Genomic DNA, 57,396 nt, shown 5'->3' with positions numbered 1-57,396 from the left:
CGACGCAACTGGTGCATCAAGTGGCGGCCAGCACTGACTGGTCACTCGGGCTGTCATTCCATGTCGGCTCACAAGCCATTGAAGACGGCCCGTGGCTCGCGGCCCTCGATGACGCCGACGCCATCGTTCGCGACACCGCCCAGCATGTCAGGCATCTGGATATCGGTGGCGGGTTTCCGGGCAATTACCTGAACTCCATGGGTAACACGCCGGACCTGGTTGGCAGGGTCTGCGAGCACATTCAGACCAGCCCGACATTGAAGGAACTGAACTTGATCTGTGAAGCGGGTCGTGGCCTGGTGTACGGCGGCATGTCGCTGTTTGCACGGGTGCTTTCAAGACGTGAACACAGTGTTTTCTGCGGTGCCGGTATTTTTGGCGGCTTGCTCTCAGCCCAGCAATGGCTGCAATTTCCCGCACGCGTGTGGCGAGACGCGGCCCCTTACAGCGGTGCAGCGGAACACACCTTCAATATCTTTGGCCCCACCTGCGACAGTATGGATCGCCTGGCCTTCCCCTACTCGCTCGCCAGCGATATCAGGGAAGGTGACTGGCTGGAGTTCCAATCGACCGGCGCTTACTCGGTGTCCTTACGTACGCCGTTCAACGGATTTTACGCCGACCGCATCATCTCTCTTCCTTCCTGAATGCCTGAAAAGCGATCTGCCGCCATGCTCATAAAAGCCTACCTATTCCTGCTTGCAGGCATCGTCGCCGAAACTGTAGCGACTATTGCACTCAAAGAAAGCAACGGCTTCACCCGCTGGGTTCCGGTCATTGCCTCGATAGCAGGCTATGGCCTTGGCATCGTGTGTCTGGGGTATGCACAAAAAGACTTGCCCATGTCACTGATCACGTCCATGTGGTCAGGCCTGGGCATTACCCTGATCACCGTCATTGCAGCGTTTCGCTACCAGCAGGTGCCCACGCTGATGGCCATCGGCGGTATCAGCCTGATCATCGCGGGCATCATTCTGGTCAGTCTGGCCAAGGAGCAGGCGACCTGACAGCCTGCGCTGTCAGGATCGTCCCCATTCAGGCGAAGTCAAAAGGCCCTTCGAAACGGCCTATCGGCACCCAGTGGGTGATCAGGCCCGTGTCGGCTTTCCAGTGATGCAGCAGCAATGCAGGCGGTTCGACATAGGATGCGTCGACAGCCTCGGGGTGCAGTCGCAAGGCGATGGCCGTCGTCGTGCTCGGCGCCGTACACATCAGCGTCCCGCCGAAGCGCAGTTGCATGAAGCGATGAATATGCCCGCAGACGATGCGCTCGATGGCCGGGTATCTGCAGACCACCTCCGCCAGCCGTTCCCCCCTTTCACAACGGTACGCATCGATGTAGGGGATGCCGCTGGAAAACGGTGGCTGATGCATCATGATCAGCGTTGGTTTGTCCGGCTCCAGCGCCAGTGTGCGATCCAGCCACCGGGTCGCAGTGTCGGTCATATCGCCGTGATGCTGCTCCGGCACGCTGATATCCAGACCAATGATGCGCACCGGCGCAGGACCTGAGTAGACGAAGCTGCAATCCTGATCATCGATGAAGTAATCGTGCTCGGGAAAGGCGTCGCGCAGGTTCTGCCGATGATCATGGTTGCCCGGTATCATCAGCAGTTTTTGCCGCAGCGGCTGCAGCAACTCCCGGGCCATCGCGTACTCTTCGGGCCGCCCCTCGTCCACAAGATCACCACTGAACACAATCAGATCGGGCGGTGGGTCCAGGGCATTTATCGTGTCGACGGCGGCGGCCAGCATGGCATTGGAGTCCACCACGCCTTGATAGAGTTGCCCTCTGGGCCGTACATGTGTGTCCGAAATGTGTGCTATCAGCATTCCATTACCTCAATCGTGTCCGGGTCGCTTGTTCACTGACGCAGTGAACCTGCAACGACCGGGCCAAATTGCACCTCAAGCACTGGGCCTGGCCGCTGCCACCCTCACGCCTCGGGAAACACCGGCTCCCCCAGGTTGAGCATAAGCCGGTTGGCCCAGGCAAATATCGAGATGGCGTGAATCAGGTCCAGCACCTGTGTCTCGTCCAGCCCCTGTTCGTACAACGCCCGGATATGCCCGGCGCTGAGCGAAGCCGGTTCAAGCGTCAGGTCGATGGCGAACTGCACGATCGCTTTTTCACGCGCCGTGGTACCTGCCGTTGCGGGATCGGCAAACACCTGGGCGATGACGTCATTGCGCTTGGCCAGTTGTTCGAAGCGTTGCGCATGCACCGATGCGCAATACACGCAGCGGTTAATGCGCGACACCACCGTGCTAGCCAGCTCTCGCTCGGCGCGCGACAGGCCGCCGGGGGCGTACATGATCGCGTTGAACGCCTGAGAGCGCTGGCGAAGAATGTCCGGATGATGGGCCAGCGTCAGGTAGTAATCCGAGGTCTTGGCCTGCGGGTGGCTTTCCTCAAGCACAGCGACCTGCTCGGCGCTCGCGCTGTCGAGGTCCACGGTGGGCAACCAGGCTTTCCAGCCCAGCACATGATTGGTAAAACCTTCAATTTCTATGAGTTCGCTCATCAGGCTGCTCCGGCAGACTTTAAAGCACCCAGCCCTGCGGCCAGACGCACCTGGTAGGACAGAAAGGCGATCAGTTGTGCCAGTACCACAATTTCAGCGGTGCTCAGCCCCTGATGTTGTAGCGCCTGCAATGCGCTTTGATCGCCGTGTACCGGAGACTCGATCAAGGTCCTGGTAAAGCGCAGGATCGCCGCCAGGCGTTGATCCTCCAGCAGATCGATTTGGCTGGCGTCCACATCGGCCAGCACGTTAGCCTCGGCGCCTGCCGCCTGCAACTGCGCCAGGTAATACCCGCTCAGGGTCGGCTGCGCGCTCAGCAGCGTTGCGTAATAAGCCACCCAGAGGCGCTCGTTCAGCGACAGGCTGTGCGCCAGTGCCGGGTCGAAAAACAAGTCCTGACTGCCCTGGGTCGCAAGGGCCACCTTTTCCCGCGCATGACGAACCGCGTGCAGCGGGCTGCCCGGTGCGATGCCCAGCAGGCTGTCGAGCACGTCCGGTATCGTTGAATGTTCAGTGGTCGATGTCATGAAAGGTCCTGCGATGCTGTGGTTGCATTCGCGCCGCCGCTGGCAAAAGCGGCGCGTTGATGGAAGAGAATCAAGGCTGCTCGGTGACCATGGTCGCTGCAGTGCGGTCGCTGACCAGCGGCTCGACCTTGAGGCCTTTGCGCGCTGCCCAGATGTTCTGGTAGTGGAACAGAGGGATGATGCCGACGTCGTCGCTGACAATCTGCACCGAGTCCTGGAGAATCTTGCGCCGCTTGGCCTCGTCGAATTCAGCGGTCGAATCAGCCAGGGCCTTGTCCACCAGCGGATTGCTGTAATGACCCCAGTTGGAAGCGCCCTGCCCTTTGCTGCTGTCGACTGTTGTCAGAATATTGGTCAGGGCATACGCCGCCTCGCCGGTGCCATTGCCCCAGGCAATCACGCTGATCGCCAGTTCATTCTTGTTGGCCTTGCCCGCGTAAACCGCCCACGGCAATACCTCCAGCTGAACCTTGACGCCAATCCGCGTCCAGAACTGCGCCACCGCCTGCATGACCTCCGGCGCCTGCGGATAACGGTCGCCCGGCACATGCACAGTCAGTTGGAAGCCTTCGGGAAAGCCTGCCTGCGCCAGCAGATCCTTGGCCTGTTTGACGTCATAGGGAATGTTCTTGATCTGCGGGTTGTAACCGAACGTATTGGCCGGCATCCATTGATTGGCTTCGGTGACGGTGCCTTGCATGATGCGCTCGTTGATAGCTGGACGATTGATCGCCAGGGACAGCGCCTTGCGCACGCGTACATCCAGCAGCGGGTTTTCGGCCAGCGGCTTGCCCGCATTGTCGCGAATGAACTCGTTCGGGCCAGCACGGAAACTCGGCTGAATGATCAGCGCACGCAGCCCCTGATAGGCGAAGACATTGACGTTCGGCGTTTTGCGCAGGCGCGCCACATCGGTAGGCGATACCTTGTCGATCACGTCGACATCGCCCGCGAGCAAGGCCGCGGTACGGTTAGCGGCGTTGGCGATGAAACGGAAATCAACCTTGTCCCAGGTCGGTCTGCCCCCCCAGTAATTGTCGTTGCGAGCGAATATCGTGCGATCGCCCGGCACGAACGAGACAAACCGGTAAGGCCCGGTGCCGATCATCGCCTTGCCCGAGTTGTAATCGGCGCTGCTGGCTGCCGCACCGGCGTGGCGACTGACGATATAGATCGAGTCGATGTCCGGCAGCAGATTGGCATTGGGCGAACGGGTCTTGATGATCAGCGTGTGATCGTCCTTGGCCTTGATCGATTCAACGGTACGCATGGCACCTGCGTAAGAAGCCACGCTGCCAGGTACGCTGCGCGCGCGCTCGAAGGAGAAGACCAGGTCATCAGCCGTCAGCGGCGTGCCATCCTGCCATTTGACGTCATCACGCAGGGCGAACTCCCAGGTGGTGTCGTCCACCACCCTCCAGCTCTTGGCCAGACCTGGCAAGGTCTTGTCATCACGGCGGCTGACCAGCGACTCGAAGGCATGCAAGGCTACCGAGCGGTCTCCGGCATAGTTATTGAGCTGTGGATCGAGGGACGAGACCGGGTCGGCGTAACCGATGCGCAAGTCCTGTGCAGTGACACTGCCGGCGGCCAGCAAGAGGGCCGACGCCAGCAACGAACGAACGAGTGGTTTCATGGGTAATTCCTTGTACGCAATGGCAGAGGGTCACGGGCTTGAGCTGCCCGTTCAGCGTTGGTCATTCAGGTGACAGGCGCTCTGGTGATTCGGCGAAACCTCCCGCAGCGCTGGAACTTCCTCGCGACAGCGCGCCATGGCGTGCGGGCAGCGAGGGTGGAAATGACACCCTGCAGGCGGGTTAAGCGGGCTGGGGATTTCCCCTTGGATCGCGTCATAACGGGTACTGCGAATATCGAAGCGCGGGATCTGCGCCAGCAAAGCCTGGGTGTACGGGTGATTGGCCCGCGCGAACAGGTCATCGACCGAAGCGGTCTCGACCACACGGCCCAGGTACATCACGATGACCCGGTCGCAGAGGTGCTCGACGACGCCCAGGTCATGGCTGATAAACAGATAGGTCAGGCCCAGCTCGTCGCGCAGGTCCATGAACAGGTTGAGGATCTGCGCCTGAATCGACACGTCCAGCGCCGCCACCGACTCGTCGCACACCAGCAGTTCCGGTTGCACCGCCAGCGCACGGGCAATCCCGATGCGCTGGCGCTGGCCACCGCTGAACTGATGCGGATAGCGCTGGCGCAATTGCGGGCTGAGCCCGGCACGCTGCAATTGCGCACTGACGTAATCATCTGCGCCCTTGCGGTCGGTCAGGCCGTGCAACAGTGCACCTTCGCCGACGATCCGGTCGACCCGCAGGCGCGGATTCAAACTCGATGATGGGTCCTGAAAAATCATCTGCACTTTCAGGCGCAGCGCCTTGCGCTCCTGCGGGGTCAGGCCCTCCAGCGGTTTGCCGTCCACCAGTGTAGTGCCTGAAGAGACCGGCAGCAGACCGGCAACCATGCGCCCCAGGGTCGATTTGCCACAGCCTGACTCGCCCACCAGCCCGACCACTTCACCGCGCGCAATGCGCAGATCGACACGATCCACGGCATGGGTCACCGGTTTTGCACGGGTAAGGTGCAGCCGTTGCAGGAGCCCCTGAGCGGAGCGCTCATCCACGGGCTTGCCGAAGGTCTTGCTGACCTGATGCAGCTCGATGAGGGGAATCTGATCACTGGACATCGGCCGCTCCTGGATGAAAACAGCGAACCGTCTGGCCCGGTCGCGCCTCGTGGGGTTGAGGCTCATGTGCACAAATCTGCGAGGCTCGGGGGCAGCGCGCCGCGAAAGCACAACCGACCGGCATCGACAGTAGGTCGGGGGCCATGCCCGGGATCTGCCGCAGGCGCTGGCCGCGCTGGTTGCGACTTGGCAGGCTGTCGATCAGCCCTTGTGTGTAGGGATGCTGCGGGCGATCCAGTACATCGGCGACCGACCCCTGTTCGACAATGCGTCCGGCGTACATCACCGCCACATCGTCAGCCAGCCCCGCGATCACGGAAAGATCATGGGTGATCCAGATCAGCGAAGTGCCCTGTTCGCGCACCAGCTTCTGCACTTCACTGAGAATCTGCGCCTGAATGGTAACGTCCAGCGCCGTGGTCGGCTCATCGGCGATGATCAGGTCCGGTGCATGCAGCAGCGCGATGGCAATCGCCACCCGCTGGCGCATGCCGCCGGACAACTGATGCGGATAGGCGCGCAAACGTTCTTCCGGGCTGGCGATGCCCATCAGCGCCAGCGTGCGGCTGGCATGTTCGCGGGCCTCGCGCTTGCTCAGCGCGCTGTGGGCTCTTACGGCCTCTATCATTTGCGTATCGACCCGCAGCACCGGATTGAGGGTCATCATCGGGTCCTGAAAGATCATCGCTACCCGATTGCCCTGAATGCTACGCAGTTGCGAGGCAGACAGTCTGGTCAGATCGCGCCCCTTGAACAGCACGTGGCCACCGCTGATGCGCCCGGGTTCATCGACCAGGCCGAGGATCGAAAAGCCGGTGACCGACTTGCCCGAACCGGACTCACCGACCAGGCCGAGAATGCGTCCCGGCTCCACGCGCAGCGACACATCGCGCACCGCCGGCAACACCCCGGCGCGGGTATGAAACGAAGTGCACAGGTTGCGCACCTCCAGGGTCGGCTGTTGGACTGCGTCAGGCACAGAAGACATTTCAGGCAGGCTCATCGCTGCAGCCTCGGGTTCAGGACATCGCGCAAACGATCACCGACAAGGTTGATGGCCACGATCGTGATCAACAGCGCCAGGCCTGGGAACAGACTGATCCAGTATTCATTGCTGAGCATGTATTGAAAGCCGTTGGCAATCAGCAGCCCCAGCGACGGCTCGGTGACCGGCACGCCCAGGCCAAGAAACGACAGGGTCGCTTCCAGCGTGATGGCGCGGGCAATCTGCAAGGCGCCGATCACGATCAGCGGCGGCAGGCAGTTGGGCAGAATGTGGCCGATCACAATGCGCAGCGGACCAACGCCCTGCCCGCGCGCTGCATCAACGTATTCACGGCGGCTTTCGGTAAGCGCCTGACCGCGCGCTGTGCGGGCGTAATAAGCCCATTCGAGCAAGATCAGGGTCAGCATCACGTTGCCGACACCCTTGCCCAGCCAGGCAAGAATCATCAGCGCCATGAGAATCACCGGAAACGACAGCAGCAGGTCGACCAGACGCATCAGCAAAGCATCGAGCCAGCCGCCTACATACGCAGACACCAGCCCGAGCAGCGTACCGAGCACTGCCGCAATCAACGCCGAGCCAATGCCGACCCACAGGCTGATGCGCAGGCCATAGATAATCGCCGAGACCAGATCGCGGCCCTGCCCGTCAGTGCCCAGCCAATAGGTGTAACCGCTGTCCCCATTGAGGCTGCCAGGCAGCATGCGCGCATCCATGACGTTGAGCTGCATCAGGTCGTAGGGGTTCTGCACCACAATCCACGGCGCCAGGGCTGCAACCAGCACAATGATCAGCAGGACTACCAGGCCCGTCACCGCCGTGGGCGAGCTGAAGAACTCGGTCAGCACTCGTCGCCAGGGCGATTGGGCCTGCAGCAGCGTGCTGCCGATCGGGGCTTTTTCAATGACATTCATCGGGATGCCTCGATGCGTACGCGTGGGTCCAGCAGGTAATACAAGCCGTCGACGATCAGGTTGAGCACCACGAAAATCACCACGACCACCATCAGGTAAGCGACCACCACAGGGCGATCAAGCATGTTGATGCTGTCGAGAATCAGCTTGCCAGCACCCGGCCAAGCGAAAATGCTTTCAGTCACCACGGCATAGGCGATGGTCGACCCCAGTTCCATGGCCAGCACCGTCACCACCGGAATCATGGTGTTGCGCATGACGTGCATGCACATCACGCGCATCGGTGACAGGCCCTTGGCCCGGGCGAATTTGACGAATTCTTGGGGCAGCACTTCGCGCACGCCCGCACGAGTCAGGCGCAGCACCAGGGAAATCTTGAACAACGCCAGGTTCAGCGCTGGTAATAACAGGTGCTGCAAACCGTCCAGCGTCAGCCATGACCATTGCACACCCAGCCACTCACGGGTTTCGCCGCGGCCGCTGGCCGGCAGCCAGCCCAGGGTGATGGAGAACAGCATGATCATCATCAATGCCACCCAGAAGGCTGGCAGCGAGAAGCCGACAATGCTGGCGGCCATCATCAGCCGGGACAGCGGATGCTCGGGGTACATGCCGGCAAACATGCCCAGCGGCACACCGATGACCACCGCCAGAAACAGGGCACTGAACGCCAGTTCGAAGGTTGCGGGCAAGCGCTGCAGAATCAGGCGCATGGCATCCTCGTGATACACGAAGCTTTGCCCCAGATTGCCGTGAATCGCGCCCTTGAGAAAAATCAGGTACTGCTGCCACAGCGGCTGGTCCAGGCCCAAATGCGCGATGGCCTGCAGACGCTCGGCCTGATTGAGGTCTTCACCGACCAGAATGTCCATCGGGTTGCCGATGGCATTGAGGCCGACGAACACCACCAGCGTCATCAACAGGATGACCAGCAACGATTGAATCAACCGACGCAGCGCCCAGCCGATCATTGGCGCAGCTCTGCGGCGTCTGGCTGGCTGACCACCCACTCATCGCCCAGCAGCTCTGGCTCGGCGTAATCGAGCATGGTGTCGAAATGCAGGTCGATGTCCTCGTTGAACAACTGCCCGACCAGGGCATGCGCCAGACGTTTGGAACCCTCGCTGATGGCAGGAATGTCCCCGGACACCGCGCCATAGCTCAACGCGGCCGGATAACTGAAGCAGTGAATGTGGTTCAGCCCCGGGCAGGCGCCTGCGGTCTTTTCCTGAAATTCAAAGCAGTTGCCTAGATCCGGCAGCACAGCCAGTTCCGCATCGGTTTCGCCACTCGGTGCGTCGAAGCGATCCTGCCAGACACGGATCTGCGCAGAGAATGGCGCAAACTCCGGACGCTGCCGGAAGTCGGTGCGAAACCCGGTGGCAAATACCACGAAATCCGCCTCGATACGCGCCTTCGGCGTATTCAGCCAGACGCCCCCGGCAGCGCTCTGTTCGACGGAAAGCACCGGGCTGTCGAGCATGAACCGCGCCTTGCCGGAAGCGGACACTCTGAGCGTACTGCCGCGCGGTGGTGGCACTTGCTGGGTATTGAGGTAATGGCGAATGCGCCATTTCCAGATGTCCGGCAGGCGCCAGTAGCCATGCACCATGCCGGGATTACCGACGCCTTTGCCTTTGTTGATGCGCGGCAGCTCGGCGCGCCGGATCAGCAGATCGACCCGCGTCGCACCAGCCTCCAGCGCCGTGGCGGCGCTATCCATCGCCGAGGCGCCACCGCCGATGACCGCAACGCGTTTGCCGGCGAACCAGCTGTCCTGCAAACCCGCCGCCGAATGCGTCCACAAATGCTCCGGCAACTGCCGGGCAAAGTCCGGCACCCAAGGGCCGCCAAGACCGTCACGCCCCGTGGCGAGCACCACATGGCGGGCCAGCAGAAATCGCGTCTGTACCGGCGTGACGACGTCCAGTTCAATCAGACCGTCCGCTCTGGGCGCTACCCGGCTAATGCGGTGCTCATTGCGTACGTCCAGTGCCAGCACCTTGCGATACCAGCGCAGATACTCGGCCCATTGCAAACGTGGAATCTTGTCCAGCAACGCCCAGCCGTCGACGCCGAATTGCGCTTCGTACCAGGCGCGAAACGTCAGCGCTGGCAAGCCCAGCGCCGGTCCGGTCAACTGCTTTGGCGAACGCAGGGTCTCCATCCTCGCCGTGGTGGCCCAGGGGCCTTCGAAACCCGCTGGTGACTGATCGAAAATGACCGCCGCTACACCTAGATTGCGCAGCTCTGCGGACAGGGCAAGACCGGCCATGCCTCCGCCGATGATCGCCACGTCGAGCACGGCCTGCCCTGCGCTGATCCTTGGCTTGACCCAGGGTTTGGCGGGCAGATCCAGCCAGGCCAGATCCTGCTGCAAACGAGCTTCCAGAGCAGCCAGGCCAGCGGGTGCATTCACATCGGACATTGATCGGTACTCGAAAAAATGATCGGGCCACAAGCCCGAGCCTTGATTCAAAGCACTTCAAGAATCATTCCAATAGTGTGATAAATGAATTCTTAAAGCCCTTGAATGCTTAATTCGAATAGTAAAAGCCGTTTTTTATTCTAGCAACGCGCAAAAAAGCATATTTATATTCCAAAATAGAATTTAAGGGAGTTTTGCGTGTTGTGTAACGAAGGGTTACGAAGGATATTCACGGACGCGCTGCGTCGATTTTCAGTCTTGCGCTACGACAAGCGTTACCAGCACCCGGGCCTGAATGCTGTCTGGATGGCCCACTCACTCGGCATAAATGCTCTGTAACAGGGCATCGTGCGCGCTGGCTTCGTGCATGATCATTTCCGGCAAGAGAATTTTTGCGCTGTCGGCAATCTCATCGATCAGCGCGCGCGCCACATCCGACAACGGGCTGGCGAAGGCGGAAATCAGTCCGAAGAAAAACGGAATGTTGCAGGCGATCGGTCTGACTACCACGCCTTGCACCGGCACGCCCATTGCTGTGAACGGATCGACCAGCGCAATGCCCAGCCCGACCCTGGCCATCTGCATGGCAATCAGCGACGTATTGGTGTCCAGCATGCGCGGCGGCTGACCACCCGCCTCCTGAAACGCCTTGTCGATGCGCCGACGAAAGCGATACGGGTTGGCCATGGTGATCAGCGTTTGCTGACGCAGCAGCTCCATCGACAGCACCTCATGAGCGGCCAGCGCTGAATCGGCTGGCAATACCGCCACACAAGGCGCCTCGCCGATCCAGTGGATTTCCAGACCACGATGCTCCAGCGGCAGGCTGACCGCCCCCAGATCCATGGTTTTCGACAGAACAGCCTGAACCACATTCTCCGGAGACATGCTCTGCAACTGAATCTGTTGCGGGCGCAGGTGCTCGGGCAGGCGCGACAAGGCTGTGGGCAGCAGGCCGGCCGCCAGGGCCGAGATCGCCACCAGCTTGATCTGGTGGTTCTCCTCCTGGGCAATGTGCTGCGCACGCTGGCGGATGTTGCGCACACCCAGCAGCGCACTCTCCACTTCGCCATACATCATGAACGCCTTGTGGGTAGGCGTGACCTTAGGCCCGCTGCGTTCGAACAACGCAAAGCCCAGCTCCTGCTCGAGTTCCTGAATGGCCCGGGTGACCGAGGGCTGAGAGCGGCCGAGCATTTTCCCTGCTGCCGTGACACTGCCTGCCGACATGACCGCCGCGAAGGCTTCGAGCTGACGCAAATCCATAAGCATGCCTTGATCGATACACCGCCGATGAGGAAGCACGACGCTGTGCTCCCCGGTTCAAAGCGCGAAAGTCTACACGCTGGTAGCGTCTGGCGTGAGCAAGCACCTCATCCGGCGATCATTACCCGGTTCCGGCCCTGCTGTTTGCCCATGTACAGCGACGTGTCGGCGCGATTGAGGGCCAGCTGGAACGCCTCGCCTGTGGCGATGGTCGCCACAGCAACCGTGGCGCTGACGGCAATGATGCGCTCATTGATCCGCCCGGCCTCTTCGGCGATACGCCGCCAGATACGTTCGGCCGCGCGCAGCGCGTCTTCGGGCGTGGTGTCAGGCATGAGCACCAGAAACTCCTCGCCGCCCCAGCGCGCCGCCATATCGCTGCTGCGCACGCTTGAACCGATGATCTCGGCGACCCGTTGCAGAACCACATCGCCGGTTTCATGCCCGTGGATATCATTGATCTGTTTGAAATGATCGATGTCCAGCAGGATCAACGAAGCCGACAGTCCCTGCCGTCTGGCTTCCAGTTCGCGTATGCGATGCAGCACTCGTCTGCGCGTGTAGAGATTGGTCAGGCTGTCGCGGTTGGCGATATGAAACAGGCTCAGTTGCATCGACGAGGTGAAACGTACCGACAGTGCAGTGGCGTAAATCGACAGAGTGGTCGCTGAGAGTACGTTGACGATACCGAACGCATCCAGCACGTTCTGGCTGAGACCGGACCCCTGCCCCGTGTATCGGCGAAAGGCGAAGCAGCCCACCAGCGACAGCAGAATCGCCACGCTGTAGGCAATGCGTCTGATGACGTTCAGTTGAAACGTGAAGGCAATGACGGGAATCACGCAGAATATGTAAAAACTGAAGTTGCTTTCCCAGCCCAGTTGCCATGTCGCGAGCACGGCATGGCCGATGATCTCCAGACACATCAATTGTCCGGCTTGTCGATGCCGACGCCTGCGGATCAGGTAGATGCAGTTGACGTAAATCAGCGTGCTGGCGATGTTCGCCACCCACATGATCTTCATGCCCAGCCCCAGGAACACTGTCAGCCACACACAGTGAATGCCCAGAGCGACATAAACGATCGGGGTGATGTGTTTCCAGAACTGAATAGCCGTGTCCTTGAACAGCTGGGTGCGGTCTTCCGTCGGAAGGCTCATCATCACGTTATCTCGAAATGCAGGTGGAATATGACCCGACGCGTAGGGTTGAGATCATGACGTATTGTCGGCCTGAACCGACGCCGCTTTATACAGCGACTCAATAATATGTTTGTCTGCAGCGCCCGAACCCGGTGAATGCCCGAAGGACTCAAATGGACATCATTGAGCCCGGGTAGTGCAATCCCGTGCCTGACTTTTTCATAGTCCGCTGGCCGTCGGCAGCGTCTGGCAATATGCGGCGAGTTTGCACTCCCGGGCAGCGTTTGGCGGTTTTTCGTCGTTTTACAGTAGCGGACCCGATGCTCCGGAAATACTATCGGGAGCGAACCTTGTGTCGATCACCTATTGCTCGTCAGCCCGCCAAGATGCAGGCAGCCCTGAATGATTCGGAAGGAAGCCTACCGATGGAACGTCTTACTGCAAAAGACTTTGCGCCTGAACTGCTTGAGCTTTATGACTACTACGCACACGGCAGGATCAACCGGCGCGAGTTTCTCGATCGTGCAGCGCTGTTCACCTTTGGCGGCCTCACCGCCAGCGCGCTGCTTGCCTCGTTGAGCCCCAACTACGCGCTGGCCGAACAGGTGGAATTTACCGACCCGGACATTATTGCCGAGTATGTTTCCTACCCTTCGCCCAAGGGGCATGGTCAGGTTCGCGGCTATCTGGTACGTCCGGCCAAAGCAGCCGGGAAAGTACCGGCAGTGGTTGTCGCACATGAGAATCGCGGCTTGAACCCGTACATCGAAGACGTGGCGCGCCGCGTTGCCAAAGCCGGTTTCATTGCGCTGGCGCCTGACGGGCTGTCCTCGGTCGGCGGCTATCCGGGCAACGATGACAAGGGTCGTGAACTGCAGCAGACGGTCAATCCGGAAAAGCTCATGAACGACTTCTTTGCCGCCATCGAGTGGCTGATGAAGCATGACGCAACCACCGGCAAGGTCGGCATCACCGGTTTCTGCTATGGGGGCGGTGTGGCCAATGCCGCGGCGGTCGCGTATCCGGAGCTGGGCGCTGCGGTGTCCTTCTACGGGCGTCAACCCAATGCCGAAGACGTGGTGAAGATCAAGGCGCCGGTGATGATTCACTACGGCGAACTGGATACTCGTATCAACGAAGGCTGGCCAGCCTATGAAAAAGCCTTGAAAGCGGCGGGCAAGACGTACGAAACGTACATTTATCCGGGCGCCAATCACGGTTTCCACAACGACTCCACGCCACGTTACGACGAAGCAGCGGCCAAACTGGCCTGGGACCGTACATTGGGGTGGTTCAACAAGTACCTGGTTTAAGTTCTGATTGAGCGGCGCGGCACAGACCTGTGACGCGCAGCGTCACGCAAGGCATTCCCACGCTGGAAAATACCACTATCGTGCGACGCTCCGCGTCGTCATGCCGTTCTGGACGCTCCGCGTCCTCTCTATAGCGCCCTCACCCGCTCCAGCAGTACTTGCAAGGGATGCTTCACCACTTTGCCATCCTGACGTTTGACCTGGCTGCGGCATGAGTAGCCATCGGCGACCAGTCGACCTTCAGCGCCATGCCTGGCCACCAGCGGCTGCCAGGACTGACGGTAAATGGTGTCGCTGGTTTTCGCGTTTCGGGTTTCATGCCCATAGGTGCCGGACATGCCGCAGCAACCGCTGGCCAGCACCTCCAGCTTGAGCCCTGCGCGGGCGAAGGCCTTCTGCCAGAGACCAATACTGGCGGGCTCGTTGGTCTTTTCAGTGCAATGCGGCAGGAAGTAGTAGGTCTCTGCCGACGCAGCATCACGACCTTCCTCGACCGTGGGCGCCAGCCACTCCTGCGGCAGCATGACCTCGGGTACATTCTCGCTGCCCAGCGTCTTGCTGTACTCCTGGCGATAAACCAGGGTCATGGCCGGGTCCAGACCGATCAGCGGGATGCCGTACCCGGCCAGCTTGCCCAGCGACTGACTGTTGAAACCGGCAGCTTTCTCGAACGCCTGCAGAAAACCCTGCACCTGCAGCGGCTTGCCATTGGGCGCAAACGGTGCGAGGTAGACCTGATAACCGAGGCGCGAAATCAGCTCCAGCCAGTCTGCCGCCAGCGGGGTTTCGAAATATCGGGTGAATGCATCCTGAACCAGCACCACCGTGCGCTTGCGCTCCTGCTCGCTCAACGCGGCCAGACGCTGCGGCGTGGCGATGCCCACATTCCAGCGAGCGCAGGCCGCACGGAAGTCGGTCAGGCTCAATAACGGGCTGTCGACCATACCGGCTACATGCTCAAGCAGGTAACGCACCGGCCTTGCGCCCATGATCGCGTTGTACAGCTTCGGAAAGCGCGCCAGGTGCGGAATGCTGAACTCCAGCGAGCCAATCAGGTAATCCTTGATCGGGCGCAGGTAGCGGCTGTGGTACAGCTCGAGAAAGCGCGAACGGAATTCGGGCACGTTGACCTTCACCGGGCACTGTCCCGCGCACGACTTGCAGGCCAGGCAACCGGCCATGGCGTCGTAGACTTCGTGGGAGAAATCCTTCTGCCCCGCCACCCTGGCGACGCTGTTGACGGTTCGCTCGGCAAGGCTTTTCAGCACATTGGCACTGCGCGCCCTGGCGCTGGCGGTGAGCACGTTGACGTCCTGCTCGCCTTGCAGGCGCAGCCATTCCCTGACCAGCGAAGCGCGGCCCTTGGGTGAGTGAATGCGGTCACGGGTGGCTTTCCACGACGGGCACATGGCGTCGTCGGTGTCATAGTTGTAACAGGCACCATTGCCATTGCAGTGCAATGCGCTGTCGTAGCTTTGCCAGACGCGTTCATCGATCGTGCGATCCAGGTCGCCGCGCAACGTCACTTCATCCACCAGCGTCAGGCGCGCTTGCGGCACTGTGGCAGGCGTGGCGATCTTGCCGGGGTTAAGCTGGTTGAACGGGTCGCAGGCGGCCTTGAGGGCCTGCAACGCGGGATACAACTCGCCGAAATATTCAGGCACGTATTGCGAACGCAGGCCCTTGCCATGCTCGCCCCAGAGCAGCCCGCCATAGCGTTTTGTCAGCGCGGCGACGGCGTCGGAGATTGGCCGAATCAGCGCCGCCTGCACGGGGTCCTTCATGTCCAGAATCGGCCGCACGTGCAGCACGCCGGCATCCACATGGCCAAACATGCCGTATTGCAGCCCGTAGCTGTCCAGCAGCGCACGGAACTCCTGAATGTAATCGGCGAGATTTTCCGGGGGCACGGCAGTGTCTTCGACAAACGGCTGCGGCCTGGCTTCACCCCTGACGTTGCCGAGCAGCCCCACCGAGCGCTTGCGCATGGCGTAGATGCGGTTCACTGGTGCGCTGCCAACCGCCAGCGTGTGGCCGAGGCGCAGCACCGACCTGTCGGTCTGCAAGTGCGCAACGAACGCATGAACGCGCTGTTCCACCTCACTCAACTCATCGCCGCTGAACTCGATCAGGTTGATGCCCAGCGTCGGCGTTGCAGGGTCCTGGGGGAAATACTCGGCCACGCCATGCCAGACGATATCCTGCATGGCCAGCATCAGCACCTTGGAGTCTACGGTCTCGATGGACAGCGGCTTGTGCGCCATCAAGGCCTTGGCGTCCCGCAGGGCGTCCATGAAACCGGCATAGCGAACGTTGACCAGAATCGAATGTTTGGGGATCGGCAGGACGTTGAGTCGGGCCTCGACGATAAACCCCAGTGAGCCTTCAGAACCGCAGAGTACGCTGTTGAGGTTGAAACGCCCGTCTTCCTCGCGCAGGTGCGCCAGATCGTAGCCCGTCAGACAGCGGTTCAGCGGAGGAAAGACATCCTTGATCAATTTGGCCTGCGTATCGGCAATCTGCTGCGCGCAACGATAAACGTCGCCCGCGCGGTCGACACGTGCCTGTTCGCTGGCCAGCTGCCCGGCAGCCAATGCATGGCTGTTGACGTACGAACCGCCCAGCAACACCGTGGAGAGCTCAAGGACGTGATCACGGGTCTTGCCGTAGGTGCAACTGCCCTGCCCGCTGGCATCGGTGTTGATCATGCCGCCAATCGTGGCGCGGTTGGAGGTCGACAGTTCCGGTGCGAAAAACAGCCCGTGCGGCTTGAGCGCGGCATTGAGCTGATCCTTGACCACACCGGTCTGCACGCGCACCCAGCGTTCCTCGACGTTGATCTCGAGAATAGCGTTCATGTGCCGCGACAGGTCGACCACCACGCCGTCGGTCAGCGACTGCCCGTTGGTCCCGGTGCCGCCGCCACGCGGGGTCAACACCACCTGTTGGTGCTCGGGCCGCGCCGCCAGCCGGGCGACGATTGCGACGTCATGACTGTCCATCGGGAACACGGCAGCCTGTGGCAGGCGCTGGTAGATGGAGTTGTCAGTGGCCAGCACTGTGCGCGAACCGTGGTCACGGGCTATTTCGCCACGAAAGCCGGCCTCCGCCAGGGCATTGAGGAAACGGTCATAGTGACCGACCTGCTCGGAAGTAGGTTTCAACAGCGCAATCATGGTGGTCTTCCTCGCTAGGCGTTTTATATGCAAAGCACGTATGCTTCGAAACGCTCGAATGCATGGCGTTATCAACGGTTAGCGTGATTCTCCGGTGTGTCATGCTTCAGTGCAAACGTAAAACCTGCCGTTTTTCCATGAGTTTTATGAATGAACACCCGAAGACTGACGCCCTCCATGTCGCTGCTGCTCGCCTTCGAGGCCGCCGCCCGGCATGGCAGCTTCACCAAGGCCGCAGACGAACTGGCCCTGACCCAGAGCGCCGTCAGCCGGCAGGTGCAGGCGCTGGAGGCGCAACTGGAAGTTGAACTGTTCAAGCGCGATGGCAGACGCATCGAGCTGACCACCGCAGGCGCGCTGTATCAGCATGAGCTGGCCGCCGCGCTGGGCCGCATCCGCAGTGCAACCCTGCAAACAATCGCGCACAAGGCCGAAGGCGGCACACTGCATTTGGCCGTGCTGCCGACCTTCGGCTCGAAGTGGCTGCTGCCACGGATGAATGACTTTTACACCCGGCATCCGGGCTACGTGGTGCATATCCATTCGCGCATCGTGCATGCCGACCTGACGCCCGCCGCCAGCGAAATGAACGCGATCATCTGTGCCGGCAACGGCAACTGGCCCGGTTACATCGCTCATCCGCTGGTCAGTGAAAAACTGGTGGTCATTGCCAGCCCGGCAGCCCTTGCCGGCTACCAGTCGATGACCCCGGCGCAGGTGGCCCAGCATGCGTTGCTGAGCGTGGTGTCGCGGCCCAATGCCTGGTCGGACTGGTTCGACAGTAATCGGCTGGACCACCACATCATGCGCCCCGGTCCGAGCTTCGAACTGACTTCGCACCTGATCCAGGCCGTCGCCGCCGGCATTGGTATCGCGCTGGTGCCGCGCATTCTGGTGCAGGACGAAATCCACAGTGGCGAACTGGTCACCCTGTTCGAGCCTCTGGACAGCGGACGCAATTATTACCTGGCTTACGCCACGCGTTTTCAGAACCTGCCATCGCTGTGTGTGTTCAGGGACTGGCTGCTGTCGACGCCGTTTCCCGACCCTTTGTAAAAGCTGCCCGCAACAGGAGCCACTGTGCGTATCGAGCCCCTTCCGCCGCTGCAGAACCTGATCGCTTTCGAAGCTGCCGTCCGGCATGGCAGTTTCACCCGTGCCGCCACCGAACTGAACCTGACCCAGAGCGCGATCAGCCGTCAGGTCGCGCAACTGGAGGAATTCCTCGGCCGCGCGCTGTTTCGTCGCGAGCACAAGCGCATTCACCTGACGGTCGCCGGGCAGATTTACGCCGAGCAGATCCAGCGCGTACTGACCCTGTGCGCCGAGGCCACCGCTCAGGTGATCACTCACAGCGGTGATCAGCAACTGACGCTGGCATGCTCCAGTGGCGTGGCGGCCTTGTGGCTGGGCCCTTTGCTGGGACGTTATCGCGACGCCTTCCCGGCCGTGGATATCCGCCTGCGCGTGGTCGACGGACTGGATTCGCTGATTCGCGCCGAATTCGATCTGGCGCTGTATTTTCTGCGCGAAGTCTCGCCGGCGGGTCTCGACAGCCGTCTGCTGTTCGCCGAATCGGTCAACGCCTACTGCTCACCCGATTATCTGGGCGGGCGCCTGCTGGAGCCCGCGCAACTGCTGGATCATTGCCTGCTGATGCTCGAAGACGGCCAGCGTCAATGGTTGTCGTGGGGTGACTGGTTCGGCCGCCAGGGTGTCGATGCCTCGCTGATCCGCAAGCGCATGACCGTGAACCTGTATCCGGTGCTGGTCGATCTGGCGGTCGCCGGGCATGGCATCGTGCTCGGCTGGCAGCCGATGACCGACCGCCACGTGCAGTCCGGCGCGCTGGTGCCCGCCTGCCGCAAAAGCGTCGGCGCGGTAGGCGGCTATTACCTGCTGACACCCAGCGGCAAGACGCCTCGACGTGCCGCACGCGCCTTCGAGAAATGGCTGGCAGATGAAATAGCCACAGTGGCTCCACCGCTGTGAAACCTGCATGCGTTTGGCGCATGCAAATCTGCGTAATAAGCGTTTTCTTAAAATCGGCCCAGCGCCTACTCTCGACTGAAACGGGCAAAAAGACCTGACTCAGCCGCACTCGTACCGACCCTGCCCCTCAATCAATGCAGCCGATGCAGGGGGCTTCCCTGCGTGTATCGCATGCAGGAGCTTATCCAGTGAGCACATTACAATCCTCTGCTTCACGCACCCATGAACAAAAGGCGCGCCGCGCGGTGGTCGCCACTGTCATTGGCAATGGCCTTGAATGGTTCGACTTCACGGTCTACAGCTTCTTCTCGGTGATCATCGCCAAAGTGTTCTTCCCCACCGGCAGCGAACTGACGTCTTACCTGCTGGCGCTGGCGACCTTCGGGGTGGGCTTCTTCATGCGTCCGGTGGGCGGCATTGTGCTGGGCATCTACAGCGACAAGCGCGGGCGCAAAGCGGCATTGTCGCTGACCATCCTGCTGATGGCGCTGGGTACACTGATCATCGGGCTGACCCCCAGCTTTGCGCAGATCGGCTATCTGGCACCGCTGCTGATTGTCCTGGCGCGCCTGCTGCAAGGCTTCTCTGCCGGTGGCGAGATGGGCAGCGCCACGGCGTTTCTCACCGAGCATGCGCCGGAGGGCAAAAAAGCCTTCTATTCCAGCTGGATTCAGGCCAGCATCGGCGTCGCGGTGCTACTGGGTTCCGCGCTGGGCGCGGTGCTGTCCAGTTACCTGACCCAGGCACAGCTCGAAAGCTGGGGCTGGAGGGTGCCGTTTCTGATCGGCACGCTGATCGGGCCGGTCGGCTTCTATATCCGCAGCCGGGTTGACGAGACACCTGCCTACAAGGCTGCAAAACCGGTCGAATCGCCGCTGCGCGAAGTGATCAAGACCTACCCGCGACAGACCCTGATCAGCTTTTCGCTGGTCGTGCTGTGGACCGTCTGCACCTATGCCATCCTGTTTTACATCCCCTCCTACGCCCAGCGCGTGCTCGGCCTGCCGTCATGGATGGGCTTCAGCGCCGGCATGATGGGCGGCGCGGTACTGATCGTCGCCACGCCGATTGTCGGTGCCCTGGCCGATCGCAGCGGGCATCGCCCCTGGCTGCTGGGCTCGGCCATTGCCATCTTCCTCAGCGCCTACCCGATGTTTCTGTTCATCAACCAGATGCCGGGGCTGTTTTCACTGTTGATCTTCGAGCTGGTGCTCGGCCTGCTGATTTCCGCTTACATCGGCTCGATCCTCGCAGCCTTCGGTGAATTGCTGCCAACCCACGTGCTGTCCACCGGGCTTTCGGTGGCCTACAACTTCGCCGTCACGATCTTCGGCGGGTTTGCCACCTTCACCATCACCTGGCTGATTGCCTCGACCGGCAGCAACCTGGCGCCGGCCTTCTACATAATGTTCGCCGCCGTCGTCAGCGGTATTGGCGCACTGCTTTATCGCGACCGTGCGCCCGCGGCCCACCAACCCTTGTCTGGAGCTTACCAATGAGTACCACTGAAGCCACACACCTGATCCTGCGCAACGGCCGCCTGCTGGACGTGCAACAAGGACAACTGATTTCGGGCCAGGAGGTCGTGATCGAGGGTGAGCGCATTGTCGCGGTGCGTGCCGAAGGTGAACCGGCCCCGGCGGGCGCTCAGGTCATCGATCTGGGTGGCAGAACACTGATGCCCGGCCTGATCGACTGCCACGTGCATGTTCTGGCTTCCAACGCCAACCTGGGCATGAACGCCCTGCAACCCAACGCAATCATCATGTACCGCGCCTTGCCGATTCTGGCGGCGATGCTCGACCGTGGTTTTACCACCGTGCGCGATGCCGGGGGCGCTGACTGGGCTTTGGCCCGCTCGATTCAGATGGGGCTGATTCCCGGCCCGCGCATCTTCGCATCGGGCAAGGCACTGTCACAGACCGGCGGCCATGGCGACATGCGCGCACGCGGCGAACTGCTGCTCAACGAGCCCTGCTCCTGCTGCTTCCGCGCCGGGGCCATCGCCCGCGTGGTGGATGGCGTCGACAACGTGCGCCTGGCGGTGCGCGAAGAGCTGCAGCAAGGCGCCAACCAGATCAAGATCATGGCCTCGGGCGGTGTGTCCTCGCCAACCGACCCGATTGCCAACACCCAATACAGCGAAGCTGAAATCCGCGCCATCGTCGATGAGGCCGCCGCTGCCAACACCTACGTCATGGCCCACGCCTACACCGCTCGGGCGATTCGCCGTGCCATCGAATGCGGTGTCAGAACCATCGAACATGGCAATCTGGTCGATGCCGACACCGCGCGGCTCATGGCTGAAAAAGGCGCATTTGCGGTGCCCACCCAGGTCACTTACGAAATGCTCGCCGAATATGGCGAACGCTTTGGGCTGCCGGCTGACTCGGTCGCCAAGATCGAGGATGTGCGCCAGGCCGGGCGTAATGCCCTGTTACTGTTCGCCGAAGCGGGCGTACCGATGGGCTATGGCTCGGATTTGCTGGGGGAAATGCACGAGTACCAGACTCATGAATTGAAGATTCGTGCCGAACTGCTGGGTAATCTGGCAGCGCTGCGCAGTGCCACAAGTGTGGCGGCGCAGATCCTTCAGCGTGAAGGCGAACTGGGCTGCATCGCCGCCGGTGCGATAGCCGATCTGCTGGTGGTGGATGGCGACCCGCTGAGCGATATCAGTTGCCTGGTCGGTCAGGGCGAGCACCTGGCAATGATTGTCCAGGGCGGTCATGTGCGCAAGAACACCTTGGTCTGACGCCTGGTCAGTGCGTGTCGTCAGTGCGCGTTGTGGTCCCAGATCCAGCTCCACACACCGGGCAAGCTGACAGGCTCGCCCGCCGCCTTGACCGTCCTGGCCAGTGCCGCGCGCTGCAACTGCGCGCTGTCGTCATAGAACGGCTTGTCGGCAAGCCGCACGCCGGTTTGCCCGGCACTGTCGACCAGAATCTGCAGGTACTCCCGCGCATGCCGCGCGGTGTAGCGGTTCAGGTCATGGAAGGTCACCACCACCGGAATCACGCCATCCACCGCAGGCAGCTCGCCGGCGGCAATGCGCTCGCGCACCTGCGAGAGCTGGCTGACCATGTTGGAACGGCGGCGCAGGCTGAAGTTATAGCCCCAGATCTTGCCGTCATTGGCACTCAGGTCAGTGAGCAGTACCTGCAGATGGTGGCGCTGATAGGCGCTGAAGGTGCGTTTGTCGTAATTCCAGAACGGCGGACGCAGCAAGGTGGTCGGCACGCCGGTGATCGAGGCAATGATCGCGCAGCCTTGGGTCAGGGATTGCTCAAGCTCCTCATCGCTCAGCGAACGGTGGTTGGTGTGGTGCGGCGTGGCGGTGTGAAAGCCCAGCAGGTGGCCTTCTTCATGTTGACGATGCATGATCGCCCGGCCCTGATCACTGTTACCCGCACCGGTTGCGCCGGTCTGCACGAAGAACACCGCCTTGATGCCCGGCTGCAGCGGATTGTCGGCCAGGCTGTCGAGCACGGTGATGCTGGGGTTGTAGAACGTCGAGGCGCTCGGGCCATCGTCGAAGGTCAGCAGAAAGCGCACCGGTGGCTGTTGCTGCAGCTGCGCGGCGGTTTTCGCGGTCAGCGGGATCGGCGCGCTGATGCAGGCCGACAGGCTTGCAGCGATGGCCAGTACGCAAAAAGCCTTGAGCACGAACTTAATCACGGTAGGGAATCCTGTGGCCGGTCTGCTGAAGCGCGAGCATGATCATCCACAGGCGCGGCAAACACAATCACTGCCGCCCGAAGTTTGTCGGCACCGAAACAACTCATGCGATTGAAGTCGGCATGGCTTACCGGCATATGCTGGCAGTCGATGGCTTGCCGATGCAGGCTGTGATCGATATCGGGATCGTGCAGGTAGACGAAATCGCTGTCGCAATCGGTGACCATCACCCAGTGCGGTGCCTTGGAACGGGTCAGGCGGTAACTGCTGATCAGCACCAGCGGCTTGCCGCCATCGGCCAGCAGACCTGGCAGGTTCAGCGAGCGATTGGGCAGTGTCTGCACTCCGGCGGTTTGCAGCGCCTCACAGAACTGCTCGTGAACCAGGCGAATCACCTGTTTCTTGTTGTCACTGCGCACGCCGCCCAGAAACAGTGGGCCCGAGACCGACACCAGCAGCTTCACCGCAAAGCCCCGTTGAAGAGCCGCCAGCGCAAGCCCCTGAGGGCTGCAACCGCCGTGGCCGGAGGTCATGAACACCGTGGTCGCCTCACGCCAGATCTGCAATTCTTCGCCACGGCCCATCGAGCGCGCAGGTTGCAGGGCTTTCATGGCCATCAACAGACAGGCCGGGCCACAGGTGAACTCCAGGGTCTGCTGGTAGTAAGGCACTGAGCGACTGTCCAGCCGGGCGTGTTCAACGATGCGTTTCTCGTAGCGCAAGGCCGGGGCATGGTCCTGGTAATAGTCGTCGACCTGGGCGAAACGCCGATAACCGCTGCGCTCGTAAAGCGCGATGGCCGCGCCGTTATCGGGGCGCACCTCAAGGCGCAGGTAAGCACAGTCGCGGCCCACGGCCTGCTGTTCGGCACGTTGCAACAACTGTCTGCCCAGCCCCTTGCCCCGCGCTGCATCGGCAATCGCCAGCGAATACAAGCGCCCCAATGAGGTGCCGCGATGAAACAGCACCAGCGCATAGCCGGTGAGTTGCCCGGCCTGCTCGGCGACGATCAGGCTGGCATTGGCGCGGCGGATCATCCAGTGAAAGCTGCGCGCAGTCAGACGGTCGCCGTCAAAACACTGGTTCTCCAGAAGCAGCAAGTCGTCGACATCGGTTTCAACTGCATCTCGAAATATAAAGTCCATCTGCACCGCCGTAAAAGTTGTGTAACGAAACGGGACATTTCAAAAAGCACATGCTTAATAGAAAGGACTTGTTTCCCATCGGATCGATTACACATGTCAGCGGCACAGGTGAAGATGAACGAAGTATCTGCGCAACTTGCGCTTTCAGCAACAACCCGACGTGCAGACCCCACAACACTCTTTGCAGCGCAGAGGCAACTGGTGATTATTGTCGAACGGCTCGAAGACTGGGCATCGTACTTTCCCAGCGAAGATTTGATCAGCGCCCAGGACTACCTGGAAAAACCGCTGAAAGCCACGGCAGGCAGGCGTGTGCAAGTCATCAACCTGTGCCGCAGCTACAAATACCTGGGCCACGGTTATTACTGTTCCCTGCTGGCCGAAGCGCGTCAGCACAATGTCATTCCCTCGGTAAAGACCATCAGCGAGTTGACCCGCAAGTCACTCTACGGCCTGGCCCTCGATGACCTGGACAAGTTGCTGGAGACCGCACTTGAGGATCATCCGTATGACGACACCGAAGGGTTTACCCTGACACTGTACTTCGGCCAGACCACACTTGAGCCGTTGAAGGATCTTGCCCGTCAGTTGTTTGAAGTCTTCCCCTGCCCGATCCTGATGGTGGAGTTTCGCAAGCGCGACAATTGGCATATTGCGGGTATCAAGGCCGGCGCTCTGCCGCGTCTGCGCGAGGATCAGCAGGATGAGTTCGCCTCGGCGCTGGAAGGCTTCAGCCGCAATGTCTGGCGCCAGCCCAGTTCGCGGCGCATGGCCCGCTACGACCTGGCGATTCTGCATGATCCGCAGGAACAGCTGCCGCCGTCCAACCCTGAGGCGCTGGCCAATTTCATCCGCGTCGGTCAGCGCCTGGGCATTGATGTCGAGCTGATTGAAAAGAAAGACTACGCCCGGCTGGCCGAGTACGACGCGCTGCTGATTCGCGAAACCACCAGCGTCGACAACCACACCTATCGCTTTGCCAAGAAGGCCGAAAGCGAGGGGCTGGTGGTCATGGATGACTCCACCTCGATCCTGCGTTGCACCAACAAGGTGTACCTGACCGACCTGCTCAAAAGCCATGATCTGGGCATGCCGCGAACGGAAATTCTCTACAAGGACCGCCCGGAAGAACTGCAGCACGTGGCCACACGCCTGGGCTTCCCGCTGGTATTGAAGATCCCCGATGGCTGCTTTTCCAGAGGTGTGATCAAGGTCAGCACGCCCGAGGAAATGCACACGGCAACGACCCAGTTGTTCGAGCACTCGGTATTGCTGCTGGCCCAGGAGTTTTTCTACACCGAGTACGACTGGCGCATCGGCATTCTCAATCGCAAACCGATATTCGCCTGCCAGTACTTCATGTCCAAGGGGCATTGGCAGATCTACAACCACAAGGCGATCGGTGCCGAAGTGATTGGCGAATGCCGCACGCTGGCGGTGCACGAAGCGCCGCGCGCCGTGGTCGAACTGGCGCTCAAGACCGCCAACCTGATTGGTGACGGCTTGTATGGCGTGGACTTGAAACAGTCAGGCGATCAAGTGGTGGTGATCGAGGTAAACGACAACCCGAACCTGGATGCCGGCATCGAAGACGCTTATCTGCAGGATGATCTGTACAGCCTGGTGCTGGAAGAGTTCGTCCGCCGTCTGGAGCTCAAGCGCCTCGGTCAGGCATGGTGAAACGATGATTCAGGGCCTGAAACTCGACAACAACCAGTTGCTGGCATGTGATCCGCAAAAGGCTCAGGTGCTGTGGTTCAGCAAACCGGATGCCGGGGAACGCAGATTGTTGCTGGAGCGATTTCACCTTGATGAGCATGCCGTTGCCTCGGCACTCGACCCGGACGAAATTTCGCGCATCGAGTTTCACCCTGATGCGTTGTTCGTCATCTGGAAACGTCCCGAGAACTATTCGGGCAAGGACAGCTTCTCGTTCGACGTTTCGTCCTTTGGCGTGCTGCTGAGCCGGGACCAGCTGGTGCTGATCTGTGATGACGAGCAACCCTTGAGCGCGCTGGGGGCTCACCGCCCGTTGAACCAGCCGCTGGATATCCTTCTGGAGCTGCTGTTCAACAACATTCATCACTACCTGGGGCACTTGAAAGTCATCAAGATGGTCGCCCGTGAATTGCAGCAGAAATTCAACTCTTCACTGGAAAACCGCCATCTGCTACAGATGTTCAACCTCAGCGAAAGTCTGGTGTATTACATCAACGCCATCCACAGCAACGGTGCGGTCCTGACGCGTCTGCGCAATCATGCGCAAGGCAGGCAATACGCCGCCGACAGCCTGGCGCTGATCGACGACATGATCATCGAGAACGACCAGTGCTACAAACAGGCGGAGATCTATTCCACGGTGTTCGCCGGCCTGATGGATGCGCGCGGCAATCTGGTCAATAACAGCACCAACACTCTGCTGCGCAAACTGACTTTGATCAATGTGGTGTTTCTGCCGTTGAACCTGATTGCCGGGATCGGCGGCATGTCGGAATTCAGCATGATGACCGCCCCGCTGCACTGGTGGGTGTCTTACCCGGCACTGCTGCTGGCCATGCTCGGGATGGGGGCGGTGATGGTCTGGGGACTGCGCAGAATGGCGCGCGCAGCCTGAGCGGTTATTGCTCCCACTCGGCCCTGGCGATCTGCAGACCATGCAGGCCGTTATAGGCCGCGCGCTCGGGGGACTGCCAGCCGTCCAGGAGCGACGCGTCGAGGTCATAGATCTCGACGCCCAGCGGCCGGCAGACGCTCAACGGGTCCTGCGCATCAGGCCCCCACATCGGCAGTGACAGGTCGCCACCCGGACAGGTCGACAAGGCACACAGCAGGTCGATTTCCGCGAAAAACTCCAGATAGTCGCCCTTCTGCGCCGGGCAGGCTTTCATGAAATACAGGTCGTCATGGTTCAGGCCGGTGCACTGGAAGATGTTCAGCACATCGTGCACATCGAACTCGGTCAGCCCGTGCGGCAGCACTGCGCGAGTCAGGTTGGAATGGCAGTGATGGTGAAAGTCTTCGCCGGTCAGCATCTTGTTGACGTAGGGATCGCAACGCGTGCCGAGCAGGTCATGCAGGCGGCCGCCGTGCTCGTCGGTTCCGTAACTGGCCAGACTGTCATCGGTGATGGTTACCATTGGCCGCAAAAACGGCAGGTTCGACCACAGCCGATCGTGGGTGGTGACATGCGCGCCCTGCAACTGCCGCGTGCGCGCAGCCCACAGTCGCTCGCGGGGGTCGTTGGCGTTCCAGACATTGAAATCGCCGACTTGCGGGCCCACCGGTGTGGTGACACGAAACACCTGACCGGCCTTGACCTTCCAGGCCCGCCCGGTACGAATCGGTACTTCGAACTGTTCGACGAGGGTGCGTTGCTGCGCATTCGTGCGGATGCGCTCATAAAAGGCAGTGTCGACTTGCAGCGCCGCGCCTTTGCTGACCTGGTAAGCGGCTGGATAGTCTTTGTACATACTGGGCTTCTCGGTGGCAGGATGTACCGGTTGATACTGCAAATTACAGGCCCGATTACTGGAAATCCCGGCTGCGCACATCCAGTCCGGTGAGCAGCGGCGTCAGGTCGTACAGGCGCTGGGCAATCAGGTGCCGCACGCCGCTTTTCGATTCCAGTCGCCCGAACACCTGCAGCAATTGCGAGCCCACCAGCACCTTGCGCTGACGCTCAGCCAGGTCGCGCCAGACCACAACGTTGACCATGCCGAACTCATCTTCAAGGGTGACGAAGGTCACGCCACTCGCAGTGCCCGGTCGTTGACGACCAATGACCAGCCCCGCCACGCTGAGGGTCCGGTCGTTTTCCAGGTGTAACAAGTCTTGTGAGCTGCGAAAGCGCTTGGCAGCCAGTTGCCGACGCAGCAAGGCCAGCGGGTGTGGGCCCAGGGTGGTGCCCAGCGTTGTGTAGTCGGCCACCAGGTCTTCGGCCACGGTCGGCAGCGGCAAGATCACCTGGGTTTCTTCGCTGGGCAGGTCGTCGAACAGCGGGCGCTGGGCCTCAACCCCGGCGACTTCCCAGCGCGCCCGGTGCCGATGGCCGATCAGGCCGCGCAAGGCACCGGAATCCGCCAGCGCTTCGGCGGCGCGCGAGTCCAGCTCGGCGCGCAACGTCAGGTCCGTAGCATCGACAAACGGCCGTTTCGCGCGCGCGGCTTCGATGCGCAAGGCATCTTCCTCACGAAAGCTGCGGACCATGCGCAGCCCGAGACGAATCGCCAGATTGCGCGTGCTGTCAGGATGATCGAGCGGCTCCAGCGAACAATCCCAGTCGCTGTAACGCACATCCACCGGGCGAATTTCAATGTGATGGCGACGTGCATCCTGCAACAGCTGATCCGGGCTATAGAACCCCATCGGCCAGCTGTTGATCAGTGCGCAGGTGAACGCTGCCGGTTCATGGCACTTGAGCCAGCAACTGGCGTAGGTCAGCAAGGCGAAACTGGCGGCATGGGATTCGGGAAAACCATAACTGCCAAAGCCCTTGATCTGTTCGAAGATCCGGTCGGCAAAGTCCGCTTCATAGCCGTTTTTCAGCATGCCCGTGTGCAGCCGTTCGCGATGCGGTTCGAGCCCGCCGTGACGTTTCCACGCGGCCATCGCGCGACGCAACTCATCCGCTTCGCCCGGCGTGTAGTCGGCGGCCAGAATGGCCACTTCCATGACCTGCTCCTGGAACAGCGGCACACCCAGGGTGCGCTTGAACACCGATTCAAGCTTGGGCGGATAGGTGACCGCCTCTTCGCCATTGCGCCGCCGCAGGTACGGGTGAACCATATCGCCCTGGATCGGCCCTGGCCGGACAATGGCGACTTCGATGACCAGGTCGTAGAATTTTTCCGGTCTGAGGCGCGGCAGCATGGCCATCTGCGCCCGCGACTCGATCTGAAACACGCCGATGGTGTCGGCACGGCTGATCATTTCGTAGGTTTTCCGGTCGTCGCCCGGAAGTGTCGCCAGAGTCCATCGTTGGCCACGGTGCAAATGCACCAGATCGAACGTACGGCGCAAGGCACTGAGCATGCCCAGTGCAAGAATGTCGACTTTCAACAGGCCGACCAGGTCCAGGTCGTCCTTGTCCCACTGGATGATAGTGCGATCGGCCATTGCGGCGTTCTCGACCGGCACCAGCGTGTCCAGCGGATGTTCGGAAATCACGAATCCCCCTGGATGTTGCGACAGGTGCCGGGGAAAACCGATCAGTTCGCCGGTCAGCGCCAGCACGCGCTTGAGGATCGGCGTGTCGGCATCGAAGCCGTATTCGCGCAAGCGTTCAGGCGACGGCAACGAATCGCTCCAGCGACTGAAGGCTTCGGCCAGGGCATTGATCTGGTCTGGCGGCAAGCCCAGCACCTTGGCCACGTCACGCATCGCGCCGGAACCGTGATAAGTGCTGGCTACGGCCGTCAGCGCTGCCCTGCCCCGGCCATAGCGCCGAAAGATGTACTGAATGACTTCTTCGCGGCGGTCATGCTCGAAATCCACGTCGATATCCGGTGGCTCGTTGCGCTCTCTGGAGATGAAGCGCTCGAACAGCAGGTTGCTCTGTTCCGGGTTCAGTTCGGTGATCCCCAGCGCATAACACACTGCAGAGTTGGCCGCCGAGCCGCGTCCCTGACAAAGGATGTGCTGGCTGCGGGCAAACTCGACGATGTCATGTACGGTCAGAAAGTAGCTGTCGAACTTCTTTTCCGCGATCAGCGCCAGTTCCTTCTCGACCTGCGCACGGGTGGCCGGTGTCAGGCCACCCGGCCAGCGCCTGCGAACACCGCGTTCGGTCAGTTCACGTAGCCACGACGTAGAGGTCTGGCCCTTGGGGACCAGCTCATGCGGGTATTCGTATTTCAAATCGCCCAGGTCGAAGGTGCAGCGCCGGGCAATACGCACCGACTCGGCGAGCAGCCAGTCCGGGTAATGCTCGCTGAGCGCATCCAGTGGCCGCAAATGGCGCTCGCCATTGGCAAACAGCAGATGACCTGCCTCGGCCACTGTGGTGTGGTGGCGGATGGCAGTCATGGTGTCCTGCAAGGCGCGCCGGCCACGCGCATGCATGTGCACATCGCCACTGGCCACTGCCGGAATACCCAGCGATTGCGCCAGCGCCAGCAGGTCGGCCAGCCGCTGCTCGTCATCCGGGCCACGGTGCAGCCCGACACCCAGCCACAGGCGCTCGGCAAATCGCTCACGCAACCAGCGTCCGCCGGCCAGACAGGCTTGAGCATCCCCGTCGAGGTCCGGCAGCCAGAGGGCCAGCAACCCGGCCGGCGCAGGCTCGAAGTCTTCGCGCAACACGCGGTATTCGCCTTTTTTGGCCCTGCGGCGCGCGACCGTGATCAATGTGCACAGCGCCTCATAGCCTGTCTGGTTTTCCACCAGCAAGACGACTTTCGGGCCGTGTTCGATGTGCATTTCGCTGCCGACGATTAACGGCAGACCGGTGCTTTTTGATGCCTGCCAGGCGCGTACGATACCGGCCAGGGTGCACTCGTCGGTGATTGCCAGCGCCTTGTAACCATGGCGCACCGCCCGTTCGAACAACTCGCGTGCGCTCGAGGCGCCCCGCTGAAAGCTGAAATTGGACAGGCAATGCAGCTCGGCGTATTCGCTGGTCATGCGAACCAGCCATGCAGCAGCAGTTCACCCGGCTCGCCAACCGCGCGATACGCCCAGGCGCGTTGGCCACTGGCGGTTTCGACCAGGTAATAGTCGCGGCGCACATCGCCGCCGTCCCACCACCCCGACTCGATTCGCTCGGGCCCGGCCACGATGCGGGTCGCCTGCACCGGCAGCGGCTGAGGTTCGCGCAGCAGCCAGCCTGGACGCGTGAAGCCTCTGGCTGGCAGGACCGGTTTACTGCTGCTGTGCGCTTGCCAGGCACATTCGGGACGATAATCGGCCTGGGCGCGCAAGCCATTGACCGACTCGTCGCCCAGACGCGCCCGCAGGCGCTCGCGCAGTTGCTCCCAGGGCAAGGTCTGCTGCACGCGCTCATCGAACAACTGACGGTGCGCCGGGACGAAATCCGGCAAGTCTCGCGCCAGCAGGCGCACGGCACGTACCGGCGACTCTACCAGCACCTGCTCCAGCCTGCCGCGGGCCAGCTCGAAGAGCATCGAAGCATCGCGCTCGGCACTCAGCAGTCCGACTGGTACCACAGTCTCCGGACCTTCAACATGCTCCAGATGCAGGGAAAATCGCTGCACACCGCTGTCGCGTCCGGCCAAGAACAAGGCCAGATCGGCGATCAGCCGCTTGAGCGGAAACAACAGGGCCTGATGGGACTCGACATCGAAATTCAGCTCGATGCGTACATCGAAAAAGTCCGGCGGCGTGTAGCACTCCAGCGCCACGGGGCGCTCGCCGAGCAAGGTGTCGAGGTGCTGCAGCACGCTGGCCGGAAACCGCCGGGCCAGCGTATCGCGGGGCAGCCCCAGCACCTGCCGCACGCTACGCAGCCCCATGCGTGTCAGGGCGGTAGCGGTTTCGCGGCTCAGGCCAATGCGTTCCAGTGGCATCTGCTCCAGACGGCGACGCAATTCATGCGGACAGTCGATGCTCAGCCCGTCATGCATGTTGGCCAGCATTCGCGCGGCTATCGGGTTGGGCGCGACCACGATGCGATGGCGAAAACCCTGCGTGGTCAGCTCTTCACGCAAACGCGCCTCGAACACCGGCCAGGGGCCGAACAACTTGAGGCTGGATTCGATTTCCATCAGCAGCACCCGCGGGTACTTGAGGCTGACATTGGAACTGAAACCGTAGGCCCAGGCCGCGAGCAGTTGCTGCAAACGCTCGATATCGGCCGGGTCATGCTCGATCGTGGTGAAGCTCGGCACCAGCGCCTGGGCTGCGGTCAGCGACTGCCCGGCTTTCAGCCCCAACGCACGCGCAGCCGGATTGACGCTCTGCAATACGCGACGTTGAGCGCTGCCGCTGATCAGCGCCAGCGGTTCATCGGGGTTGCCGTGACGACGCATGACGCCGTCCAGCGCCAGTTGCGGCAGCAAGACACAGGCCCAGAGCATAAGAACCTCAAGCGTCGGTCGGGAACGGAATGGGGAAAGGCGGCGCAAGTCCGCCCCGGCATTTGAGCACCCGCAACTGTGCGGGACGGGTATCGAGCGCTATGCGCAGGGCCGCAGGTGAAGGGTTGGCGGCGGCCTGCTGCGGGCGACAGGCAAAGGCCAGGGTCTGCCCGGTTTCGGCAGCCACCTGCAAGCGTCGCAGTGCACGGTCATCGACCATGCCGGGCCAGCACACGACCGCGCCACAGCTGCCGGAGCGCAGGCATTGCTCGGCGGCCCACAAGGCATCGCGGGGACTCGCCTCGATCACCACCAACTGGCGCAGATCGACGCCGGCGGACAGCCACGCCTGTGGGTAAGGAATATAAGGCGGTGCGACCAGCACAATGCGCTCGGCGATTGCGGAAAGCCGCGCCAGGCTTGGCCATAGCAGGCGCAGTTCGCCGCTGCCATTGGCCGGAATGAGGATTTCAGTCAGGGCCGCAGCAGGCCAGCCGCCGGTGGGCAAGGCAGCGTCCAGCAACGCGTGGCCACTGGGCTGCGGGCTGACCTGTGGCGCGCTCTGCTGACGCCCTTTCCAGACCCTGCGCTCATCCAGCAAGGCGTCCAGGCTGACCACCGCGCCCATCATTCGCGACGCACCAGCCCGCAGAACACGCCTTCGATGGCGAAGTCCTGATCGGGCGTGACGATGATCGGTTCATAGGCCGGGTTGCGCGGCAACAGGCGCACCTGATCGGCGCGGCGTTGCAGGCGTTTGATGGTCACCTCGCCGTCCAGACGGGCAACCACGATCTGTCCGTCACCGGCCTGCGAGTTACGGTGCACGCCCACCAGATCGCCATCGAGAATACCGTCCTCGATCATCGAGTCGCCCTGCACACGCAGCAGGTAGTCCGGCACACGGGTAAAGGTGCTGCGGTCCAGGTGCAGCGTGGTGTGGATATCGAGATCAGGCCCGATCGGTGCGCCCGCCGCCACGCGCCCCAGTACCGGAATTTCCAGCAATTCAGGCCGTGGCTCAGTGTTCAGCAGGCGAATGCCCCGTGCCTGATGCGGGACGACTTCGATCAGCCCGGCTTCAGTGAGGGCGACAATGTGTTTGCGCGCCACGCTGCGTGAAGCAAAACCGAAAGCCTCGGAAATTTCCGCCAGGCTCGGTGATTGCCCCTGCTGCGCGATGCGATCGCGGATGAAGGTAAGGATAGCGCTGCGTCGAGGAGATAATGTGCTCATGGAGTACATTTGTACTCCATTCGGTGTTTTGTGACTAGCGCGGTTGGTCGGATTCAAGAGGCGCGGTGTTGCATGTCCAACGACAGGCGATGAACACCGCTATGGGCGACATTGTTTGGATTTCAACAACAGTGAAATAAGAAACACCCGGTTTATTGAGCCCGGCAAAGAGGCGAAACTCGACCGCTCTTTCAACGATCAGGAGCACTCATTGTGATCACGCGCCAATTGGGTAACCACGGTCCGCAGGTTTCTGCCCTCGGGCTGGGCTGCATGGGAATGTCGGACTTCTACACCACTGGCATCGACGAAAAGGAATCCATCGCCACCTTGCACCGCGCGCTGGAACTGGGTGTCACTTTTTTCGATACGGCGGACATGTACGGCCCGTACACCAACGAAGCCTTGCTTGGCCGTGCACTCGAAGGCAAGCGTGAAGGTATCTACCTGGCCAGCAAGTTCGGCATCGTGCGTAGCGACGACCCGCATGCACGTGGCGTCAATGGCAGCCCGGCGTACATTCGCCAGTCCATCGACGCCAGTCTGAAGCGGCTGAACACCGATTACCTTGATCTCTATTATCAGCACCGCGTCGACCCCAACGTGCCCATCGAGGACACCATTGGCGCCATGGCCGAACTGGTCAAGGCTGGCAAGGTTCGCCACATAGGCATCTGTGAAGCCAGTGCAGCGACCATCGAAAAGGCCCACGCGGTGCATCCATTGGCGGCTGTGCAGAGCGAGTACTCACTCTGGACACGCGATCCGGAACAGAATGGCGTGCTTGCCACCTGCCGTCGTCTGGGCATTGCCTTCGTGGCTTACAGCCCGCTCGGTCGGGGGTTCCTGACCGGCGAATTGCGCACCCCGGACGATTTCGCGGCCGATGACTATCGTCGCTTCACCCCACGGTTTCAGGGCGAAAACTTCAATCGCAATCTGCAATTGGTCGAGAAGGTCAAGGCACTGGCTACGGCCAGGGGCATCAGCGCATCACAACTGGCCCTGGCCTGGGTGCTCGCTCAGGGCGAGGACATCATTCCAATCCCCGGCACCAAGCAGCGCAAGTACCTGGAAAGCAACGTGGCAGCGGCTTCATTGACGCTGAGTACTGATGACCTTGCCCAACTGGAAGCGATTTTCCCGGCCCAAGGGTCGGCATCCGGGGAGCGTTATAACGCGGCGTCGATGAAGTCGCTCAACGGCTGAAAACCGTTGCGGTTCGACATCAGGTCGCTTCAGGGCAGGTCTGGGTGCCGTTGTTGAGGCCCTGCTTTTGATTCTTGTAATCGAGCGTGGCTTTGCCATCGACCCATTTCAGGGTGACGACAATCACCGAGTCGAAATCGTCGTTTGTCCAGTCATCCAGCAGATTGATACTCTTGCCGGACGCCTCTTCAGCAACCTTGTTGATCAGCTCCGGCAGGTAGCCGTGCGACCAGGCGGTGTAGATGACTGCGTTGTGGTACTTGTCCTGCATCAGTTCATCGGCCAGGTCTGCGGTGTCGTTGGCGCCGAAGTCGAGGTTGACGGGCAGACCCAGTTTGATTGCGCTGGGGCCTACCGTCATCAGCGGACGAACGTAGCTGTAGGACTGGTCGCCCTCACCCTCTTCCACATGTCGGCTCGGGTTGGCAGCGAAAATGAAATCAGCCTTGCCGAATTCTCTGGGCAGGACCTCCGACAGTTCTATCGCCCGGTTGAGCCCCTGGCAGTTCAGTTGCCCCAGCCCCATGGCCGGTTTTTCGGCGTGACGAAGGAATACCAGTGTCTGGGTACCATTCTTGGGCTCTGCATGGACGCCTTTGCCCATGGTGAAAAAGGCCAAGGCAGAAGCCACCAGCAAGGAGGGGAAGAAGCACCACGCAAGACGGCGCTGAAGTCGGGTGATGGAAGGCATTTTCGGCATATTCATTATTTTCTGAGTCCGGTGCGCATTTGAAAGGGGACAGCCATCTGGCTGGTGCGAATACGCAGGCTTGTGCAGCTCGCCCTGGAAATTTCTGCGGATCAGTCAAAAAGGGTCACGCGCGAATCTTAGTGCGCACATGTTTCGAAATTAAGAATGTGGACGATTAAGAGTGTCAAAAAACGATTCTGTTGCAATGCCGGCAAAAAAAATCGTCTGACAAACAGAGAAAATGTCAAAAAAACGTCGAAAGAGGAGTCATCAGACCTGACTGTTTGCCTGGCAACAGCCATTCAACAGACCGCTGTCAGATCAACATCACGGACATCGGAAAACCGCGTAAAGCCCCGGAATTCAAGCACTCTGGTGTTTGGCATAGAGCGTGCAATATTCCTGTTGTGAATTTCACGCCCTGCGAACTGCCTGTTTTGGAATATATCAATCGGTCGCTGCGGCTCTAGTTTTCCTGACCTGGACGCCACTATGCCACAACCCCCCGTTTCTTTTCGGTTGTTGTCTCCCCGCACGCTGATTCGCTGGATGGCGAGCACCTGTGTATTGGCGTTGAGCCTCCACGGCGCGGTGCAGGCCGCCGAGGCCGTACCTGCCGAAATCCGTCTGGACTATGCCTACTATTCGCCGGTCAGCCTGGCGCTCAAGCATTTTGGCTGGCTGGAGAAAGCCCTGCCGGAGGCGAAAGTCACCTGGGTGTTGAGCCAGGGCAGCAACCGCTCGCTGGAGTACCTGAACAGTGGCAGCGTCGACTTTGCTTCATCGGCCAGCCTGTCTGCGGTGCTGGCCCGGGCCAACGGCAGCCCGATCAAGTCGGTGTATGTCTACAGCCGGGCAGAATGGACGGCGCTGGTGGTGCGCAAGGATTCTCCCCTGCAATCGGTTGCCGAGCTCAAAGGCAAGAAAATAGCCGCCACCAAAGGCACCGACCCTTATCTGTTCACCTTGCGCGCGCTGCAGAAGGCCGGGCTGAAAAAGGATGATGTCGAGCTGCTGCACCTGCAGCATCCCGATGGGCGCACAGCCCTTGAAAAAGGTGACGTAGATGCCTGGGCAGGGCTTGACCCGCACATGGCGGCCAGTGAAATACAGTCCGGCTCGCGCCTGCTTTACCGCAACAAGGACTTCAACAGCTATGGCGTACTGAGCGTCACGGAAACCTACGCCAAGGAACACCCACAGGCGATCAGGACAGTATTGAGCGCTTATGAACAAGCCCGGGAATGGGCAGTAAAAAATCCTGATGAGCTGGCCAGGCTGCTGGCGACCGAGTCGGGCCTGCCGCTGGAAGTCGCCAGGCTGCAATTGACCCGCACAGACTTGAGCAGCCCGCAACTGAGTGCGAAAGACGTGGAGGCGTCCAAGGCCGCAGCGCCGATTCTGGTCGCGGAGGATCTGGTGCGCAAAGGCGTCAATGTCGAGCAGGTCATCGATCAACTGATCACGCCTGAATTCTCCAAAGCCGTGATCGCCACTCCATGACCAGCCGCAACAAGTCGTTGCCTGCCTCAGCACAGGCAACAGTGCCGGACAAGGCCAAACGAACGACGCTTTGGCAGCGCTACAGAACACCACTCAAAGGTCTGGTAGTGCCGGCGGTGATCATCGTCCTGCTGGAGATTATCGTCCGTATCGGCTGGCTGCCTGCCTATCAGATGCCAGCGCCCAGCGAGATCGTTCTGACTCTGCGTGACCTGGCAGACGGTGCGTTGTGGAAGCACATCAGTGCCAGTCTGTTGCGTGTACTCAGCGGCTTTGCGATCGGCGCGAGCCTGGCCCTGGTGTTTGCCGCGTGGGTGGGGCTCAGTCGTGAGGCAGAGGCGTATCTGGAGCCGACATTCGCCGGCCTTCGCTCCATTCCGAGCCTGGCGTGGGTGCCGCTTCTGCTGCTATGGCTGGGCATTGGCGAGACATCGAAAATCGTGCTGATTGCCATTGGAGCGTTCTTTCCGGTCTATCTAAACGGCGTGGCCGCGATTCGAGGCATTGACCGAAAGCTGGTGGAAGTCGGCCAGATGTATGGCTTGAGCCGCTATCGCCTGACCCGGCGCATTCTTCTGCCCGCCGCCCTGCCCGGCCTGTTTACCGGTTTGCGCAGCGGCATGAGCCTGTCGTGGATGTTTCTGGTGGCCGCCGAGCTGATCGCGGCCACCAAAGGCCTGGGCTACCTGCTCAGTGACGGGCGCGAAACCTCGCGCCCGGACATCGTGCTGGCGGCCATCATCGTTCTGGCGACACTGGGCAAACTCAGCGACGGCCTGTTGGCAAGTCTGGAAAAACGCTTCCTGGCCTGGCGCGATACATTCAACGGGCAAAGCCGCGAGGGTTGATAGATGCTGGAATCACTGATGGACATACGCGTAGAGCACAAAGCGTTCGCGGGCAATACCGTGCTGCGTGATATCGATCTGTCGCTGCAATCAGGTGAAATCGTCAGCCTGCTGGGCCCCAGCGGCTGCGGCAAAAGCACGCTGCTGAGGATTGTCGCCGGACTGGAGCAGGATTTTCGTGGTTCGGTGCAGCGTATTCAGGGCGAAGTGGCGTTCGTGTTTCAAGAGCCGCGCCTGATGCCCTGGCTGACCGTGGCACAGAACATCGGTTTCAGTGACGATGACCGCTACGACCGCCACTGGGTCGGTCAATTGATCGAAGAAGTAGGCCTGTCCGGTTTTGCCGACGCCTTGCCCAAAGCGCTGTCAGGGGGCATGGCCCAGCGCGTGGCTATCGCGCGCGGCCTGTACTCGCACCCGGCGGTGTTGCTGCTGGATGAGCCGTTCAGCGCAGTCGATGCGTTTACCCGGATGAAACTTCAGGACTTGCTGCTGCAACTGGCTGCGCGCCATGCCATCACCCTGTTGCTGGTGACCCATGATGTCGACGAGGCGTTGTACCTGAGCGACCGCGTGCTGGTGATGGGCCGCCGCCCCGGCACAATCACCCACCAATTGCCGGTCGGGCTGCAGATGCCAAGGGATCGTCGCGATCCACTGCTCGCCCGGTTGAAGGCTCAGGCGCTGACCGAACTGCAGCAGGCCCATGTCATCTGAACAGCGTTACCTGCCGGCCCTGAATGTGTCCCAGAGCTTCTCGCGAAACGAATTGATAGTGTCCGGGACCTGAGACATCACGAACAGGCGGCTCAGCATGTCGGCGTCCGGGTACACCGTGGTATCGGTCCACAGGCCCGGGCCGATCAGCGCGTCCGCCTTTTCATTGCCGTTGGCGTAATGCACGGTATTGGTGATGTTGGCGATCACTTCGGGGCGCAGCAGGTAATTCAGGAACGCGTAGGCGCCCTTGGTATCGGTGGCGTCAGCCGGGATGGCGACCATGTCGAACCACATGGGCGCGCCCTCCTTCGGAACGACATAATCGATGGTGAAGCCGTTGCCTTCTTTCTGCGCCTGCTCCTGAGCCTGGGAAATATCCCCGGAATAGCCCACCGCGACACAAATCCTGCCCTTCGCGAGGTCGGCGATGTAATCGGCAGAGCTGAAATTGCGTATGTACGGCCGTACGCTGTCCAGTACCGCCTTTGCCTGACGATAGTCGTCAGGTACTTCGCTGTGCGGCGGCAAGCCAAGGTAATTCAGGGTGATCGGCAGAAGAGCCGGTGCGCTGTCGAGAAATACGACACCGCATTGGGCAAGCTTTTTCATGTTTTCCGGCTTGAGCACCAGATCCCAAGAATCGAGCGGTGCATCCTTGCCGAGGATGGCCTTGACCTTGGCTGAGTCATAGCCGATGCCGGTGCTGCCCCACAGATAAGGGAAACCATGCTGGTTACCGGGGTCACTGCCCTCCAGCGCCTTGAGCAGGACCGGGTTGAGGTTTTTCCAGTTGGGCAACTGTCGCTTGTCGAGGGTTTTGAGCAGCCCGCTCTGGATTTGTCGTCCCATGAAATGAATGGACGGAAAAACCACATCGTGACCGGAGTGACCCGCCAGCAGTTTTGCGTTCAGCGCCTCATTGGTTTCAAAGGTTTCGTATGTGGTCTTGAAACCGGTGGCGGCTTCGAAATTCTTCAGGGTGTCCGGCGCTATATAGTCCGTCCAGTTGTAGATATTGACCGTCTCCGCCGCATGGCTGGTCGAGGCCAGCAACACCAGTGCGGCAAGGGATTTTCTCAGCATGTGCGGTTCCTCGGGTCAATAGCGACAGCTTGCCCCAGACCCGGCACGAAAACCATCTTCGTCACGGCAAATTCAGTCCATTGAAGGACTTGCGGCAGCGGCTCTGCAAATGCATGGAGCGTGCCCATTAATACCTTCTAATGACACGGGTCATATAATTGATTTTTTTGTGCTGCGTCATAAAAAATTTTTCCAGAACGGCGCTGGCAAATGCTATTTTCAGTATTCGTCAGACCGCTCAGCGATCCTGCTGGAAAGCAACTTGACCGACCGATGATGCGTACTGCTGGTCATCGTCTCGTCATCATGGCTTTACCGGACGCATTCTGGCTGTCTGCCTACCCATTGGAGCAAGGGAAGTGCTCGATTGATTCAGGTGGGCCATCGTCATGACTAAAGTCACATTCCCCAATGCATGCCAACTGATGCGCTGGCACTTCCACCCCGTGGGCTTTGAAGCCTCGATGGATGCGCCAGGGAGCATGATTGCGCGACTTTTCGACCGTGCCAGCGGTGAAACCGTGGTCGCCATTGCCGGCCTGCCCTGTTCTACGGTGATGAATGCCGCAGACGTGGAGCGCATCATCGAGGCCATCGAAGATGAGCTGGAGTTATTCGGCACGCATACCCAACGACAGGTCGCCGGTTTTATCTGACATGAACGCCTCAGCCAGCACGAACCCTGTTGCGCAGGTCTTCGAAGAAAGGCTTGTCGCGGGCAATCCTGTCTGACGCCTTGGGCATCTGAACTGCGTCTCCCGAACTGGCGCTTTCATCGATATACCAATAACAGTGCCGCGCCGAGCGAGTAATGGCGACATAGGCCAGACGCAAGACTTCATCCTTCTGTGCTGTATCGAATGGCTGAAGATCATTCGCATCACCCAGCCCTGCCAAGCGGTAAACCTGATTCTTGTAGGGCGAGACGGTCAGATGCTGACAATCGCCCAGCAAAAATACGGCATCCGCCTGCAAGCCTTTGGAACTGTGGTAGGTGAGCGTTCTGATGCGGCGATTCTGCGCGCCATTTGCCGAATCAGCGTCGATCAGTGCCTGCAGACGCGCCGAGAAGCGCGCCTTCTCGCTGCCCTTGCGGTACAGCAGCAGGATCGAGTCGCCATCGTGGTAATGCTCGGCGACCCGCTCGGCAAGCTCGTCCTCATCGCGATCCAGTACCTTGACCGGTAGCAGCTCCTGAAGCAGGCCACTGGCGCGGGCCTTCTTGCCCGGGATAGCCGGGGCAGCGCGGACGATGTGCTCGGCGGCGTCGATGATGTGCTGATGACTGCGGAAGTTATCACTGAGCATGACCCTGGTGGTCGCCGGGGAGGAAAACTCCTTTGCGAACTCCATGAAGTACTTCGGCGAACTGCCGCGCCAGCCGTAGATCGATTGCCAATCGTCACCGACACACAGCAGCGATGAGTGCTGAGCGATGCGGCCTGTGTGCAATGCCGGACCACGACGCCTGATTTCGCGCAGGCTGGCGCGTAGCCAGGAAACGATCTGCGGCGAGACATCCTGGAATTCGTCGATCATCAAATGCGCGAGAGGTCTGAGCATCGGATCACTGACGTGCTTGAGATTCTCGGGTGACGTTTCGCCGAACAAGGCAAACATGCGGTTGTAGGTCATGATCGGCGGCGATTGAGCCAGAAGGTGCGTTTCGAAGGCTTTCCAGAACAGGCTGAGCGCTTCGAAGAAGAAACGGTCCGGGTCATCGCTGGCAAAACTCATCTCGGACACAGCGCTCGGCACGTCCAGCCCGAGGTTCTCGATGAAGCTGGCAGCCGTGACAAAACAGTCCAGCAAGGGTGCCGCACCGAGTTCACCCTTGACCCGGTAATCGAATCCAGGCCCCGCGACGGCATCCCCCGCCAGGGATTGCAAAACCTCTTTGGCCGACTGGTAGTTATCCATCCATATCAATGGCTTACTGCAGAAAGCTTGAAACAGGGTGCGCTTTATCACGCCCTCTGCCCATACCGGCAGCTTGGCGCCCGGCCGCTTGAGTTGCTGGTCCTCACTGGCGTCCAGACCCAGCACGACCCAGGCATCCAGCTCGGCGATATAGCCGTGAAACGAAAACGAAAAACCATTTATTTCAACAGCTTGGCGAATGGGCTCAATGCCCTTTATAGGCCAGGCCCCGGCGCGGATCCACAAGTCTTCAACGGTATCGCACCACTCTTCATCGCGTTTCGAGGACAGCTCGGTCACGGCGACCCGTTTCTGCACATCAGGGTGATCGCGGTCCAGTTCCTTGAGCTGCAGGGCATGGCGATACAGCGGCGCCATGACTTCGCGAAAACGCTCATTGCCAGCGTAAAGATCGCGGTAGCAGAGATTGAGTTGCTGGCGCTGCGCATCGTTGATCCGCAAGTCGAAGGGGTTGCTGTCCGCCTCTTCCAGGCCGGAAGACTGACTGCTCAGGTTCTCGAACGCGCGCAGCTGCTCAAAACCGGGCAGGCTGCGCACCAGAGGCAGAATGCGCGAATGGAAGGTGCGTACCACCTCGCGCGCCTGCTTTTGCTCCAGCGCATGCCCCCACAGGGCCATGACATCGATCAGTTTGCTGATGAAGTCCTTGCGCGACTCTCGGGTGAAGGTCACCACCGTCATGGCGTTCAGTTCGAAGCCCAGGTAGTGGTGCAGCAACAGAATCCGCAGGACCAGCGACGTGGATTTGCCTGCACCCGCCCCGGCAATCACGTAGGTAGACGGCGTATCGCTGAAAATCATCTTCCACTGCGCCGCGCTGGGCTGGGCATGTACGGGGAGTTTTTCAGCAACATCGGCCTTGATGCGCTTTTTCAGTTCAGGTGTGAGCGCCAGTCGCCAGTCATCGAACAGATGATCATCGACTTTGGGGCCACGATGCCGGGCTGGTCGGGTATCGCTGATGACCAGCACCTGACGGCCCGACTCCTGGCCATCCAGATAACCCTCTTCATAGCCTTCACGCACGCCTTCGATGTGGCCGTTCAGATAACCGTCGGCATGCCCCTGCGACCATGAGGGCGCGTGCTGCGAGCGCAGTCCGGTAAGACCACGCCCCATCAGCCGCGCCAACAGGCGTCGAAAAAACGGCAATTGCCGGGGCGGTACAAGGTCGACATCCAGGTCATGAGGAAGCGCAGAAGGCAGGTCGTCAGGCACGCAGACTCCGGTGGTGGGCTCGCAGGCGAAAAGGTCGCCTATGGTGGCCGGATTTTCGCGCGGGTTCCAGCGAAATGCTTGTCTGTCAGTGTGTTAGCCGATCAACTGCATGTTCCGTGGCAAGTGCTATCAGACTGGCATGACCGACTTGGGCACCAGCGCGCCTGGGTGCTGAATCACGATACTGGCCAGGCGATGCCCTGCTTCCGCCGCCTGCAGCGGGTGGTCACCCGTGAGCCGGGCCGCGAGATAGCCAGCACTGAAGGAATCACCCGCCGCCGTGGTGTCGACCACACGCTCGACCTGCTGCGCTGCGATTTCGAAACGTTCGCCGCCCGCTTCGACCAGGCAACTCTGCGCGCCACGCTTGACGACGATTTCACCGATGCCGCGCCCACGATAGGCGGCCAGCAGTTGTTCGCTGTCGGCATAGCCATACAGTGCCTGCTCGTCGTCTTCGGTCAGCAAGGCCAGGTCTACATGCTGCAGACACGCACGGTAGGCTTCGCGGGCCTGCTCGACACTGGCCCACAGCCGCGGACGATAGTTATTGTCGAAGGCGACCCTGACTCCACGTTGACGCGCACGCGCCAATGCCTCCAGCAGTCTGGCACGCCCCTGCTCGCCAAGCACTGCCAGGGTGATGCCACTGAAATACAGCACGTCATAGCTGGCCAACGCTGCCAGGATCGGCTCGGCCGCCGCGGTCATGAAGCAGTCGCGCACGGCAGCTTCGTTGCGCCAGTAGAGAAAGCGCCGCTCACCATTGGCGTCGGTCTGGATGCAGTAGAGTCCCGGCAAGCGTCCGGGCAGGCGCTGCACCTTGCCCAGACCGATGCCCTCGTCCGTCCAGATGCGGCACATCGCATCGCTGAAGCTGTCGTCACCCAGTGCCGTGACGTAGTCGACCTTGGCCCGCTCACCCAGCAATCGGGAAAGGTAGACCGCCGTATTGAGTGTGTCTCCGCCGAAGCTCTGGCGCAGACCGCCATCGGCATGCTGTTGCAGTTCGATCATGCATTCGCCGATCAGGGCGACCCGTGGAAGGCTCATGTGACGATACTCCTGCAAATACTTATCTAGAAATACGTACTGAAAGGCTCTATCACCCGCAAGTCATTATCCACCAGACAACCTGAACGCCACTTGTCGAACGTCAGACACGGGTGCGAGGTGCCGAAGGAAATGATATCGCCGACCTTCAACTCGCATCCGGGTGCGACAGTCATGAATGCGTGCTGGTCCATGACGGCCGTCACCTTGCAAGCGCTCACATCGTCGCCAGCCGATCGCGCGCCCGGCTTGTAACGCAGCAGCGGGTTGGGCAACCCGGCGTCGTAGGCCACGTCGCGCTTGCCCATGGCAATCACTGCAAAGCCCGGTTCCGGCATGGATTGCACATGCGCCCAGACCTCCAGAGCCGGCCGCAGCGCTTCGCTCAATTCGGCGCGCCGATCCAGCACGCAGCACTGCGCGTCCTTGTAGATGCCGTGGTCATGCACCACATAGCTGCCTGGTCGCAGCACGCTGAGGAAGCGCTCGCGAACAGCCTGGGCGTCGAATGCTTCGGCGATCAGGTCATACCAGGCCGAGCCGGACGCAGTGACGATCGGGCGATCCAGAGCGAAGGCGCCCTTGTCCTGCAGGTCGACAGCCAGGCGTACCAGCGACGCGGCAAAGGCCTTGATGCCCTGGATGGCGTAGTCGCCGTGGATGACGCCCTCGTACCCTTCGATGCCGGTCAATGCCAGCGCCGGTTGAGCCAGAACAGCGTCGGCCAGCGCCAGCACCTGCTCTTCGCTACGGCAGCCGCAGCGCCCGCCGGGTACGCCGTATTCGATCATCACGTTCAAACGCAGGCCACGCGCAGCGAAAAACTCGCCCAGCGCAGCGACGTTGTCCGGGTGGTCGACCATGCAGTGAAACTCGAACATGGGATCAGCCAGCATGTCGGCGACGATTGCCATGTTCGGCGCACCGACCAACTGGTTGGCCATCAGCACCCGGCGCACGCCATGCGCATAGGCAGCCTGCGTCTGGACTGCCGTGGCGAGGGTCATGCCCCATGCGCCCGCGTCCAGTTGCCGGCGAAACAGCGCGGGCACCATGCTGGTCTTGCCGTGCGGTGCCAGTTCTGCACCGCTGTCGCTGACAAACTGCTGCATCCAGCGAATATTGTGTTGCAGCGCCTGATTGTGAATCACCAGCGCGGGCAGGCTGACATCACTGACCAGGCTGTCACCCGGCTGCGCAGTACCCTTGTCCATTACGGCGGTGCTCATCGGTAATCTCCTGCGGTTATTCATTGATACGGCGAGCCAGGCCATTGGCGCTGTCGATCAGCACCCGCCGGTAGTCGTCGTAGTGGGTCTTGGCGTCGGCACGCGGCGCGACGATGCACAGTGTGGCGATGCACTGACCGTGTTCGTTGTTCACGGGGGCGGCGAAGCAGTGTGTGAAGGTGTCAGCCACGCTGTTGAAGGAAAAGAAGCCCTCCTCGCCGGCCTTGCGGATTTCCCGAAGAAAGGTCTCCAGCGGCAGACGTTCGCCACCCGGCAGAATGAAATCATCGGGGTCGATCAGGTCGATGATCTGCTGATCGCTCAGGTGGCTGAGCAACAGACGCCCGGACGCCGTCCATGGGATGGGCGCGTTTTCGCCGATGTCCGAAGAAATCCTGAAATGACGCTCGCCCTCCTTCATCAGCGCCACGGTGTATTTGCGACCATTGAGCAGGCACATCTGCGCAGTTTCCCGCGTCTGGCTGACGATCTCGCACAGGCAGGCTTCGGCCTCGCGAGTGAAATCGAAGTGCCGCAAGTGTGCCTGCCCCAGGAAATACAACTGACGGCCAAGATAGACATGCCCGTCTTTGCCCACTGTCTCCAGAATCCGCCGCTCCAGCAACGATGCCACCAGTTCGTAAACCGTCGATTTGGGGCTGCCGATCCCGCTGGCAATCTCATTGGGGCGCATGGGCCTGGCCTTTTCCTTGAGAAAATCCAGGATATCGAACGCCCGGTCCAGTCCACGTGCCCGGCGCTTGATAGTGTCTTCGGTCATGAGGTTCATTCCTTGGGAAAGCGGCGAGCCAAAAGCCTCAGGTGATCGGGCTTCTGGCTTGCAACGTGTGGCTGCACGTGTGCTATTTGCGCTTGTAGGCAATACAGTCGATTTCGACCTTGCAGTCGACCATCATGCTCGCCTGAACGCAAGCGCGTGCCGGCGCATGCTCGGGGGTGAAGTACTCACCGAACACCTTGTTGAAACTCCAGAAGTCCCGCGGGTCCTCCAGCCACACGCCGACCCGGATCACATCCTTGAGCGCATAACCGGCCTCTTCAAGAATCGCGATCAGGTTGCGCATGGTCTGATGCGTCTGCTCGACGATGCCGCCGACGATGATCTCGCCATCCTGCGCAGGTACCTGGCCGGAAACGTGCAACCAGCCGTCAGCCTCGACTGCGCGAGCGAATGGACGTGACTGACCGCCCCCTGCTGTGCTGCCTGCGCCATAACGGGTAATAGTCATGAGTTTTTCCTTGTCTTGAAGCATTAAACGTAATGAAGGTTTAAAAACGGATGTTCTTGAGAAACTCGCTCAAGCGCGCCGACTTCGGCTGCTCGAACAAGGCCTTGGGCGGCCCCTGCTCTTCGATGCGGCCCTGATTCATGAACACGATCTGGTCCGACACTTCGTAGGCGAAACGCATTTCGTGCGTCACCAGCAGCATGGTCATGCCCTCCTCGGCCAGGTCCTTGATGACGCTCAGCACTTCGCCTACCAGTTCCGGATCGAGTGCCGACGTGACTTCGTCAAACAGCATCAGGCTGGGGTTCATGGCAATGGCGCGGGCAATCGCCACACGCTGCTGCTGCCCGCCGGACAACTGACCGGGAAAGTGATTGCGCCGCTCCAGCAGGCCGACCCGGTCCAGCCACTTTTCGGCCAGCGCAACGGCCTGATCCTTGGGCATCTTCTTGACCTTGAGCAGGCCCAGGGTGACGTTCTGCAAGGCGCTGAGGTGCGGAAACAGGTTGAATTGCTGGAAGGCCATGCCGGTCATTGCCCGGTGTTGCGCGATCAGGCGCTCCGGATGGCGGGTGCGCTTGCCGTCTACGTTGCTGTAACCGATGTCCTGCCCCTCAAGACGGATATGCCCGCCCTGAAACTCTTCCAGCAGGTTGACGCAGCGCAGCAAGGTGGTCTTGCCCGAGCCGCTGGAACCGATCAGGGTCACGACATTGCCTTTCTGCATGCGCAGATCGACACCCTTGAGCACTTCCACTTGGCCGTAGGATTTATGCAGGCCCTCGATGCTGAGCAGCGCCGGGCCGGGGTTGTGAGTCTGTGTCATGGCAATGCCACCCGTTTTTCGATTTGCCGCCCAAGAAGCTCGATGGCGTAGTTGATGAGAAAGAACAGGAAACCTGCAAACAGGTAAAACTCCAGGGTCATGAACGTGCGCGCGATCACCTGTTGGGTGCTGAGCAGCAGTTCAGCCACACCGATCACCGAAAGCAGCGTCGACGCCTTGACGATCTCGGTCGAGGAGTTGACCCAGGTCGGCAGGATCTGGCGCATGGCCTGAGGCAGCAACACGTAGCGCAGCGACTGATTGAAGCGCAGACCGATGGCCTTGCCGGCTTCCAGTTGGCCACGGGGAATGGCCTGCAGGGCGCCGCGCACGATTTCCGAAACGTGAGAGCCGCAAAACAGCGTCAAGCCTATTGCGCCGGCCTGAAACGCGCTGATCTGCCAACCCAGCGCCGGCACCATATAAAAGACCGCCAGCACCAGCACGAACACCGGGGTACCGCGAATCAGATCCACATAGAGGCGAATCGGCAAGCGGGCGAAAAAACCGCCGTAGGTCAGCACCAGACCGGCCAGCATGCCGATCAGCGTACCTGCGGCAATCGCCAGCGCCGAGCACTGGATACTGGTCAGAAAGCCGGACCAGAGCACTTCTCGCGCATTCCACAATTCCTGCAACCAGCCAGGGGGTTGATACATGACAGCCTCCTAGCGGCGAATCGCCAGACGTTGTTCGAGGGTGCGCAAAAGCAGAGCGATCACGTAGCAGGCCACCACATAGAGTGCTGTGGTCACCAGCCAGGTTTCGATCACCCGATAGCTTTCGACGTTGATCTTGCGCGCGTAATAGGTCAGCTCCGGCACGGCAATGGCGGCCGCCAGCGAGGTGTCCTTGAACAGCGAAATGAAGTTGTTGGAGAGTGCCGGCAATACATTGCGCAACATGACCGGCACGATGATATAGGCCCGCACCTGCCATTCGCCCAGACCGATCGCCAGCCCCGCTTCGCGCTGCCCCTTGTGGATGCTCAGCAGCCCGGCACGGAATACTTCGGTCAGATAGGCACCGGCGTACAGCGACAAGGTGACGATGAATGACGCCAGCTTGTCCAGTCGAATGCCCAGCCCGGGCAACGCGAAGTAGATCAGCAGGATCAACACCAGAATCGGCGTGTTGCGCACCACGGTCACGTAGACCGACGCGACGATACGCAACGCCTTGTAGCGTGACAGCAGCGCAAATGCATTCGCCAGCCCGATCACACAGCCGATCGCGATCGAGATCAGTGCCAGTTCCAGGCCAAGGCCCAACCCCGCCAGAAGACTGGGGAAGTCGCGCCATACGGCATCAAAATTCAATTGGTAATTCATGCTTGCCCGTACCTGGCAGGGAAAGCCCGAGGGCCCGCCCTGCCGCTGAAGGTCAGAGTGGACTTATTTGTATTCCATCGGAAAACCGATTGCAGGCACCGGCAGATCGACACCGAACCATTGCTTGAACGACGCCGCGTAAGCCGGGAACTCGACACCGGTCATGGCTTCATGCAATGCGGTGTTGACGAAGTTCAGCCAGTCCTGGTCGCCACGCTTGACCGCGCAGGCATAGGTTTGCGGGCTCCAGGCAAAGGCCGGCGAACGGTAGCGGCCAGGGTTCTGCACCATCAGGTACTTGACCGAAGACTGATCGGTGGCCGCTGTATCGGCACGCCCGGAGTTGATCGCCTGGTACATCAGGTCGACGCTGTCGTATTGATCGACCTTGGCCTTGGGCAGTGCCTGGTGCACCAGTTCCTCGGCGTACACGTTTTGCAGTACGGCCACGGTCACATCGTCACCTGCTGCCTTCAGGTCATCGATTTCCTTGTACTTGCTATTGGCAGGCAACAGCAGCGCCACGCCCTCGCGGTAGTACGGCAGGGTGAATGCCACCTGCTGCGCGCGACTGGCGGTAACGGTGATGAACTGGCAGCTGATGTCGACCTTGTCGGTCAGCAGGTTGGGAATACGTGCATCCGAGGACTGCACGACAAACTCCACCTTGCTCGGATCATTGAACAGGCCCTTGGCGATGATTCTGCCAATGTCGATATCGAAGCCCTGCAACTTGCCGTCCGCGCCCTGAAAGTGCCACGGAGCATTGGTACTGCCCGTGCCTACCACCAGATTGCCACGTTTCAATACTGCATCCAGCTTGCTGCCTTCGGCTGCCTGCACCGTATTGGCCAGCATGAATGAAGCTGAAAGAACAAAGGCACAAGCTTTCACAAAGGAAGGTCCGCGATGCATGACTTAAACTCCGCCGAAGTATTCGTTATTCCGCTATAGCGGATACAGGTATGTAACAACGGAATAGACAGCAGAAAGTGTGCCACAGAGAACATGCGCAAAACACCACATGAAAAAGTCGAGGCAAATCAACAGACTGGGATTCAGGCTTGAATCAGGACATTGCGGGCGGATTTCGCAGGTAACGCTACCGATTGCCACATATGAGTGGTAAGGCCCCACTTTCGTGCGCATGCGCTGTTATCGGGCGTGGAGTACTGACCCGGACAAGCCCGAAGCATGAGTGGGCGCATGCAAAGCGTCCAGAACGGCATCCCCATGCGGGAGCATGGGAATGAGAGGTGTCAGTGGGAAAAGACTCAAAGACAGGTAGCAATGGCCGCAGAGCGCAACGCGGCCTGAGCATCGCCTTGCGGAGCATAAAACTCGACCGCAGTGGTCGGGCCTTTGCCGCGCACGTCGGCGAAGTAGGTCGATTCAGTGGTAAACACGGTGAAGCCGCCGCCGGACAGGTCATGCAGGAAAACGTCAGTAGACGTGCCGAACATGGCTTCGTTCTGCCAGGTCACCTGAATGCACTGGGCAACGGCAGCATCCTGCTTGGCGCTCGACAGGACCTTGTAGGGTCCTGCGGCACGTGCAGAACTGGAAGGCGCTGCACACCCGGTCAATACGGTTGCCGCAATCACCGTCGCGCTTGTCAGAAACAGAAACTTCATGTCATGCCTTCGCTGATAAAAAGCCGATTCTAGCACTGCACAGCGCTATCAACCTTCAGCCAATTGCTCTTCGTATTCCTTCACGTATTCGCCGGCAAGACTCTGTTTCTGCTTTTCGTCGAGCAATTTGCCCGCCATCTGGAAGAACTTCTGCTCTTCTTCCTTCAGGTGGTGGTGCACTTTTTCCGACAGCTTTTTCGCAGTGGCCAGCCAGGCTGGACTGGACATCTCGGTTTCATCGAGCTCTTCCATCATCTCGTCCATCTCGTGATGCTCGGAAATGGCGTGACGGCTCAGGTCCACGCCATTGTCGTGGGCCATCAGAGGAATGTAGAAAAACCGTTCTTCGGCCGTTTCGTGGGCCTGCAGTTCTTCCTTGAGCTGTTTGTAGGCCTTCTCGCGTTCGGCGCTGTCACCACTGGTCTGGATCAGGGCATCAGCGTAGCTGCGTTGACGGTCATGGCTTTCGCGCAGGGCTTCGAAAATATTCAAGGTCATGTCTCCAGGTCGGCTTCCGGGAGCTGGAAGCATCGTGGACTAGACCCCTGGCGAAGATCAGCAGTTCCAACAAATACTGGCAAATGCCTATCGCGCAATAGCGGCAGACTCAGGCCAGTTCGAAAACCACGTCCTGAGCGCCTTCCCACAGCGTCTTCACGCCCAGTTTGCGCAGGTTTTCCTTGCCCTGGGTAATGGTCAGAAAATGGTTGCCCGCCAACTGCCCCATCTTGCTGGCGAAACAGCACGAACCGTAGGCAAGGATAATCTCGGTTTCGCTGTAACCGCCCGGGTAGAAAAGAATGTCGCCCACCGAAGGATGGCTGGTTGCGTTCTCGAAGCCGATCAATGTGTCATCCAGTTTCAACTGATAATCATCCAGCGGCACCCAGCAGCCCTCACCGCTCCAGCGCACATGGATAAATTTCTGCCGATAAGGCAGCAGCTTGAGAAACGCTTCCACCGTTTGCGGCGCATCCGGATGGGATTGGGCGAGAAACTCGTATCCGCCCGCGGTAATTTTGATGGTGGTCACTTCGACGACTCCTTGACAGGCAACAAGACTCACAATGGTGCCCAAGGATAAACGCGAGCCCGACGAACCGTCACGGAGTTCCGTTGCGCCCGTACAGAAGGTAGCCGGAACGGTGGCTCAGGCGTTCGTAATACGCATTGACGGCGGGCAGGTCGGGATGTTCGAGAGGCGTCTCGAACCAGCGATTGACCGAAAGACCGATGGGGATGTCAGCCAGGGTAAAACGCTCGCCACAGACATAGGCGCCGGTCTTTTCCAGCTGCCTGTCGAGTATCTGCATATGCCTGGCCCACTGGGCACAGGACGCGGCTATGGCGGCAGGGTCCTTGTGCTCGGTCGAGCGTCGTACCAGTGACATGAAGGCATAACTCCATGATCGGTTCAGATCCGAGCCTTGCCAGTCGATCCACTGATCGGTGTGCGCCCTGGCACGTGGGTCCAGCGGATAAACAGAGTCGCCCGCATAACGGTTGGCCAGATAGCGAACGATGCTGTTGGACTCCCAAAGCACGAAGTCATCATCAACGATAACCGGCACCATGGCATTCGGGTTGAGCGCGACAAACTCATCGGTGTTGGCAGGTTTGAAGCCTGACCCCCAGTCCTCCTGAGTGAAGGGTATCTTCAGCTCCTCGCAGGTCCAGAGCACTTTTCGTACGTTGATCGAGGAGGTCTTGCCCAGTATGCGCAGCATTCAGCGTCCTTGTTGCACAGCAACGTCGTGTCAGTCAGTAGTCATCAGCGGCTTGGCAAACAGGTGATTCTCATGTGTCTCGCCCTGAAACACATAGTGCGGCGTACCTTTCCATTCATAGCCTTGACGAGGATAGAACGCCAGCGCACGCGGGTTGCCAACCCAGACCGTCGCCCATAATAGCGAGGCATGAAGGATTGTTGCACGCCGCTCGGCGGCTTCAAGTAGCAGCCGCCCCGCTCCACGCCCTGTGAAACGCTCCTGCACATAGAGACGTTGCAACTCGGCGGCGGTCGACACACCGAGCATTGCGTGGTCGGTGCGCAACGCGACCTGAGCAAAGCCGATCAAATGCCCTTGCGACTCCGCCACGACGATGAACGTTGTCGGCTCGATGAGCAGTTGTGCGAAGTTCGCAGGCGAGAAAGCTTCCAGCGCCTCGCGGGCGATGGACTGTCGAATGCCCTGCGTTGCGTAGGTGTCGAAAAAAACCTGCATACCGAGCGCCGAAAGGCACAACGCATCCGCAGAGGAAGCATCACGCAGGGTAATGGTCATTGAAGAGGGGTTAGTCATCAGGCGGTTGATTCCCGGCATCAGGCAGACAGATGGCCGAATCATACCTGACACAAGGACCGGCCCGGCATCAGGGCCGGGCCGTCACTTCAGACGCAGCAGCTCGATATCAGCGGCCGGTCATCAGCGATTGCAGCTTGGACTGGGCTTGTTGAGCGTTTTTGCCCTGCTCGTTCAGCTCTTGCAGGAGTTTGTTGAGCTCGGTCTGGACCACAGGATCCTTGACGGTGATCGTCGAACCCGAGATATCGATCTGCGATTTGTGCGCGTCCACATAATCGGCAACCTTCAAGCCACTGGAAAAGGTGCCCTTTATCTGCGGCAGCACTTCGCGGAAGGTGTTGGCGGGTACGCTGACAGTTCGGTCGTAGGCCTTGTCGTAAACCACCTTCAGGTCTTCCGGCTGTTTGAGTTTCGCGCGGGCGGCGTCTGCCTTGCCCTGCTCGATGGTCAGCTTTTCGCCCACTTCATCAAGGCCTGTCTGCACGGCAGCCAGGTCAGCACGACGTTGAATGACATCGCTGACCGAATGAAAAGAGCCTTTCTGCATCAAGCCGGCGAGCGGCTGTACCGCAGAATCCATGCCTGCGCCGAAGTCGGAGATGACCGCGTAGTGCGAGGTGTAGTCACCAAAGGTTTTCTTCTCCTCATCCGTCAGCTTGGGCACATGCACGCCTGGCTTGTCGACGATTCGGGTTTGCAGGAACTGAGTGAACGCAGTGCGCTGCTCGGGCTCCTTGTCTCCGCAGCCGGCCAGGAACAGGGGTAAAGCGACAGCCAGCAGCAAAGCTGGACGGAAAAGGGACTTCATGTCAGTAACCTCCGGGATCATAAGAATGCACGCTCACAGGCCACGCCTGCTGAACACGAGCGTGCTTATAGTCTCGTCATCGCCTCATCTAGTTCCGCGACGGCACTGAAGATACTTGTCGGAATGCCATCCATGGGCCACGCCAGCGCTCAACCCGACGGGTTTGGCGCAGCAAAACCGGGCGTCTGCGCCACGCCGAGCGTGGGTCTGACCGGCACGCGGCGCTGCCTGAAAGCTGCTTCGGGAAAGTTCCTTAACATTTCTTCATGAGGTGAAACGTTTCAGCCGCTACTCTTCAACGGACCGACAAAGTGACAACAGGAGTCAATCACTATGTTTGCACACGAAGGGCTGGGTCTGATCCTTGTCTCCATCGTCTTTCTGCTTGGAGCGATTGCGATGTTCATTCACCCTTTCCACGCGCTGGGAAGCTGGTTCAGGAGGAAGAAGCAGGAAAGGAAATCCGACTAACCGTTACCACACACCAGAAATGGCAGGCCCGGTGATCACCGGGCCTTGCAGAAAAACCCTCCTGTGAATGACTTCGCCCAACTTGCCCCACGCAAATGTATCGCTCTTGATACCTGTTTGTGGTGTATCACCGCGCATCTAATGATGCGACGCTCTGACTGCGAACAGCAAAAGATCCTGTTGCCATCAAGTAGTAGCCAATCAATATTAAATCAACATCACCTGTCTGACCTTACATCCGAAAACAATCTAGTGAATAGCGCATTTCGGCAATCAGCGCCCTTGCCGTGTAGTCAGTTGTTTCCAGTGTGATACTCTTTTTAGACTTTTTGATGTTGAATTAATGGCCACCAGCCGATAATGTTGCGCGTGAAATGCCCTAACTAATTTGCCACTAGTGCTTACAAGGTTGTCATGACTAGTCAATCAATTCATTCGACGCGCTACGTACGCAATGCTGTTGACGAGCACATGCCTCAACCTACGCGTGTGCTTGATTTCAGCCAATGCAAGGGCACTAAAAAAGGGCCGGTCTTCCTGATTGGCTCTGGGAAATCAGCAAAGAATTTCCCGATCAAAGAGTTCTCGCACATCCCCATGATTACCATGAACGGCGCGTTCTCGATGTTCGCAGGCACGAGCATAAAACCGTTGTTCTACGTCTGCTCCGACAGGGATTTCCCCAACCAGCAGCCTGAGCTGTTCGCCGCTGCAATGCGCTCCAGCGAGAATGTAGGCCTTTGGGAAGATCAGTTTAGCGGTGACATTCCAAGACCTTCCGGACGCGCTTATGCATTGAAGAAATCGCCCAGATTGTCGACGGTGGCGGCACTGTGCTCGCGAGAGGACGCACTGGTCAGAAAACTCTCGTTGTGGAGTAGCAGAAGCCGGGATATCGGTTTCAGCAAGGACCTGGAACTTGGTTTTTTCGACGCCCGGACTGTCATGTATCTGGCGCTGCAACTGTCCTATCACCTTGGTTTCGACAACGTCTTTCTGGTCGGCTTCGATATGAATCAGTCCGTGGGCCGATTCTATGAATCATCCGGCGACAATTGCTCACCCTGCGGTCTGGACCAGCATTACGAATCAAGAATTCTTCCTTCGCTGGAACTGATGTCGAAGCAGGTCGTCGGCAGCGACTTTCAGGTATTCAATGTCTCCGAGAGCTCGCGAGTGCCGCATGAGGTGATTCCCAAGTTGAGCCTTGATGAAGTTCGCCATAAAGTCAGCGGCGAAGCTCAACAATAGTATTTCGCCATCACAGAGTGCTGTCAGCAACACAGCCTGCTTGTCTTAAGGCATCCACAGTTGCCCGCGGCGAAGGGTGCTGAAACAGACGCCAGCCCTGCCCCGACCCATTAAACTCGGCAATCCCCTGCCGCCCACCATGTCACTGCCGCCCGACCTATGCGACAATGCGCGCCAATGTCTGGCGTGAACCCCCACATTCATATCCCGGCAACGCAGTCGTGGCAGGCTGCCGTTGTTGTAGACGTATGCCCGTTGGGTCAGCTCATGCTCGGACGGAGCGGACTGAACAGCTTGGGTGGGGTCCTGAACACCACACCTGCTGACGCCAGCGCTCCCCCGGTTATTGCCCACGTTATTGATAGGTAAAGTAATTGATCTCCACAGCTAACATCACGATGCAGTTCGGCCCCAAACCCTTGTTCGAGAATGTCTCGGTCAAGTTTGGCGCCGGTAACCGTTACGGCCTGATTGGCGCGAACGGCTGCGGCAAGTCCACGTTCATGAAAATCCTCGGTGGCGATCTCGAGCCTTCGGGTGGGCAGGTGATGCTGGAGCCGAACGTGCGTCTGGGTAAACTGCGCCAGGATCAGTTCGCCTATGAAGAGTTCACGGTGCTCGACACCGTGATCATGGGTCACGAAGAGCTGTGGAAGGTCAAGGCCGAGCGCGACCGCATTTATTCGCTGCCGGAAATGAGTGAAGACGACGGCATGGCCGTTGCCGAGCTGGAAACCGAGTTTGCCGAAATGGACGGCTACACCGCCGAATCCCGCGCCGGTGAACTGCTGTTGGGTCTGGGTATCGGCATCGAACAGCACAACGGCCCGATGAGTGAAGTCTCGCCGGGCTGGAAGCTGCGCGTTCTGCTGGCGCAGGCACTGTTCTCCGATCCGGAAGTGCTGCTGCTCGACGAACCGACCAACCACCTGGACATCAACACCATTCGCTGGCTGGAAAACATCCTGACCCAGCGTAACAGCCTGATGATCATCATCTCCCACGACCGTCACTTCCTGAACAGCGTGTGCACGCACATGGCCGACCTGGATTACGGCGAGCTGCGTCTGTTCCCGGGCAACTATGACGAGTACATGACCGTGGCGACCCAGTCCCGCGAGCAGCTGCTGTCCGACAACGCCAAGAAGAAAGCGCAGATTTCCGAACTGCAATCGTTCGTCAGCCGCTTCTCGGCCAACGCCTCGAAAGCCAAGCAGGCCACCTCCCGAGCCAAGGCGATCGACAAGATCCAGCTGGCCGAGGTCAAGCCATCCAGCCGTGTCAGCCCGTTCATTCGTTTCGAGCAGACCAAGAAGCTGCACCGTCAGGCAGTCATCGTCGATCGCATGGCCAAAGGCTTCGACGGCAAAACTCTGTTCAAGGACTTCAGCTTCCAGGTCGAAGCCGGCGAGCGTGTGGCCATCATCGGCCCGAACGGCATCGGCAAGACCACCCTGCTGCGCACCCTGGTCAACGAGTTGCAGGCGGATGCCGGCACGGTCAAGTGGACCGACGCAGCGGAAATCGGCTATTACGCTCAGGACCATGCTCACGATTTCGAGGATGACTCCACCCTGTTCGACTGGATGGGTCAGTGGACTCAGGGCGGCGAGCAACTGGTACGTGGCACCCTGGGCCGCATGCTGTTCTCCAACGACGAGATCCTCAAGTCGGTGAAGGTGATTTCCGGTGGTGAACAGGGCCGCATGCTGTTCGGCAAGCTGATCCTGCAAAAGCCCAACGTGCTGGTGATGGACGAACCGACCAACCACCTGGACATGGAATCCATCGAGTCGCTGAACCTGGCGCTGGAAAACTATCCAGGCACACTGATTTTCGTCAGTCACGACCGCGAGTTCGTGTCCTCGCTGGCGACCCGCATCATCGAACTCAGCCCAAGTGGCGTGGTCGATTTCAGCGGCACCTATGACGACTACCTGCGTAGCCAGGGCGTTACGTTCTAAGCCTGTCAGCCCGCAATAGTAAAAAGCCCTGTCTTGTGACAGGGCTTTTTAGTTTCAGAGCGCTTATTCGCTCGGCTGGCTGAGCATTTCAATCCACAGCGCACCCTTGCCCGAGGGTGCTTCGCTGACCCGTTGCAAGGCACCCTTCTCGCCTATGGCGTAACTGCCCACCTTGTCGCTTTTCTCGCCACTCACCAGCAACCAGCGCCCATTGGGCGACACCGCGATGTTGCGCGGCTGCTTTTCCTGAACGGGGTAATTGTCAACGAACGCCACCTCGCCACTGGTGGGCTCCACCTTGAACACCGACACGCTGCTGCTGGTGCGCTCACTGATGAACAGCCATTTTTCGTTCGGCGCGAGGCGAATATCCGCAGCCCATATGCGCGGCGTCGGATCATCCTTGAGATCGTTGTTGCGCGCATCGCGGGCCTGTCCCGGCGCCAGATTCAAGCGTTTGGGAATACCGTCTGCCTGACTGGTCTGCTTCAACGCACCGGTTTTCTGATTGATCGCGAAGGCCGTGACGGTGCCACTCATTTCGCCGACGACATACAGAAATTTGCCATCGGACGAAAAGGCCAGGTGGCGCGGGCCGGTATTCTCGGGAACGGCGACATAGCCCTCGCCGATGGGGTCAAGCTTGCCGTCCTTGGGCTCCAGTCGGTATTGCAGCACACGATCGACGCCCAGGTTGCCAGCGTACACAAACCGGTTGCTCGGATCGGTACGCACTGAATGCGCATGCATGCCGGTCTTGTAAGTCTGAATACTGTCGCTCGGGCGGTGCTGCGCATCGATGGGCTGGACGCTGAGCAAGTCGGCGCCATAGGACGCACCAAACAAGAAGCGTCCGCTGCGATCGGTAGACAGGTACGCCAGACTCTCGGCCAGCGGCGCCTGACTGAGCGGTTTGAGGTGTCCGGTGCCAGGCTCGATGCTGAAACTCAGCACTTGATACGGCTTGGCGCGCAACGC

The 57,396-nt window shown here is 60.1% G+C and carries 54 protein-coding genes (2 of these 54 running past the window's edge); 17 read left to right on the top strand and 37 right to left on the bottom strand.

Translation table 11 applies throughout. The features are described 5' to 3' along the window. Positions 1-647: the 3' portion of a type III PLP-dependent enzyme gene (locus GE543_RS27600; protein WP_371927060.1), read on the top strand. Its footprint begins 469 nt before the window's first position; only the last 647 of its 1,116 coding nucleotides appear in the window; the start codon falls outside the window, past its left edge; its stop codon occupies positions 645-647. Positions 648-671: 24 nt separating this feature from the next. Then, positions 672-1,007, top strand: coding sequence for a multidrug efflux SMR transporter (locus tag GE543_RS00745; RefSeq protein WP_003410401.1), 336 nt, complete (start codon positions 672-674; stop codon positions 1,005-1,007). A gap of 28 nt (positions 1,008-1,035) precedes the next feature. Here the strand turns inward: GE543_RS00745 and GE543_RS00740 are convergent, their stop codons facing one another. The 11 genes from GE543_RS00740 to GE543_RS00690 all read right to left on the bottom strand — a co-directional run bounded on the left by GE543_RS00740 (position 1,036) and on the right by GE543_RS00690 (position 12,530). Then, complete coding sequence (locus tag GE543_RS00740; protein ID WP_003410399.1) at positions 1,036-1,833, bottom strand: phosphodiesterase; 798 nt, start codon at positions 1,831-1,833, stop codon at positions 1,036-1,038. 104 nt (positions 1,834-1,937) lie between these two features. Next, positions 1,938-2,525 carry a peroxidase-related enzyme gene (locus GE543_RS00735; protein WP_153220181.1) on the bottom strand — a complete coding sequence of 196 codons (588 nt, stop codon included), beginning with the start codon at positions 2,523-2,525 and terminating at the stop codon, positions 1,938-1,940. Continuing rightward, the gene (locus tag GE543_RS00730; protein WP_153220179.1) at positions 2,525-3,052 is read right to left on the bottom strand and encodes a CMD domain-containing protein; all 528 of its coding nucleotides are present in this window, start codon (positions 3,050-3,052) and stop codon (positions 2,525-2,527) included. The genes GE543_RS00735 and GE543_RS00730 overlap by 1 nt, the downstream gene beginning before the upstream one ends. Before the next feature lie 70 nt (positions 3,053-3,122). Next, a complete protein-coding gene (locus GE543_RS00725) occupies positions 3,123-4,688 on the bottom strand; it encodes an ABC transporter substrate-binding protein (protein ID WP_153220177.1) in 1,566 nt (521 codons plus the stop codon). 51 nt (positions 4,689-4,739) lie between these two features. Beyond that, positions 4,740-5,753, bottom strand: a complete 1,014-nt coding sequence (locus GE543_RS00720) for an ABC transporter ATP-binding protein (protein WP_153220175.1) — start codon at positions 5,751-5,753, stop codon at positions 4,740-4,742. After that, positions 5,743-6,756 carry an ABC transporter ATP-binding protein gene (locus tag GE543_RS00715; protein ID WP_153220173.1) on the bottom strand — a complete coding sequence of 338 codons (1,014 nt, stop codon included), beginning with the start codon at positions 6,754-6,756 and terminating at the stop codon, positions 5,743-5,745. Before GE543_RS00715 ends, GE543_RS00720 begins: the two co-directional genes overlap by 11 nt. After that, positions 6,753-7,673, bottom strand: a complete 921-nt coding sequence (locus tag GE543_RS00710) for an ABC transporter permease (protein WP_153220171.1) — start codon at positions 7,671-7,673, stop codon at positions 6,753-6,755. The genes GE543_RS00715 and GE543_RS00710 overlap by 4 nt, the downstream gene beginning before the upstream one ends. Beyond that, a complete protein-coding gene (locus tag GE543_RS00705) occupies positions 7,670-8,644 on the bottom strand; it encodes an ABC transporter permease (protein ID WP_111522182.1) in 975 nt (324 codons plus the stop codon). Before GE543_RS00705 ends, GE543_RS00710 begins: the two co-directional genes overlap by 4 nt. Continuing rightward, the gene (locus GE543_RS00700) at positions 8,641-10,101 is read right to left on the bottom strand and encodes an NAD(P)-binding domain-containing protein (RefSeq protein ID WP_060406217.1); all 1,461 of its coding nucleotides are present in this window, start codon (positions 10,099-10,101) and stop codon (positions 8,641-8,643) included. Before GE543_RS00700 ends, GE543_RS00705 begins: the two co-directional genes overlap by 4 nt. A 315-nt stretch (positions 10,102-10,416) precedes the next feature. Next, a complete protein-coding gene (locus GE543_RS00695) occupies positions 10,417-11,367 on the bottom strand; it encodes a LysR family transcriptional regulator (protein ID WP_003402669.1) in 951 nt (316 codons plus the stop codon). A 107-nt stretch (positions 11,368-11,474) separates the two neighbouring features. Next, on the bottom strand, positions 11,475-12,530 hold the full coding sequence (locus GE543_RS00690) for a GGDEF domain-containing protein (protein WP_178118519.1): 1,056 nt from the start codon (positions 12,528-12,530) through the stop codon (positions 11,475-11,477). Positions 12,531-12,934: 404 nt separating this feature from the next. Here GE543_RS00690 and yghX point away from each other — a divergent pair, with 404 nt between their 5' ends. Then, positions 12,935-13,822, top strand: a complete 888-nt coding sequence (gene yghX, locus GE543_RS00685; protein ID WP_003416575.1) for a YghX family hydrolase — start codon at positions 12,935-12,937, stop codon at positions 13,820-13,822. A gap of 128 nt (positions 13,823-13,950) precedes the next feature. On the opposite strand, the gene GE543_RS00675 is transcribed toward yghX, so the two are convergent. Continuing rightward, entirely contained in the window at positions 13,951-16,998 is a 3,048-nt protein-coding gene (locus GE543_RS00675) for an FAD-binding and (Fe-S)-binding domain-containing protein (protein WP_153220167.1), read from the bottom strand. 150 nt (positions 16,999-17,148) lie between these two features. On the opposite strand from GE543_RS00675, the gene GE543_RS00670 reads away from it, so the two are divergent. From GE543_RS00670 to GE543_RS00655, 4 genes are all read left to right on the top strand, one after another. After that, on the top strand, positions 17,149-18,054 hold the full coding sequence (locus GE543_RS00670) for a LysR substrate-binding domain-containing protein (protein ID WP_003395531.1): 906 nt from the start codon (positions 17,149-17,151) through the stop codon (positions 18,052-18,054). Positions 18,055-18,078: 24 nt separating this feature from the next. Beyond that, complete coding sequence (locus GE543_RS00665) at positions 18,079-18,990, top strand: LysR substrate-binding domain-containing protein (protein WP_371927058.1); 912 nt, start codon at positions 18,079-18,081, stop codon at positions 18,988-18,990. A gap of 188 nt (positions 18,991-19,178) precedes the next feature. Then, positions 19,179-20,489: an MFS transporter gene (locus tag GE543_RS00660; protein WP_371927056.1), complete on the top strand. Its 1,311-nt coding sequence runs from the start codon at positions 19,179-19,181 to the stop codon at positions 20,487-20,489. After that, a complete protein-coding gene (locus tag GE543_RS00655) occupies positions 20,486-21,745 on the top strand; it encodes an amidohydrolase family protein (RefSeq protein WP_016568113.1) in 1,260 nt (419 codons plus the stop codon). Before GE543_RS00660 ends, GE543_RS00655 begins: the two co-directional genes overlap by 4 nt. A gap of 20 nt (positions 21,746-21,765) precedes the next feature. Here the strand turns inward: GE543_RS00655 and GE543_RS00650 are convergent, their stop codons facing one another. Together GE543_RS00650 and GE543_RS00645 are read right to left on the bottom strand one after the other, a co-directional pair. Continuing rightward, positions 21,766-22,668: a polysaccharide deacetylase family protein gene (locus GE543_RS00650; protein ID WP_249721076.1), complete on the bottom strand. Its 903-nt coding sequence runs from the start codon at positions 22,666-22,668 to the stop codon at positions 21,766-21,768. Continuing rightward, on the bottom strand, positions 22,665-23,813 hold the full coding sequence (locus tag GE543_RS00645; RefSeq protein WP_153220161.1) for a GNAT family N-acetyltransferase/peptidase C39 family protein: 1,149 nt from the start codon (positions 23,811-23,813) through the stop codon (positions 22,665-22,667). Before GE543_RS00645 ends, GE543_RS00650 begins: the two co-directional genes overlap by 4 nt. A gap of 93 nt (positions 23,814-23,906) precedes the next feature. Here GE543_RS00645 and GE543_RS00640 point away from each other — a divergent pair, with 93 nt between their 5' ends. Continuing rightward, complete coding sequence (locus tag GE543_RS00640; RefSeq protein ID WP_024648386.1) at positions 23,907-25,493, top strand: RimK family protein; 1,587 nt, start codon at positions 23,907-23,909, stop codon at positions 25,491-25,493. A gap of 4 nt (positions 25,494-25,497) precedes the next feature. Beyond that, entirely contained in the window at positions 25,498-26,427 is a 930-nt protein-coding gene (locus GE543_RS00635) for a magnesium transporter CorA family protein (RefSeq protein ID WP_003317664.1), read from the top strand. Between the two features lie 4 nt (positions 26,428-26,431). Here the strand turns inward: GE543_RS00635 and GE543_RS00630 are convergent, their stop codons facing one another. The 5 genes from GE543_RS00630 to lexA are packed head-to-tail and all read right to left on the bottom strand — an operon-like array spanning position 26,432 to position 33,091. Continuing rightward, the gene (locus tag GE543_RS00630) at positions 26,432-27,283 is read right to left on the bottom strand and encodes a DUF1989 domain-containing protein (RefSeq protein ID WP_153220159.1); all 852 of its coding nucleotides are present in this window, start codon (positions 27,281-27,283) and stop codon (positions 26,432-26,434) included. Positions 27,284-27,338: 55 nt separating this feature from the next. Continuing rightward, the gene (locus GE543_RS00625) at positions 27,339-30,434 is read right to left on the bottom strand and encodes an error-prone DNA polymerase (protein ID WP_153220157.1); all 3,096 of its coding nucleotides are present in this window, start codon (positions 30,432-30,434) and stop codon (positions 27,339-27,341) included. Next, a complete protein-coding gene (locus tag GE543_RS00620; protein WP_153220155.1) occupies positions 30,431-31,846 on the bottom strand; it encodes a DNA polymerase Y family protein in 1,416 nt (471 codons plus the stop codon). The genes GE543_RS00625 and GE543_RS00620 overlap by 4 nt, the downstream gene beginning before the upstream one ends. 7 nt (positions 31,847-31,853) lie before the next feature. Continuing rightward, positions 31,854-32,474 (bottom strand): translesion DNA synthesis-associated protein ImuA, encoded by a 621-nt coding sequence (gene imuA / locus GE543_RS00615; RefSeq protein ID WP_024663571.1) that lies wholly within the window; start codon positions 32,472-32,474, stop codon positions 31,854-31,856. Continuing rightward, positions 32,474-33,091, bottom strand: a complete 618-nt coding sequence (gene lexA / locus GE543_RS00610; RefSeq protein ID WP_153220153.1) for a transcriptional repressor LexA — start codon at positions 33,089-33,091, stop codon at positions 32,474-32,476. Before lexA ends, imuA begins: the two co-directional genes overlap by 1 nt. 204 nt (positions 33,092-33,295) lie before the next feature. Between lexA and GE543_RS00605 the strand changes: the two genes are divergently transcribed. Further along, on the top strand, positions 33,296-34,291 hold the full coding sequence (locus GE543_RS00605) for an aldo/keto reductase (protein ID WP_371927055.1): 996 nt from the start codon (positions 33,296-33,298) through the stop codon (positions 34,289-34,291). A gap of 19 nt (positions 34,292-34,310) precedes the next feature. Here GE543_RS00605 and GE543_RS00600 read toward each other — a convergent pair whose 3' ends face one another. Next, a complete protein-coding gene (locus tag GE543_RS00600) occupies positions 34,311-34,997 on the bottom strand; it encodes a hypothetical protein (protein ID WP_153220151.1) in 687 nt (228 codons plus the stop codon). Positions 34,998-35,474: 477 nt separating this feature from the next. Between GE543_RS00600 and GE543_RS00590 the strand changes: the two genes are divergently transcribed. The 3 genes from GE543_RS00590 to GE543_RS00580 are packed head-to-tail and all read left to right on the top strand — an operon-like array spanning position 35,475 to position 38,050. After that, positions 35,475-36,485, top strand: a complete 1,011-nt coding sequence (locus tag GE543_RS00590) for an aliphatic sulfonate ABC transporter substrate-binding protein (RefSeq protein ID WP_032702883.1) — start codon at positions 35,475-35,477, stop codon at positions 36,483-36,485. After that, on the top strand, positions 36,482-37,333 hold the full coding sequence (locus GE543_RS00585) for an ABC transporter permease (RefSeq protein WP_153220147.1): 852 nt from the start codon (positions 36,482-36,484) through the stop codon (positions 37,331-37,333). The genes GE543_RS00590 and GE543_RS00585 overlap by 4 nt, the downstream gene beginning before the upstream one ends. A 3-nt stretch (positions 37,334-37,336) precedes the next feature. After that, a complete protein-coding gene (locus tag GE543_RS00580) occupies positions 37,337-38,050 on the top strand; it encodes an ABC transporter ATP-binding protein (protein ID WP_153220145.1) in 714 nt (237 codons plus the stop codon). 6 nt (positions 38,051-38,056) lie between these two features. Here the strand turns inward: GE543_RS00580 and GE543_RS00575 are convergent, their stop codons facing one another. Then, complete coding sequence (locus tag GE543_RS00575) at positions 38,057-39,136, bottom strand: polyamine ABC transporter substrate-binding protein (protein ID WP_003416537.1); 1,080 nt, start codon at positions 39,134-39,136, stop codon at positions 38,057-38,059. Between the two features lie 389 nt (positions 39,137-39,525). On the opposite strand from GE543_RS00575, the gene GE543_RS00570 reads away from it, so the two are divergent. After that, complete coding sequence (locus GE543_RS00570; protein WP_032698502.1) at positions 39,526-39,792, top strand: DUF1652 domain-containing protein; 267 nt, start codon at positions 39,526-39,528, stop codon at positions 39,790-39,792. A 10-nt stretch (positions 39,793-39,802) separates the two neighbouring features. Here the strand turns inward: GE543_RS00570 and GE543_RS00565 are convergent, their stop codons facing one another. The 15 genes from GE543_RS00565 to GE543_RS00495 form a co-directional block, all read right to left on the bottom strand. Then, the gene (locus tag GE543_RS00565) at positions 39,803-42,295 is read right to left on the bottom strand and encodes a UvrD-helicase domain-containing protein (protein WP_371927054.1); all 2,493 of its coding nucleotides are present in this window, start codon (positions 42,293-42,295) and stop codon (positions 39,803-39,805) included. A 129-nt stretch (positions 42,296-42,424) separates the two neighbouring features. After that, positions 42,425-43,348, bottom strand: a complete 924-nt coding sequence (locus GE543_RS00560; protein ID WP_153220143.1) for a sugar kinase — start codon at positions 43,346-43,348, stop codon at positions 42,425-42,427. 26 nt (positions 43,349-43,374) lie between these two features. Beyond that, entirely contained in the window at positions 43,375-44,577 is a 1,203-nt protein-coding gene (locus GE543_RS00555) for an amino acid deaminase (protein ID WP_153220141.1), read from the bottom strand. Positions 44,578-44,593: 16 nt separating this feature from the next. Continuing rightward, entirely contained in the window at positions 44,594-45,358 is a 765-nt protein-coding gene (locus GE543_RS00550) for an IclR family transcriptional regulator (RefSeq protein WP_003317643.1), read from the bottom strand. An 82-nt stretch (positions 45,359-45,440) separates the two neighbouring features. Beyond that, positions 45,441-45,827: a RidA family protein gene (locus GE543_RS00545; protein WP_153220139.1), complete on the bottom strand. Its 387-nt coding sequence runs from the start codon at positions 45,825-45,827 to the stop codon at positions 45,441-45,443. 40 nt (positions 45,828-45,867) lie between these two features. Next, positions 45,868-46,653 (bottom strand): amino acid ABC transporter ATP-binding protein, encoded by a 786-nt coding sequence (locus tag GE543_RS00540; RefSeq protein ID WP_003410346.1) that lies wholly within the window; start codon positions 46,651-46,653, stop codon positions 45,868-45,870. After that, positions 46,650-47,312, bottom strand: coding sequence for an amino acid ABC transporter permease (locus tag GE543_RS00535; RefSeq protein ID WP_003304383.1), 663 nt, complete (start codon positions 47,310-47,312; stop codon positions 46,650-46,652). The genes GE543_RS00540 and GE543_RS00535 overlap by 4 nt, the downstream gene beginning before the upstream one ends. Positions 47,313-47,321: 9 nt before the next feature. Then, entirely contained in the window at positions 47,322-47,984 is a 663-nt protein-coding gene (locus tag GE543_RS00530; protein ID WP_003410344.1) for an amino acid ABC transporter permease, read from the bottom strand. A gap of 63 nt (positions 47,985-48,047) precedes the next feature. Beyond that, positions 48,048-48,899 carry a transporter substrate-binding domain-containing protein gene (locus tag GE543_RS00525; protein WP_003416527.1) on the bottom strand — a complete coding sequence of 284 codons (852 nt, stop codon included), beginning with the start codon at positions 48,897-48,899 and terminating at the stop codon, positions 48,048-48,050. 359 nt (positions 48,900-49,258) lie between these two features. Beyond that, positions 49,259-49,618: a hypothetical protein gene (locus GE543_RS27290; protein ID WP_003410340.1), complete on the bottom strand. Its 360-nt coding sequence runs from the start codon at positions 49,616-49,618 to the stop codon at positions 49,259-49,261. A gap of 48 nt (positions 49,619-49,666) precedes the next feature. Continuing rightward, positions 49,667-50,110: a hemerythrin domain-containing protein gene (locus GE543_RS00515; protein WP_003369485.1), complete on the bottom strand. Its 444-nt coding sequence runs from the start codon at positions 50,108-50,110 to the stop codon at positions 49,667-49,669. A 115-nt stretch (positions 50,111-50,225) separates the two neighbouring features. Further along, positions 50,226-50,651, bottom strand: a complete 426-nt coding sequence (locus GE543_RS00510) for a DUF3830 family protein (RefSeq protein WP_371927053.1) — start codon at positions 50,649-50,651, stop codon at positions 50,226-50,228. A 70-nt stretch (positions 50,652-50,721) separates the two neighbouring features. Further along, on the bottom strand, positions 50,722-51,345 hold the full coding sequence (locus tag GE543_RS00505) for a glutathione S-transferase family protein (protein ID WP_046270532.1): 624 nt from the start codon (positions 51,343-51,345) through the stop codon (positions 50,722-50,724). Between the two features lie 30 nt (positions 51,346-51,375). Continuing rightward, on the bottom strand, positions 51,376-51,921 hold the full coding sequence (locus GE543_RS00500; protein ID WP_153220135.1) for a GNAT family N-acetyltransferase: 546 nt from the start codon (positions 51,919-51,921) through the stop codon (positions 51,376-51,378). Between the two features lie 109 nt (positions 51,922-52,030). Next, positions 52,031-52,732, bottom strand: coding sequence for a DUF3053 domain-containing protein (locus tag GE543_RS00495; protein WP_003410332.1), 702 nt, complete (start codon positions 52,730-52,732; stop codon positions 52,031-52,033). A 333-nt stretch (positions 52,733-53,065) separates the two neighbouring features. Here GE543_RS00495 and GE543_RS00490 point away from each other — a divergent pair, with 333 nt between their 5' ends. The 3 genes from GE543_RS00490 to GE543_RS00480 all read left to right on the top strand — a co-directional run bounded on the left by GE543_RS00490 (position 53,066) and on the right by GE543_RS00480 (position 56,418). Further along, positions 53,066-53,203, top strand: coding sequence for a hypothetical protein (locus tag GE543_RS00490; RefSeq protein ID WP_003369471.1), 138 nt, complete (start codon positions 53,066-53,068; stop codon positions 53,201-53,203). 414 nt (positions 53,204-53,617) lie between these two features. Then, entirely contained in the window at positions 53,618-54,454 is an 837-nt protein-coding gene (locus tag GE543_RS00485; RefSeq protein ID WP_003410330.1) for a hypothetical protein, read from the top strand. 374 nt (positions 54,455-54,828) lie between these two features. Next, complete coding sequence (locus GE543_RS00480; RefSeq protein ID WP_032698500.1) at positions 54,829-56,418, top strand: ABC-F family ATPase; 1,590 nt, start codon at positions 54,829-54,831, stop codon at positions 56,416-56,418. Between the two features lie 63 nt (positions 56,419-56,481). Here GE543_RS00480 and GE543_RS00475 read toward each other — a convergent pair whose 3' ends face one another. Next, positions 56,482-57,396 carry the 3' portion of a lactonase family protein gene (locus GE543_RS00475; protein ID WP_153220133.1) on the bottom strand. The gene runs 219 nt beyond the window's last position, so 915 of the gene's 1,134 nt are visible here — the last part of the coding sequence; its start codon lies beyond the right edge, outside the window — the gene reads right to left on this strand; its stop codon occupies positions 56,482-56,484.

The organism is Pseudomonas sp. SZ57, assembly GCF_009495975.1.
Lineage (GTDB): Bacteria > Pseudomonadota > Gammaproteobacteria > Pseudomonadales > Pseudomonadaceae > Aquipseudomonas > Aquipseudomonas syringae.
Note: the sequence above shows the minus strand (reverse complement) of the source record. Positions and strands in the feature narration are given on the sequence as shown.

Excerpts from the sequence above, each read along its gene's own strand:
- GE543_RS00540 (WP_003410346.1), bottom strand. The coding sequence starts at position 46,653 with ATGACACAGACTCACAACCCCGGCCCGGCGCTGCTCAGCATCGAGGGC.
- GE543_RS00600 (WP_153220151.1), bottom strand. The coding sequence starts at position 34,997 with ATGAATATGCCGAAAATGCCTTCCATCACCCGACTTCAGCGCCGTCTT.
- GE543_RS00490 (WP_003369471.1), top strand. The coding sequence starts at position 53,066 with ATGTTTGCACACGAAGGGCTGGGTCTGATCCTTGTCTCCATCGTCTTT.
- GE543_RS00740 (WP_003410399.1), bottom strand. The coding sequence starts at position 1,833 with ATGCTGATAGCACACATTTCGGACACACATGTACGGCCCAGAGGGCAA.
- GE543_RS00560 (WP_153220143.1), bottom strand. The coding sequence starts at position 43,348 with ATGAGCCTTCCACGGGTCGCCCTGATCGGCGAATGCATGATCGAACTG.
- GE543_RS00735 (WP_153220181.1), bottom strand. The coding sequence starts at position 2,525 with ATGAGCGAACTCATAGAAATTGAAGGTTTTACCAATCATGTGCTGGGC.
- GE543_RS00630 (WP_153220159.1), bottom strand. The coding sequence starts at position 27,283 with ATGTACAAAGACTATCCAGCCGCTTACCAGGTCAGCAAAGGCGCGGCG.
- GE543_RS00575 (WP_003416537.1), bottom strand. The coding sequence starts at position 39,136 with ATGCTGAGAAAATCCCTTGCCGCACTGGTGTTGCTGGCCTCGACCAGC.
- GE543_RS00550 (WP_003317643.1), bottom strand. The coding sequence starts at position 45,358 with ATGACCGAAGACACTATCAAGCGCCGGGCACGTGGACTGGACCGGGCG.
- GE543_RS00670 (WP_003395531.1), top strand. The coding sequence starts at position 17,149 with ATGAACACCCGAAGACTGACGCCCTCCATGTCGCTGCTGCTCGCCTTC.
- lexA (WP_153220153.1), bottom strand. The coding sequence starts at position 33,091 with ATGTACTCCATGAGCACATTATCTCCTCGACGCAGCGCTATCCTTACC.
- GE543_RS00690 (WP_178118519.1), bottom strand. The coding sequence starts at position 12,530 with ATGATGAGCCTTCCGACGGAAGACCGCACCCAGCTGTTCAAGGACACG.
- GE543_RS00640 (WP_024648386.1), top strand. The coding sequence starts at position 23,907 with ATGTCAGCGGCACAGGTGAAGATGAACGAAGTATCTGCGCAACTTGCG.
- GE543_RS00505 (WP_046270532.1), bottom strand. The coding sequence starts at position 51,345 with ATGCTGCGCATACTGGGCAAGACCTCCTCGATCAACGTACGAAAAGTG.
- GE543_RS00525 (WP_003416527.1), bottom strand. The coding sequence starts at position 48,899 with ATGCATCGCGGACCTTCCTTTGTGAAAGCTTGTGCCTTTGTTCTTTCA.
- GE543_RS00590 (WP_032702883.1), top strand. The coding sequence starts at position 35,475 with ATGCCACAACCCCCCGTTTCTTTTCGGTTGTTGTCTCCCCGCACGCTG.
- GE543_RS00745 (WP_003410401.1), top strand. The coding sequence starts at position 672 with ATGCTCATAAAAGCCTACCTATTCCTGCTTGCAGGCATCGTCGCCGAA.
- GE543_RS00570 (WP_032698502.1), top strand. The coding sequence starts at position 39,526 with ATGACTAAAGTCACATTCCCCAATGCATGCCAACTGATGCGCTGGCAC.
- GE543_RS00725 (WP_153220177.1), bottom strand. The coding sequence starts at position 4,688 with ATGAAACCACTCGTTCGTTCGTTGCTGGCGTCGGCCCTCTTGCTGGCC.
- GE543_RS00715 (WP_153220173.1), bottom strand. The coding sequence starts at position 6,756 with ATGAGCCTGCCTGAAATGTCTTCTGTGCCTGACGCAGTCCAACAGCCG.
- GE543_RS00645 (WP_153220161.1), bottom strand. The coding sequence starts at position 23,813 with ATGGACTTTATATTTCGAGATGCAGTTGAAACCGATGTCGACGACTTG.
- GE543_RS00675 (WP_153220167.1), bottom strand. The coding sequence starts at position 16,998 with ATGATTGCGCTGTTGAAACCTACTTCCGAGCAGGTCGGTCACTATGAC.
- GE543_RS00500 (WP_153220135.1), bottom strand. The coding sequence starts at position 51,921 with ATGACTAACCCCTCTTCAATGACCATTACCCTGCGTGATGCTTCCTCT.
- GE543_RS00635 (WP_003317664.1), top strand. The coding sequence starts at position 25,498 with ATGATTCAGGGCCTGAAACTCGACAACAACCAGTTGCTGGCATGTGAT.
- GE543_RS00720 (WP_153220175.1), bottom strand. The coding sequence starts at position 5,753 with ATGTCCAGTGATCAGATTCCCCTCATCGAGCTGCATCAGGTCAGCAAG.
- GE543_RS00535 (WP_003304383.1), bottom strand. The coding sequence starts at position 47,312 with ATGTATCAACCCCCTGGCTGGTTGCAGGAATTGTGGAATGCGCGAGAA.
- GE543_RS00620 (WP_153220155.1), bottom strand. The coding sequence starts at position 31,846 with ATGCTCTGGGCCTGTGTCTTGCTGCCGCAACTGGCGCTGGACGGCGTC.
- imuA (WP_024663571.1), bottom strand. The coding sequence starts at position 32,474 with ATGGGCGCGGTGGTCAGCCTGGACGCCTTGCTGGATGAGCGCAGGGTC.
- GE543_RS27290 (WP_003410340.1), bottom strand. The coding sequence starts at position 49,618 with ATGAAGTTTCTGTTTCTGACAAGCGCGACGGTGATTGCGGCAACCGTA.
- GE543_RS00530 (WP_003410344.1), bottom strand. The coding sequence starts at position 47,984 with ATGAATTACCAATTGAATTTTGATGCCGTATGGCGCGACTTCCCCAGT.
- GE543_RS00545 (WP_153220139.1), bottom strand. The coding sequence starts at position 45,827 with ATGACTATTACCCGTTATGGCGCAGGCAGCACAGCAGGGGGCGGTCAG.
- GE543_RS00655 (WP_016568113.1), top strand. The coding sequence starts at position 20,486 with ATGAGTACCACTGAAGCCACACACCTGATCCTGCGCAACGGCCGCCTG.
- GE543_RS00695 (WP_003402669.1), bottom strand. The coding sequence starts at position 11,367 with ATGGATTTGCGTCAGCTCGAAGCCTTCGCGGCGGTCATGTCGGCAGGC.
- GE543_RS00555 (WP_153220141.1), bottom strand. The coding sequence starts at position 44,577 with ATGAGCACCGCCGTAATGGACAAGGGTACTGCGCAGCCGGGTGACAGC.
- GE543_RS00580 (WP_153220145.1), top strand. The coding sequence starts at position 37,337 with ATGCTGGAATCACTGATGGACATACGCGTAGAGCACAAAGCGTTCGCG.
- GE543_RS00710 (WP_153220171.1), bottom strand. The coding sequence starts at position 7,673 with ATGAATGTCATTGAAAAAGCCCCGATCGGCAGCACGCTGCTGCAGGCC.
- GE543_RS00625 (WP_153220157.1), bottom strand. The coding sequence starts at position 30,434 with ATGACCAGCGAATACGCCGAGCTGCATTGCCTGTCCAATTTCAGCTTT.
- GE543_RS00495 (WP_003410332.1), bottom strand. The coding sequence starts at position 52,732 with ATGAAGTCCCTTTTCCGTCCAGCTTTGCTGCTGGCTGTCGCTTTACCC.
- GE543_RS00485 (WP_003410330.1), top strand. The coding sequence starts at position 53,618 with ATGACTAGTCAATCAATTCATTCGACGCGCTACGTACGCAATGCTGTT.
- GE543_RS00705 (WP_111522182.1), bottom strand. The coding sequence starts at position 8,644 with ATGATCGGCTGGGCGCTGCGTCGGTTGATTCAATCGTTGCTGGTCATC.
- yghX (WP_003416575.1), top strand. The coding sequence starts at position 12,935 with ATGGAACGTCTTACTGCAAAAGACTTTGCGCCTGAACTGCTTGAGCTT.
- GE543_RS00585 (WP_153220147.1), top strand. The coding sequence starts at position 36,482 with ATGACCAGCCGCAACAAGTCGTTGCCTGCCTCAGCACAGGCAACAGTG.
- GE543_RS00700 (WP_060406217.1), bottom strand. The coding sequence starts at position 10,101 with ATGTCCGATGTGAATGCACCCGCTGGCCTGGCTGCTCTGGAAGCTCGT.
- GE543_RS00730 (WP_153220179.1), bottom strand. The coding sequence starts at position 3,052 with ATGACATCGACCACTGAACATTCAACGATACCGGACGTGCTCGACAGC.